We start from the raw sequence: 57671 nt of genomic DNA on the forward strand, positions 1-57671 counted from the left end.
CGTTTGCAGGTTAAAAAGCAAAGGCGGGTCGTGTTCCTGCTTATCCGGGCTATATCCGGACTGCGTTTTAAAATGGGCCTTGAAATCCCCCAGGCGTACCGCGTACAGTTCGTCCCCCCGATAATAGAACATTTCTTTCCGGTTCCCGGGTTCCCCCTCGAACAACACGGGTCCCAGGTCGATCCCATCCATGGCCCGGTCCTCCGGGACAGGAACTCCCGCCAGGTGGCTGAAGGTGGTAAACAGGTCCATAGCAGTCCCCATGTCGGACACCACACCCGGGGCAATCTGCCCGGGGCCCCAGAAGATACAGGGCTCCCGCATGCCGCCCTCCCAGGTGGACCCTTTTCCGCCCCGGAGCAGCCCGGCACTACCCCCCTCTTCATCCATGATCAGCCAGGGGCCGTTATCGGAGGTGAATACAACCAGGGTACGGGATTCCAGCCCCAGTTCTACCAGGCGGTCCAGGATGCGCCCGACGTTAAAATCGATTTCTTCCACCACGTCCCCGTAAAGCCCGCGCTCGCTGCGGCCTTCAAAATCTCCGGAGGCAAACAGGGGGACATGGGGGAGGTTATAGGCCAGGTAGAGGAAGAAAGGGTTCTCCCTGTTGGTTTCGATGAATTTGATGGACTCGTCCGTATAGCGCCGGGTTATGGTGTGCTGGTCCGCAGGTCGTTCCACAATGCGGGTATCCCGCAGCAGCGGCACATGGAAGGTGTTGACGTCCCTGGCCGCTTCCGTTTCCCAGAAAGCCATATATCCCCCGACGGCTTCAAAATCGGTGATATTGTCCATATCGTTGCTGTAGGGTATCCCGAAATAGGAATCGAACCCATGGTGGGTGGGCAGGAACGGCTCCCGGTGCCCCAAATGCCATTTCCCCACGCAGGCGGCGGCATATCCTGCCTTTTTCAGCTGCTCCGCAAGGGTCACCTCGCTGGCGGGCAGGCCATTTCTGGAATCGGGAAAGAGCACCCGGTGTACCGGGCTCGCCATCCCGTTTCGAACCGGCAGCCTGCCGGTCAGCAAAGCGGCCCGGCTGGGCGTACAGACGCTGGCCCCCACATAGAAATTGGTCCATTTTTGCCCCTCGGCAGCCATCTGGTCCAGGCGGGGTGTGCGGATGGTTGGGTGACCATAGGTGCCCAGGTCGCCATACCCCAGGTCGTCTGCAAAGAGGATGATGATGTTCGGCTTTTCAGGCCTGGCAGGGGTCTGGGCAATTCCGGGGCATACCAACACGAGGAAGAGGACGGACCATGCAAATACCCGCAGGTGTCCGCCCTTCGTTTCCTGCAAATCTGGATATCCGGGAAGGCACCCCATCACGGTTTATTTGAACAACATGGGCGCGAATTCCGAAAGGTAGATGCGCCAGTTGGACCAGGTATGCCCTCCCGGGCTTTCCCGGTAGGTATAGTCAAAGTCCAGGGCATCGAGCTGTTCCCGCATCGTAACCACGCTTTCATACAGAAAATCATCCTTGCCGCAGGCGATCCAGTACAGGTCCGGGTCGGCCGCCCCGAGGGCCTTAATCTGCGCTTCGCGCTTGGAATGGTCGATGTTAATGCCAAAACGGCTCAGGTCGGCGAAACCCATGCTCATCACACCGATATAGTCGAACATCCCGGGGTTTTCAAAGGAGGTATTCATGGTTTGCAAACCCCCCATGCTCAGGCCGGTAAGCGCCCTGTTTTCCTTCCCGGTCGCGACCTGGTAGTGGGCTTCAATATACGGGATCACATCGTTGACCAGGCTTTTTTCGAACAGCATGTTGGCCATGCCGCCCGCCCCCTGGGATTCCGTATCCAGTTTCGGGCTTACGGTAAAGGCAGCCGCCTGGTCCGGGTTGCCATTGGTCATCACCACCAGCATGGGTTTTGCCTTCCCGGCGTTGATCAGGTTGTCAATGATGTTGGGTGCCGCGCCCAGGGTGGGCCATGCCTCTTCATCCCCGCCCCCGCCGTGCAACAGGTAGAGGACGGGATAGTTTGCATTGCTTTCCGCATAACCGGGGGGCGTATAGACGAACATGCGCCGGGTCAGTCCCAGGGTGGGCGATTCGTACCACACCTCGTGGACGGAACCCTTGGGGCCTTTTTTGGCCCAGTAGAGGTCAGAGGCTTCCCCGGGGACATAAAGGACGCTGGCCGTGCTAAAGCGGCCGTCCCGCACGATATGCTTGTTGGCCGGATCCAGTGTCCGGACCCCATCCACCATAAAGGCATAGGCATAGAGCTCCGGGTCCATGGCAGGGACCGTGGCAGCCCAGACCCCGTCCCCACCTTTTTCCAGGGATACCATCTGCTGGGCGAAACCTCCCTGCCCATCCGGGGCAACGGGCATCCAGTTGCCCGTGAGTTTGACCTCAGCAGCATCCGGAGCTTTGATCCGGAAGGTCACGGAATTATCTGCTGCAAGTTCGGGGGATACCACAGGTGTCTGTTGGGCGAGTTCCTGTGCCTGCATGCCTGGGGCAACAAGGAGCAGCATGGTCAAAAAGCCGGCGAACCGCATTTTTCGTAAGGCCCGTTCCACCGGGATGACAATCCCCAGGCCAGTAAAAGTTATATGTCTCATAATTATCAGGAGGTTTAGCTAAGGAAGATACGCAATCCCGAGGGCAGTCGCAACAGGGTTTTTGAAGCTGATCGGCCTTTAGCGCAAAGAAGTGGCCTGCAGGGTGCCGCTTCTCCTGTAATTTTCCGAACTCATTCACAGTCTTTTACCCCTTTTGACTATCTTGACAAAGGGGAACCCTGCAACGGACCCGTAAGATTTTTTAATCCTCTTTTGTCCATGAAACCAGACCTCAATTTTATCCGATCCCAGTTCCCGGCTTTCGAGCAGCCCCACCTGAAAGGATGGGCCTTCTTTGAAAATGCCGGGGGATCCTACCCCTGCCGGCAGGTCATCGACCGGCTCACGAAATTTTATACCCGGAACAAGGTACAGCCCTATTATCCCTACCCCGCTTCCACTCAGGCGGGGGAAGCCATGGATGAAGCCTACCGCCGGGTGGCAGCCTACCTGAATGCCGACCCGTCTGAAATCCATTTCGGGCCTTCCACCACCCAGAACGTTTATGTGTTGGCCAACGCCATGCGCCCCATGTGGCAGGAAGGGGATGAAATCATCGTTTCCTGCCAGGACCACGAGGCAAACGCCGGGGCCTGGCGCCGGCTCGGGGAACGGGGCTTGAAAATCACCGAATGGCACGTGGAACCGGATACGGGCATGCTGGATACTGCGGTACTCCGGGGCCTGATGTCCGAACGTACCCGCCTGGTGGCCTACCCCCACTGCTCCAATGTCATCGGGCAGATCAACCCCGTAAGAGAAATATCCCAGATGGCCCGGTCGATCGGGGCCCTGACCGCAGTGGACGGGGTCGGCTGGGCGCCCCATGAAATCCCGGATGTACAGGAGCTCGGGGCGGATATCTATATGTTTTCCTCCTACAAGACCTACGGCCCGCATCTGGGCGTCATGTATGTGAGGGGCAGCCTGATCGGCAAGATGGAAAACCAATCGCATTTCTTCAAAGAGGGGATCACCCGCAACATGCTGACCCCGGCCGGACCGGACCACGCGCAGATTGCCGCTGCGGCCGGCATGGCCGATTACTTTGATGCAGTGTATGCCCACCATTTCGACGAGGAAGCCTCCGCTGCCGCGAAAGGCCGGACCCTGAACCAGCTGTTCCGGACCCATGAAAAAGATCTCCTGCAGCCCCTGCTCGAATTCCTCAGGGAACGGGAGGATGTGCGGATCGTGGGACCGGCCTCCGGCACGGACCGGGCGCCCATCGTTTCCATCCTGCCGCTCAATAAGACCATCGACCAGGTGTACGATACGCTCACCCGGCACCGGCTGATGACCGGCAAAGGGAATTTCTATGCCTACCGCCCGCTGATGGATATGGACATCCCGAGGGACCCGGGGGTCATCCGGCTCTCCTTTGTGCATTACACGAGTCCGGAGGAGATCCGGCAACTCATCGAGGGGTTACGGGAGGGACTGGAGCGATCCTGAAAGCCTGATAGAGTCCTGCAAAACCCAGATCGCATCCTGGATTATTTACCCGTATGCAAACAAACACTAGCAACCTAAAACCAACCCATTATGAAACGATTTTTTCTGACTGCCTGCCTGTCCATCCTGCTATCCGCTGCCCTGACGGCGCAGGAAGGCCAGCCCCAGCATCTGCTGGACGGCACTTCCATGGATTATTACTACCAGAACGGCAGTGCAGTACACGCCACATTTGAAGCCGGGCAATTCCAATTCGAGTGGTTCCTCGGACCCAATGCGGGGGCAACCGGCAGCTGCGCCTATAATTCCCGTAAAATCGGGGAGAAACGCTATCTGGTGGGGTTTTCGTTTGATCCCTCAAAGGCCTATGTTACAATTGCGTTCAACTTTAACGAGAACGTATTTGCAACCTCGGGCTGGCTCGGTGCCGGCACGGAAGAAGAACTCTTCCTGTTCGAAGCCGGGGTCATTGAAAAATTGAAGCTGAAGGAAAACTGATTCGCCTAAAACCCACCAACCCAATGTTCCGATTCTTCCGTACGCTCCGTTACCGCTTCCTTGCCCAGAACCGGGTAACCCGCTACCTGTTGTATGCCCTCGGGGAGATCGTGCTGGTGGTCATCGGGATCCTGCTGGCGCTTCAAATCAACAGCTGGAGCCAGGACCGGCAAAACAGGGTGGAGGAACAGAAATATCTGCTTCGCCTGAAACAGGACTTTGAAACGGATTTAAAATCGATTCAGGATGTTCGCCGAAATTACGAGAGACGGCTCATTTTAGCCCTTGAAGTACTCGATTCACTGGGCCCCAACAATGGCGGGGTCATCCGGGACTGGTCTTTTTTTGAAGAAGTCGTCAAAAATATTGCAGAATCGGGAGGGGTGGTCAGGAATAACATGGGAGCAGACCTGTTCCGAATACTTGTGACGAATCGATTGGCCCCGGCTAAAATTACGTTTGATGAATTGCTGAGTACAGGTAAGATTTCCCTGATCCGGGATGATTCCCTGCGCATACAACTCCAATACCATTATCCCAGGCTGGAAAACACCCTGGCTTTCCAGGAAGCCATTATTTTTGATGTCCAGCGGACGTACCGCCAGGCCATGTTTGCCAATCAGATCAGCACCCTGAACCAGAAAGTTTTCCGGGAAATCGCACCAACCATGACGGACCGGGGGCAGTTGATCATTGCCATCGAGAACTACCTCAGGATATCCGCCGAATTCCTCAGGGCTATTTTTTACAATCCGGACTCCCACTACAATAACACCCTGAAAATGTTGGAACGCGTGGAACTCCAAATTAAAGGCCCAAAATGAAAAAATTTACATCCCTCCAGTTCTTACTGGTAATCTCAATGACCTTCGGACAAACCGATTATGAAAAAGCAGCGGAAACCGTTCAGAAAAATACGGTTAAAAGCCATCTCTATTTCCTCTCCGACGACCTGCTCCTGGGCCGGGAAACGGGGACCCGCGGAAACCGGATAGCGGCCGCCTATCTGGCGGACCAGCTGATGCGTTTCGGGGTGGAACCCAACCCTGTATCCGGGGATTACTACCAGGATTTCGAACTACACCGCCGAAGTGCCCCGGACCGCCTGGAACTCGGCCTGGATGGCAGTGGTCCTTTGCGGACGGTAGCCCTTTATACGTACAGTATTGTCGCCGACACACGCACCGTATTTTTGAATTACGGGGAACCCGCCGATTATTCCGGCCAGGAAGTGGCAGGAAAAATAGTCCTGGTCCGGGGTGGCACGCCCGGGGGTAACGGACTTAACGAAACCTATCAGGCAACCCGCCGCAAACGCGAAGCGGCCATGGAACACGGGGCCCTGGGGCTCGTTGAACTGGTTTCCTTCGATGACGCTACCTGGGACCGGGTCGAGCGCGGACTATCGAGCCGAACCGGACTTCCAACCGAAGAACCGCCCTTTATCCACCTCTGGGTACAGGACCCGGGAAGCCTGTCGCTTCCGCAAATCGGGGCGGAGATACCCATCACATTGGATTCCGACGACCCGGAATTGCAAGTCATCCAAACCCGCAATGTGGTTGGGATGCTACCGGGTACCGATCCGATCCTGGATGACGAATACATCATCTATTCGGCCCACTACGACCATATCGGCACCGGTAAACCGGATGCCTCCGGCGACTCTATCTATAACGGCGCCCGGGACAACGGAATCGGGACCACTGCCGTCCTGTCCATAGCCGAAAACCTGGGCAAATACCCAACGCGCCGACCGGCGCTGTTTGTTTTCTTCACGGCCGAAGAACTGGGATTGCTTGGAAGCCGATATTATGTGGAGCACCCCGTGATCCCGCTTGAGAAAACCGTCTACTGCTTCAATACGGATGGTGGCGGTTATAACGATACCACGCTGGCGACCATCATCGGGCTGAACCGCACCACGGCCAAAAAGCATATCCTCGAGGGCGCCCGCGGTTTTGGCCTGAAACCCGTTGATGACCCGGTACCGGAACAGGGCCTGTTTGACCGCAGCGACAATGTCAGTTTTGCCAGGGCCGGGATTCCGGCACCCACTTACTCCACGGGCTTCAATTCTTTCGATGAGGAGTACCTGAAGTATTACCACCAGTTGGCGGACGAGGCCGGGTCCCTTGACTACGACTACCTGCTGAAATTTTTCCGGGGTTACGTCCTTACCGGACGGCTGATTGCCAACGACCCGGAAACCCCGTTCTGGGTACCGGGAGACGTCTATGAACCGGCTGGCAAAGCCCTGTACCAAATGACCGAAGCGAAAAACTGAACTGAAAGACTGAACCCAATTTCCCGCTGATGTTCCGATTCTTCCGCTCCCTCCGCCAACGCCTGCTCACCAAAAACCAGTTCAGCCGGGATCAGCAGCCGTTTATAATGGCGACGGACTATAGAGCAACGGAAAAAACTGCCCTTCCATTTTCTGCCCCTTTTTGATGGGCGGAACGCCGGTGAGCAGTTCCTCATCCGAATTGGAGCGGGTACCGTCGGCAAACACGTTGAGAACGAAGGCACGCCGCGGCCGGTCGGAGCGGTTTTCGTAGGAACCGTGCACCATCTTGGGATGGTGGAAGGTGCCATACCCCGCAGGCATTTCCATTGCCACGCGGTTTTCATACTGCGCCTGCTGCTGTTCGTCCAGCAACTCCCGCAGGCTGTCCATGCTGCCGGCCAACTCGATCTTCTCCAGCAGGTCCCACCGGTGGCTCCCGGGTATGTATTGCAGACAGCCGTTATCCCTGGTGGCATCATCCAGCCCCACCCAGCAGGTCAGGTGTTGGAGGGGGGTGGTACGCGTCCAGTAGCTGTAGTCCTGGTGCCAGGCCACCACGCCCCCGTGTTGGGCGGGTTTGCAGAACAACTGGTCGTGCCAGAACCGGACAGGCCGGGCGCCGAGCAACTGGGATGCCGCGACGACAAACCGGGGGTTCCAGAGCACGTCGTGAAACCCGGGGGTGATCCGCCAGTGCCCGAGGGAATGGAAGAGCACCTTTTCCGGGTCGGGGGATTCGTTGGAGTGGAATTCGTAAAACAGGTGGTGGCCGGGATGGTCAGGGTCCATGAGGGCGTCCAGTTCGGCCCGGAGCACCTCCACCTGCCGGTCGTCAAGGAGCTTGATATGGCCCAGGTAGCCGTGCTCCTCAAAAAATCCCAGCTGATCTTCCGAAAGCCGGTAGCGTTCCCAGGCGTCCCCTGAGGGCATCCCCGGAAAAAGGTCGCCTACCAGCCTGTGTATTTCGGACAGATCGGTTGTATGCACGTTTTTCATGATATCCTAAGAGTTCAGGTGTTGGCTGCCCCGTTTCACATTTCCCACCCTTCCCGGTAGGTGCGCGTTACAAATTGGTTGGCCTCCTCCAGGTTGGTGATCGTGGTGTTCTCCCCGTCCCAAAGCAGTTTTTTACGGCCGTAGAATTCCTGTCGGGAGCGGCCGTCCTCCATGGCCACTTCCCTCCGAAGCATATAGCTCCGAATGGCAAGGTTCCCCATCAATACGGTCTCCGTCATGGGGCCGGCGTAGTCAAAGGAAGAGGTCAGGGCCAAGTGTTCCGGGCTGCCGAACCCGGCCTTGCAGGCATCCACCCACTTGCGCTGGTGCCCGTATTCCGGTTCTTCGTTCTCTTCCACCTCAGGCCCGAATTCGGTGGCCCCGTCGTTGAGGTACAGCTTGGGCATCAGGGGGGAACTGTCGTTGATGTTGGTTGATATGATCCCGTTTTCCCCGTGGATCAGTACGCCGTTTGCACTGCCATGCCCCCCTATGTCGTGGTCTGCCGGGATGATCTCCGGGTGGGACGGCCGGATCCCCCCGTCGCTCCAGGTCATCTCGATGGGCGACCCGGATTTTTCGGTAGCGTCGAAATGCAGGGTGATAAAGGACGAGGGCGGGCAGCCTTCCGGATGGTAATCCGGGGTCCACATCTGGGTAAAAACCGTCCCCACACTGCACTCGGCATCCTTGGGATACCTGAGCCCCAGGGTGCGGAACGGGATATCGATCAGGTGGCAGCCCACATCCCCGAGCGCCCCGGTCCCATAGTCCCACCACCCCCGCCAATTGAAGGGGTGGATATTCGGGATATAGGGCGTTTCCGGAGCGGGCCCCAGCCAGAGGTTCCAGTCAAGGGCCCCGGGCTTGAGGGAGGGGTCCGCAGCGGGCATGGCGAATCCCTGGGGCCAGACCGGCCGGTTGGTCCAGACTTCCACCTTGTGGATTTTGCCAAGGCGTCCCGAATCGACCCATTCCTGGACCATTCCCAGCAAGGGATTGGAACCGCCCTGGTTCCCCATCTGGCTTACGATCTTCTGTTCGCGGGCCATCTCGGTGAGCATCCGCGCCTCGCGGATGTTGTGCGTCATGGGCTTCTGTACATAGACGTGGATGCCGCGTTCCATGGCCGCCTTGGCCGCCGGCCCGTGTACGTGGTCCGGGGTGGAAATGGTCACCGCGTCAATCCCCTTTACTTTATCGAGCATTTCCCGGTAATCCGCAAATTGCCTGGCCTTGGGAAAGGACTCCACGGAGGCGGCCGCCGATCCGGAGAAGTCGACATCGCAAAGGGCGACGACCCGTTCCCTGCCCCCGACGGAGGCATTCATAATGTCGCTGCGACCCTTGCCGCCCGCCCCGATGGCCGCGAGGTGCAGCCGGTCGCTGGGGGCAATAAAACCAGGGCCTCCCAGGACATGCCGGGGAACGATAAAAACGGAGGTGGCGAGGGCGCTTTTCTTCAGGAAATCGCGCCTTTTGTTGGGTTTCGGACCCTGTTCCGGCCCGGTTGGATTTTTCATTTTGTTTGATTCTGGTGTGTGAAAAGGTACTAATTATTCCGTTGGCCTCCGCCCCGGATCGGGCCGCTTCAGGGTAAGTCCCATCTGGCCGGAGTGGTAGGCATTGTGGTTGAGGATATGTGCAAACAGCCGCAACCTCGTGATCTGCCCGAAAAACGGCGTTTCCACAGGTTCCATCCACCAGTCGGCCCCCCGGGAGGAGGCAAGGCCTTCCAGCATGTCATATCCCTGGGAAACAAGGGCACGCGAAGCCTCGGTATCCGCCCCCTGACCCGTATCGTTATACCCCATCGTCGTATTCTCTACCCCCGTTTCCATTCCCAGGAAGGTCCCAAGCAGCAACATCATCTCCCCTACATGCCGGTAAAGGAAGCCAAGGCTGGCCGTATCTGCGTTGAGTTTCAGGTGATGGTTGTGAGACCCAACCTTATCAAAGCTGAAACTGCATGTATACCTGTTTTGCTCCACCAGCTGGCCCAGGAACTCGGCGCTTATTTCCATATGCCATGATTAAAAAACTTCAATAAGTTCGGGATTTTTTGCTTACCCCCGTCAGCGGCCAGATTTTAGTACATTAGCAGGAAACCCATCTACCCCGTCCCCTTTGGAAAAAAAGAACTCCCTTCGGCTCATAGAACGCGCCCTGGAACACCGGGAACGCAATGCAATCCAGTGTATGGGAACTGCCTATACCTATGGCGACCTGCTCGAAAGGTCCCGGGAGATCGCCCTGGGGCTGCTCGGAAAGGCGGACGATCTGAAGGAAGCCCGGGTTGCTTTCCTGGCGCCTGCCGGGTTTGAGTATGTCTGCATCCAATGGGGAATCTGGCGTGCCGGGGGCATTGCGGTACCCCTATGCGAAAAGCACCCCCTCCCCTCCATGGAATACGTCCTTCGGGACACAGGGGCTACAACCCTGATATGCACACCGGAATACGCAGAATTACTGGGACCCCTGTCTTCCATCACCCCGTTGGTGCATTACGGGGATCTCGGGAAGGCGGAAGGGTCCCTGCCGGCGATCGGCGCGGACCGGCGTGCGATGATCCTCTATACCAGCGGCACCACGGGATCCCCCAAAGGGGTCGTAACCACCCATGCCGGCCTTGAAGCGCAGATTACCGCCCTGACCCAGGCGTGGCAATGGGAGGCGGATGACCATATCCTCAATGTCCTCCCGCTGCACCACGTGCATGGCATCGTCAACATGCTGTGTTGCGCCCTGTGGAGCGGGGCCTGTTGTGAATTCCTGCCCAAATTCGGGCCCGGGAAGGTGTTCGATGCTTTCCGCCGCGGGGAAGTGAACCTCTTTATGGCCGTACCCACCATCTATTTCAAGCTGATTGCCCATTACCAGGAATTGCCCGAAAGGGAACAGGCTGAAATCAGCATGTGTTTAAAGGGGTTCCGGCTGATGGTTTCCGGCTCGGCCGCACTGCCGGTAAGCGTCCTGGAACAATGGAAGGCCATCAGCGGGCACACGCTGCTGGAGCGCTATGGGATGACGGAAATGGGCATGGCCATCAGCAACCCCTATGAGGGGGAACGCAGGCCCGGTTATATCGGGCAACCACTGCCGGGGGTCACGGTACGACTGGTAAATGACGCCAACGAGGAGGTCCCGGAAGGCAGCCCGGGAGAAATCCAGGTGAAGGGGGCAAACGTATTTTCGGAATACTGGGGGAAACCGGAAGCTACCCGGGAAGCCTTTACGGAAGACGGTTGGTTCCGGACCGGCGATGTTGCCGTTTGGGAAGGAGGAAGCTACCGGATACTGGGTCGGAATTCCGTGGATATCATCAAATCGGGGGGGTATAAGATTTCCGCCCTGGAGATCGAGGAAGTCCTCCGGACCCATGAGCAGGTCGGCGACTGCGGGGTGGTGGGCATCCCGGATGAGGAATGGGGGGAAATCATCGGGGCGGCCATCGTGGCGGGGCCCCACCGACCCGATCCGGAGGAACTGTCCGAATGGCTACGGACCCGGCTGCCCGGATATAAAACCCCCCGGGAATATATTTTCCTGGACGAATTGCCCCGGAACGTACTGGGCAAGGTCACCAAAAATGCCCTGAAAGACTTGTTTGACCCCTCAACCCATTCCCGGTGAAGATTTACGGCGTTGCCTTGTTGTGCGGTTGTTTCCTGGCAGGCAAATTCTTGGGCCTCCTGCTGGGCGACCTGCTGGGGATCCCCGGGGACATCGGGGGGGTGGGGTTTGCCATGTTCCTGTTGATGGCGCTGAGCCTGATGATGCGCAAAAAAGGCTGGCTTTCGGAGGCTTCCGAATCCGGGATTGCCTTCTGGAGCGCCATGTACATCCCCATTATTGTAGCAATGGCCGCATGCCTGAATGTACACGCCGCATTCGGGGGAGGATGGATTGCCGTGCTGGCCGGTGCAGGGGCAACTGCTGCCGGATTTTTCCTGGTCCCCCTGCTCTCCCGCATTGGCAGGGAGGGGGATGATTTAAAAGACGAATGATGGATTGGCTGGACCCGCTTATCGAAAAAAATGGCCTGATCCTCGCCTTCCTGGTCGTCGGGCTGATCATGGCTGCTGCGTACGGCGTTTCCCGTTACGTCACCCGGGGCCGGATACCCGGGGCTGCCCTGGCCATCATCTTTGGGTTGGCACTGGCCTTCCTGGGTGGGGAAAAGGGGATTGCCGACCATCCGTTATTTGCCGGCATGGCCGTTTTGGGGGGATCCATGTTCCGGGACTTTGCGGTGGTGGCGACCGCCATGGGGGCGGACCTGGAAACGATCAAAAAAGCGGGAAAGGCGGGAGTTACAGCCCTGTTTGCAGGGGTTTTGGTCGCTTTTGCCACAGGGGCGCTGGCCGCATTCGCGATGGGTTATACCGATCCGGCTGCCATCACGACTATCGGCGCCGGGGCCTGCACTTACATCGTCGGCCCCGTTACCGGTTCGGCCCTGGGGGTTTCCTCGGAGGTGATCGCCATATCGGTGGCCGCCGGCGTAGTCAAAACTTTGTTGGCAACTGTGGCCACCCCGCTTATCGCAAAAAAGATCCGATTGGACAACCCCCATGCCGCCATGGTATTCGGGGGCCTGATCGGTACCACCAGCGGGGTGGTGGCCGGCCTGGCAGCCACAGATTCCAGGCTCGTGCCCTATGGCGCCCTGACCGCTACCTTCTACACCGGCCTGGGTTGCCTGCTTTGCCCGTCCGTGCTCTTTATCCTGGTACGGGCCCTTATGGGATAGGACGGATGTTGAGAAGTCTAAAGTATTCAGAAGACAATTGACAAAACCAATGCCGCCAGGCCTAGAAAAGCGGTCAGCACGTGAAAGAGTACCAGGAGGCGCTCTTCGCGGGTATTCAGGTAGGACCCCTGGTTCTGCATGATATTGGCAACCCCGACGATGGGGACCCAGTAATTCCATTTAATGTTTGACATAGCTCACTGTTTTAATACAAAGGTACCCCGGGTTAACCAGCTATGATTCAACGATTTTATCAGCTTTCTGTCGTATTTTGACCTTAAGGGAAAGTTAATTCCGGGGGGCCGCTGGGCCGCCTTCACAGAAAATGGTAATTATGCATATATACAGCGGTCAGGGCGTTTGGAACGCAGCCCCACGCTATGCGCAACACGTATGGACCCATCGGTGATCCGGCAAAAACAGGCGTCAGCCAAAAAATCCTGGTTTATCCCTTTCTGGGGCTGGCTTTTTGTTTTGGTCGCTTCCTTTTTCCTGTTCATCAGCATCATGCCCAACATTTACCTGTACCACTTGCAGGCAACCGGCAGCCTGGACGGCGCCACCATCCCTGCACACAACCAGCTGGAAGTGGTCTTCTATTCCAACCTGCCCGTATTCGCCGGCCTGTTCAGTTTCCTTTGCCTGCTGTGGCTGCTGGGAGCCATCGGGCTGTTGCGCAGGCGGCGCTGGTCCGGTACCCTGCTCAGCGTGGTTCTGGGCCTTTTCCTTTTTTTCCAGCTCGCCGTCCTCGTCAATTTTCTGGTCCAGGATTATGAAATTACCGCCTGGCGGGACCCGGAACGCAACCGGCGTTTCGCCAGCTACTTCCCCTGGGCGCTTGCCGGGGGTTCCGCCCTTTTTGGCTGGTTGATTTACAGGTTGAATGCTACCCGGGTTACTGAAAAACTGGTCTAGGGCCCGTACCTTTGCCCCATCAAACCCCAAAAAATGCAAAGATGGCAGCCAAAAAACGCATGGAGCTCAGCCGCACGGACCACCTGGCAGTCGAACGCACCCGCCTCGCCAATGAACGCACCTTCCTGGCCTATTTCCGGACCTTTATCGTCTTTTTGAGTTCCGGTTTCGCCATCCTGAAACTCAGCGTGCTGGAGGAAATCGAAGGAATCGGTTATTTCCTGCTGGTGCTGTCGCCTGTATTGCTGGCAATAGGGGTCGGTCGGTTCCTCTATGTAAAAAGGCAACTGAGGCAGTTTTACATGATCCGGGAATAATCGGGGGGTAAACATTACCGGGAGAAGCCTATCTTTAGCGGGAACCGCTAAACCTCTTTTCCCATGGATCCCCATACCCTGATGTCCGGGCCCCGCCAATCCCTGTCACTTGCTTCCTGTCTGGTACTGCTGTTTCTTGTTGCATGCAGGGATACCCCGGTTGAAAAACCCCGGTTTACCCATGATGTGGCAGCAGGCCCTACCCCCTGGAACCTCGAGGAATTCGAGGCCACAGAACCGGATTTTACCTTTGCCGTCATCTCGGACCTGAACGGGGGGGAGCGCCCGGGGGTTTTCAGCCGCGCCGTGGAACAATTGAACCAGCTGGACCCGACCTTCGTGCTCAGCGTGGGCGACCTGATCGACGGCGGGACCAGGGACACCCTGCAGCTTCAAAGGGAATGGGACTTTTTTGATGCTCGCGCCAACCGGTTGAACATGCCATTTTTCCACCTGGGAGGGAACCACGACCTCACAAATGCCACCATGCGAGAATTCTGGGAAAACCGCTACGGCCCGCGTTACTATCATTTTGTCTTTGAGGATGTGCTTTTCCTGATGCTGGACTCCGAGGACTATTCCCCGGAGCGGATGGAGGCGATTTACCAGGCCAGGGACAGCGCCCTCCGCATGAGCGACGCAGAGTACGAAGCATCCACCTACTACCGCATGCCCGAACGCAACCTGGGTGGGATGGGCCAGGAACAGCTGGCCTATTTCAGGGAGGTAATACACCGGTACCCAAATGCCAGGTGGACCTTCCTGCTCATGCACAAGCCCCTTTGGCTGCGGGAGGACGGCATGTCCCTGACCCGTGACAGCGCGCCTCTGGAAGCCCTCGAAAAGGAATTGTCCGGCCGGAATTACACGGTGATCAACGGCCATTTCCACCGGATGTCGCACCGGAAACGCCATGGGATGGATTACCTCATCCTCGGAACGACGGGAGGCAGCCAGGTCCCGGGGGATTCCACGGCATTCGACCATGTAAGCCTGATCCGTATGGCAGAAAAACCGGTGATTACGCACTTGCGGATGGATGGGATACTGGAAGGGGATGGTACGCTGTCTCCGGGCAGGGATCCGGACTTCCGGTAAACAGGAGCTTCGACCGGCCGGTGGGGCCGTATCCCCGTACTTTGAGGGTATTAAAATCCCGGGAGGCGGGGTCGCAGAGAAACTCACTGCCCCAGAACGCGGGCCTCAAAAGAGCTGATACCACCTCCGTCCGAGCGGGTGGTGATTTCGATGGGATTGCAGCAGACTTCGCAATCCTCCACATAGGTTTGAGAGGACACGGAGGTATCGACAAGGACGGAAATGGTTTCCCAGCAGTAGGGACATTGAAAGAAGTGTTCCAGCACGTGTCAGCGATTCGTTCGGTTCGTCAATCCTTTCGTTCCTTCAAAATGCTGTCCATCTCTTTCCGGAACCGGAGGATCATAAAACTGTCGAGTTCCATCACGATACTATCCTGCATGGATCTCCAGTTGGATGCATCCATTTCAAGGGTGTGCGCCCTGACCCGGTTGAATCGCTCCAGGTTGAACCGGTTGGACAGCCAGGCAGCCTGGGTACTTTTCCGGTGTTGCAGGTCCTGGAGGTAAATACCAATCCCGAATCCCGCAATCACCAGGATTAAAACAATAAGGAACTGTTTTCGGGTCCTGAGCACATCAAGGCATTTTAGCCCCTCCATACGCATAGCCTGCAGGGGTATATCCTCTAAATTACAATTTAGATTCCCTGTGCCGGCTTAAATGGGATGAAATGTCCTTTATTCTAGCCTTAAGGGAAGAACATAGGTCCAGCAGGCAACCATCCGGTGCAAGGGCACGGACAATCCATGAAAATCTAGAATTCCAGGTTGAGCAACTGTCCGGTCAGCTGGAGCAACTGCAGCTCCGCGAGTTTGGCATCGTATTTTGCCAGGTTCTTGTTGGTCTGAGCATTGAGCAGGTTGATCTGGGCCTGCCGGAATTCGATGGACGTGATCCGGCCCAGCTGGAATTGTTCCCGAGACCGCTCGAAATTGTTCCGGTTGGTAATCACGTTCTGTTCCTGTATCTGGTAGATATCCAGGCGGTTTTGAAAGATGGCCAGGGCATTTTCAATGTCGCGGGTCACCTCGAGTTCCACCTGCCGCTGCAGGAGCTCCTGGTTCTCATAGGCGATTTTGGCATTCTTTACCCGGACGGTGGTGCCGCCACCGTCGAACAGGTTCCAGGTCAGGCTCGCGCCAAGTGCCAGGTTGTAACTGATGGAGTTGGTGCCCGGGGCGGTAAAATTACCGAAGACCCGGGGCGGGTTCTGGCTCCGGTTCCAGCCGTATGTACCAGAAAGCCCAATGGTGGGCAGGTAGCCGGACCGGTTTATTTTGATGTCGTAGGCATTGATGGCCATGTTGCGCTCGGTCTGCAGGATGGCCACGTTGTTCTCGAGGGCGGCATCTATAAAACTTTCCACCTGCGGGGTGGGCGTAAACCGGACCACCGTGTCCACCATAAAGACGTCATTCAGGTCCCGGTTCAGCACCACGTTCAGGTCGCGCTTTGCGTTGGCGAGCTGCTGCTTGGCATTCAACAGGTTGATACTGTCGTTGGTCACATCCACTTCCGCGTTCAGAATGTCAAGCTTCGTGTTTTGCCCGAATTCAAAAGCGTATTCCGCCCGCGTTATCCGGTCCCGGGAAATGCGCAGGGCCTCGGAGAAGATGTTCACGTTCTCACTCAGGCGTGCCACCTCGAAATACACGCTGAAAAGCTGGAGGATCGTATTTTCAATGGTTTCCCGGGCCTGTAATTCGCTCAACCGGTATTGCTCCTTCAGGCTCCTATAATTGTACAGCCTGCCCATGCCATCAAACAGCGTGTAGTTCATACTGACGGACCCGGAATATTGCTGGGTCTCGGCGTCGTTGATCTCCACATCCGGTTCCGGGTTACCATTTTCGTCGAACTGGTCCGGGAATTCCGTACGGGAATCGTTCCGGCTGTAGTTGGCGCCCAGGTTCCCGGTCAGGGTAGGCAGGAAGCCGGAATTCAGGAGGCTCGCGTTGTTGTCGGCAATCTCGACCTGGTTGCGCGCCACCTGAATGCCGAAATTATTTTCAAGGGCAAGGGATACCGCCGCATCCCGGGTCAAGAGTGTATCCTGGGCCCGGGCGGCTAGTGAGCCGCAAAGGCCTATTAAAAGTAACGTAAAGAGTCGTTTCATCAATGCTTATTAATATTCGGCGACTTTTTCAGGCGACTTGCGGGAGGCACCGCGACGGCCTTCGCCGGCAGGTTCCGCATCCCTGCCTTCCAGGTGCTTTTCTTCCTCGAGTTGTTCCTTGATGGCGCGTTCTACCTCTTCCTTGGAAATAGATTCCCCGGTTTTCAGCCATTTTGCACTGACTTTTACCCGGTTGTTAAAGGAAAGCAGCAAGGGCAGCATCAACAGGGTCAGGATGGTGGCAAAGCCGATCCCGTAGGCGATCGAAATCGCCATGGGCTTGAGGAACTGGGCCTGCCGGCTCTTTTCGAGCAGCAGGGGGGCCAGTCCGGCAATAGTGGTGATGGAGGTCAGGAAGATGGCCCGGAAACGGGATCTGCCCGCTTCAAAGATCGCATCGTCAAATTTCATGCCGTCCCGCAGGTTTCCGTTGAATTTGCTTATCAGCACCAGGCCGTCGTTTACCATGATCCCTATCAGGGCAATGATCCCCAGGGTGGACGGCATGCTCATAGGGAAGCCGTGGATCCAGTGGCCCCAGGCAACTGCCGTAAGGCTGAAAGGCACCAGCAGGATCAGCATGATCGGCTGGCTCAGGCTCCGGAACGTAAAGGCAATGGTGATGTAGATCAGGAACAGCACAATGAGGCCGGCCGTCTTCATGGAATTCGTGGTTTTGGCGGCTTCCCGGTTCTGCCCTTCGTAGGAAACTGCCACGGTTGGGTAACGGGACAGGATTTCCGGCAGCACATCCCCGCGGATCCAGGCCTGCATATCCGTGGCCGTAGTGGTTTCGTCATCGGCGATATCCGCAGATATCTGAATCTCGCGACGGCCGTCCAGGTGGTTGATGGCCACATCGCCCCGGATGATCTCGTAATCGGCGATTTCTTTCAGCGGTACCCGCTCTCCGGTAGGGGTGACAATCCGCATTTCATCCATGTCGTTGATGGAGGAACGGTTCGTGCGGTCGTAGCGGACCCAAACACGCACCTCATCCTGTCCCCGCTGGAAGCGCTGTACGGGGGCCCCGAAGAAGCCGGCCCGCACCTGGTTCATCACCGTGCGCAAATCCAGTCCAAGCAGGTAGGCGTTTTCCTTTAGGTCGAGGCGGATTTCCTTGATTCCGGCAGGGTCGTTGTCCGAGACATCCTTGAGAAGGGAGTTGTTTTCCATGGCTGCCTTGAGTTCTGCCTTGGCCCCCTTGAGCTCATTGATGTTGTTCCCCAGCAGGGACACGGATACCGGGGATCCGCCAAAGCGGCCTCCGGAACCGAAGATCAGGCTTTCCACCCCGGTAACCGGCCCCACCAGTTCCCGCAGGCGGTTGGAGACCAGTTCCGAACCTACCTGGTCCGGACGCTCCTCGCCCGGCAGGAGGTTGATCCTGAGGGAAGCCTGAGAGGAGCCGGGCCCCACGCTCTTGATGATATTTTCGAACATCTCCTTACCGGATCCCTGCAGGTATTTCTCGGTCAGTTCCTGGTTGACAATGATCGCCTTTTCCTCAATCAGGTCGATGATGGAATCCGTGATGAACTCGTTGGTCCCATTGGGCATGGTCAGTTCCACGGATACCCGGTCACTGGCGATGTTCGGGAAAAAGGCCGTGCGCACGATACCCCCTCCGATGGAGCCCATGGTCAGGATAAACGCGACGATAAAAAACGCAAAGGTCAGCACCTTGTGTTTCAGTGCAAATGTCAGGGAAGGCACATAGAGCTTGTCGCGCATCCACATCATCAGGCGGTCGCCCAGGCGGTTGATCTCCCGGAGTTTTGCAAATGCGCGGCCCATCGCTGTTTTTGGCTTTTTGCTATGGGGTTGCAACGCCTTGGAATGCGCCAGGTGGGCCGGCAGGATCACCAGGGCCTCCACCAGGGAAACCGCCAGGGTCAGGATCACAATCACGGATACCTCCCCGAAAAATTCCCCGAGACGGCCGTCCAGGAAAAAGAAGATGGAGAAGGCCAGTATCGTGGTGATAATGGCGGAAACAATGGGCGGGATCACCTCCATGGTGCCGTCGATGGCAGCCTGTATGGGTTTTTTTCCCTTTTCGTAGTGCTGGTAGATATTCTCGGCGATGACGATCCCGTCATCTACCAGGATCCCGACGACAATGATCATCCCGAAGAGGGAAAGGACATTGATGGTCACGTCGAACATCGGGGCGAAAATAAACATCCCCAGGAAGGAGATCGGCAGGCCGAAGGCCACCCAGAAGGCCAGACGCGTATTGAGGAAAAGCGACAGGAAGATAAGCACCAGGATCATCCCCATGACCGCGTTTTCAGTAAGCAGCTGGGTCCGCTGGTTCAGGGTTACCGACTGGTCGCTGACGACGTCCAGCTTGACGTTGTTGTGCTTGAGGTTGTAATCGTCTATGTATTCCTTCACCTTTTCAGCCGAGGTAATCAGGTCCTCGGTATTGGAACTGGTGATGGAGACGTCCACTGCCAGGTTACCGTCAAAGTACGCGGCATTGGGGCTTTCGGCGAAGCGGTCCCGGATGGTCGCCACGTCCCGAAGGCGGACGGTTTTGCCGGAGGCATCGCCCCGGATGATCAGGTGGGACAGTTCGTCCCCGTAGTAGGCCCGGTTGTTGGCCCGGATCAGGTATTCTTCCGTATCTGTTTTGATGTTCCCCCCGGTCACCAGGATATTGGCATTGGCCACGGCCCGGGACACATCGTCAAAGGTGAGGTTGTAGGCCAGCAGGTTTTTCTCGTTGACCGCAATCTCGATCTCTTCCTGCGGGAAACCCGACACGGCAATCTGTGAGATCCCCTCCATACCGCGGATATCGTTCTCGATCTGCCGCCCGATCTGCTTGAGGGTGGCCAGGGGAACCTGTTCCCCGCTGATGGCAAAGCTGATGGTTTGACGGACCGGACGCTGTTTGGATACGACAAGAGGCTCCATGCCGCCCGGGAAAGTGGGCACCTGGTCCACCGCATTCTTTACTTCCAGGAGCATGAAATCGATGTCACGCCCTTTCTCGATCTCGATGTTGATGGTCCCGCTGTTCTCGCGGGAAGTGGACGTAACCCGTTCAACCCCCTCCAGGCCTTTCAGGTTGTCTTCGATCTTGAGGACAATCCCCTCCTCCACTTCCTGGGGGGAAGCCCCCGGATAGGCGATATTGATGCTGATATTCCTGGATTCCACCAGCGGGAAAAAGGAGGAATTGAGGTTTTTGGCCCCGTAGATCCCGAAAATTACAAAAGCGATGATCATCACGTCTACGGCGACGTGGTACTTGATGAAATAGGAGATAATGCTTCGCATGGGACTGACTGGGTTAATTGTTCTGGGTTTTCCCCTCATACACCTTTACCAGCATGCCCGCGTAGGCGCCCACAACGGGTCGCGACACAATGGTAACCCCGTCCGGAACCTCCTTGAGGACCACGGATTTGTCGGTAAAGTAGATGGGCTTCACGTCCATCAGGTCCAGGAGGGAGTCCCGAACCACAAAAATCTGGTCGTTGTCCAGGAGCAACCCGCGGTCGATCTGGATCGCATCCGGTTCCTCCCTGGCGTTCAGGATGGCCTCCAGGTACATGCCTTCCTTAAGGGAAGGGTCGCGTACCTCTATAAAGGCGGTAATGGTCTGGGAGTTCTGGTCTACCCGTGCATTGATGCGGGAAACGGTCCCCTCATAGGTGCGGGTACCCTCCAGGTTGGTGAGTTCGACCGCCTCCCCGAGCTCCAGCAGGTCGCTGAAGGTCTTGGATATGGCTACTTCCAGCTCGTATACCCCGGTGTCGATGAACTCCCCAAGTTTCTGACCGGAGCGGATCAGCGTGCCTTCAGTAACCAGGGCCTCGGTCAGCACCCCGTCAAAGGGGGCGCGTATGGTGTATTTTGCGAGGCGCTCCTCCAGGTTCTTTACGTTGTAATAACTTGTGAGTATCCCCCGGCCGGAGATAAAATACCGCTCCTTTTCGTCGGGCATTTCCGGCAGGGGCGGCGTGGTGTCATCTAGGTCAAAACTGGACAGGTACGCCTGCCATTTGGCGCTGACAGCCGGGTAATCCAGCCGCAGGTCCGGCATGAGGGAAGTGATCAGGTTATACAGGTTGCTCTTGGCAGATTGCACGCTGGCCCGGTATTCGGCCGCATCGATGGTAATGATCCGCTCGCCACGGCTGTATTGCTGCCCGGGTTTAAAAAGCTTGCTGCCGCGTTGGAATACACCCTGTACCTCAGAATAGAGCTCCACCCGGTTTTTGGCAATTAGGGTGCCGTTGGCAGGCACCATAATGGGGATGGTGGTATTCTGGACCGTATCCACGAATACGGTTTTGACCACTTTGCTGGGACGGGGCGTCGGGGTTGTACGACTGCTGATAATCGCCTTGGCAGCGTATATCGAAAGGACAATCAGTACCAAACCGAGTACTGACAGAATAACTTTTCTTTTATCCATGAGGGTTGATTAGACAGGTGCTTAGACCGCAAAACTATCCATTAGTTTAGTCGTCCTTCGTTAAATATATCCTAAAAGACGAATAAAGAAAATGGGTGCGCAGGGCACCCATTTGACTATTAGCTAGTGGTTTAACCCGGCCTTTCCGTAGCCGGCATCCGGATTATTCGTTGTCCACGTCGTCCTCGAATTTGGTGTCGGCCATCCGGGTTTTCGAAAAATCCAGCTTTTTGAAGTCGATATCCGATTCCTCCTCATCGTAATCGAACACCAGCAGTTTCCGTGTATCAATGCCCGAGAGGTTCCTGAAGGACTCAAAGTCATTGTTCTGGAGCTGCAGCACCTCCAGGCTCGCAAGCTGGCCAAACGTCTCGGGAATGGCACCTCCCAATCGGTTGTTCGACAAGACGAGTTCCTTCAGGGCTGTCAGGTTCCCCATGCTGCTCGGCAGGTCCCCGTACAGCTGGTTCTCAAACAGGCCCAGGGCCTGCAAATTCCTGAGCTCGCCTATGCGTTCCGGGATCCGGCCATAGAACTGGTTGCTGGACAGGTTCAGCACCTCCAGTTGGGTAAGGGCCCCGATCCCGTCCGGGATGCGGCCCGACAGGAAATTGTTGAAGGCGGAGAATTCCCGGAGTTCCGTTAACTGCGCGATGGTTTCAGGTACCTCTCCCCTGAGCCGGTTCATTTCGATTTTCAGGACGCGCAGTTCCCGCAAATCAAAAACCTGGACCGGGAGCTGGCCCGTCAGGTTGTTGAAAGCGAGGTTCAGGGTTTCCAGTTCCTTCAGCGCGCCGATGCTCTCCGGCAAAGACCCCATCAGGTTGTTGTGGAATAATTTCAGCCCGACAACATGGTTATCCCTGACGGTGACCCCGTACCAGGCCTCCACCGGTTCGTCCAGGTTCCAATTCCTGACCCAGTGAACCCCATTGGTGGATTCATAAAGGTCGATCAACGCTTTTTTCTCGCTGCCTGGCACCCGGGCGAAGGCCACCAGGCCGGTAACAAGGCACAAAATCGATAGTAGTCTTTTCATCGTCGCAATTTCTCAGGGGTTAACACTCGTCCTGCAACTTCTCCTTTTCCTATATATAACTAAAGAATTTACCTACAATATAAGTAAATAGGAACCTTCAATCCCCGAAAATTTCGTTAAGTGGCCCGATTTTGTTGTAAAAGCCCGGTTTCTTGTGGTTTGGTGCGGGTGCGCGACCCCGCCGGGTCTCAAGCCTCGGGAAAACAGCCCTTTCCCCGGGGGGTATCCTGGCAAATCAGGACTGGGTACCCCTCCCGTCTACACGGGCACGTTCACCCCAGGGACTCCAGCTCGGCTGCCAGGTCTTCCCATTGCCCCATCAGGCGTTCCAAATCCTTCTTCTTTGCCTGGTAGGCGTCAAAGAAGCCGGGTTCGGCAATGGTCTGGTCGTATTCCATCAGCAGGCGGTGGTCGATCTCCTTGATTTCCTTTTCCAGGGACTGTATGCGGGTTTCCACGGTACCCAGCTTATTGCTGAGGGATTTCCGACGCTTCCGGTCCGCATGGGCATCGGCCCCGCTGCCGGGCGTGGCTTGTTCCGGCTGATTGCCTGGCGGGTCCCGTTTCTCGATGGCCCTGAAGTCCTCTGCCTGCCGCTGTTCGAGGTAAAAGTCAATATCCCCGAGATAGGGTTTGATACCGCCGTCGCGGAATTCATACACCACACCGGTGAGCCCCTGCAGGAAGTCCCGGTCGTGGGAAACCAGGATAAGTGTCCCCTCGAAGTGGCTCAGGGCCTCCTTCAGCACCCGCTTGGATGGTATATCCAGGTGGTTGGTGGGTTCGTCCATGACCAGGACATTGAAAGGCTGCAACAACATGCGGGCCAGCGCCAGGCGGTTCCGCTCCCCCCCGGAGAGCACCTTCACGGGTTTTTCGACCTCCTCCCCCCGGAAGAGGAAGGCCCCGAGGATGTCCCTCACCCTGGGACGGGATTTTTCATCTGCGGCATCGGTCATGGTCTCCTCGACGGTCTTGTCACCGTCCAGGAATTCAGCCTGGTTCTGGGCAAAATACCCCAGCTGCACATTGTGCCCCAGTTTGCATTTCCCGGTGTGTTCCAGCTCCCCGACCAGGATGCGGGCCAGGGTGGTCTTCCCCTGCCCGTTCTGCCCGACAAAGGCGATTTTTTTTCCGCGTTCGATGAGCAGGTCGATCCCTTCCAGCACCCGGTTGTCCCCGTAGGACTTGGAAAGGTCCTCCAGTTCGGCGATGACCTTCCCGGGCTGTACGGACAGGGGGAAGCGCAGGGACATGACCCCGGTCTCCTCCCGGTCTACCTCGATGCGCTCCATCTTATCGAGCTTTTTGATCAGCGACTGGGCCATGGAGGCCTTGGAGGATTTGGCCCGGAAGCGTTCAATGAGCCGCTCGGCCTGTTCGATCTCCCGCTGCTGGTTTTTCTGGGCGTTGAGTTGTTGCTCCCGGATTTCGTCACGGAGTTCCATAAAGCCCGAATACGGTTTCTGGTAATCGTAGATCCGCCCCAGGGAAATCTCGATGGTGCGGTTGGTGACCCTGTCCAGGAACATCTTATCGTGGGAGACCAGCAGGACCGCCCCGGGGAATTGCTGTAGGAATTCCTCCAGCCAGATAATGGATTCGATATCGAGGTGGTTGGTGGGCTCATCGAGCAGGAGCAGGTCGTTTTCCTGCAGCAGCAGCTTGGCCAGTTCGATACGCATGCGCCAGCCCCCTGAAAAAGTAGTTGTCTGCGCCTGGAAATCGGACCTTTTGAAACCCAGCCCCAACAGGACCTTTTCCGTTTCCCCTTCGTACCGGTAGCCCCCGATCAGGTCGTACCGGTGGGTCATGTCGCTGAGGGAAACCATCAAATCATGGTATTCCTCGCTTTCGTAATCCTCCCTTTCGGCCAGGGCCTGGTTTACCTTGTCCAGCTCCCGCTCCAGGGATTTAATTTCCGCAAAGGCCTGGTAGGCCTCCTCCAGGACCGTGCGGCCCTGCTCAAAATCAATGTCCTGCTTCAGGTAGCCGACACGCAGGCCCTTATCCCTTGAAATCGTCCCCGTGGTTGGTTCGGATTCCCCGCTGAGCAGCCGGAGCATGGTGGACTTCCCCGCCCCGTTCTTCCCGATGAGCCCGGCGCGGTCTCCCGGGCCCAGGCGAAAGGAAATATCGGAGAACAGGTCCTCCCCGGCAAAACTGACGGTAAGCTTGTGTACATTGATCATGGCAACATCATAAGGTGCGGACAGCCCGAAGACGCTTTCCGGCTGCAAAATTCATAAAATTTAGCGGAATGCGGGCTATCCGGGCGACTTTCCGTAAAATTTCCCGTAGCGGGCCAGGTCTATTTCGGGCGGCAGGGGCGTACCGGATTCCACAAAATCTGCCAGGCACGCGGCCGCATAGGGCGCGAGCAACACACCCCGGGAACCCATCCCGTTCAGGGCCAGCAGGCGGGGGTGTTCCGGATGGCGCCCCGCCAGCGGGCGGCGGTCCGGCACCGTCGGCCGGATACCGGCCGACTGGTTTTCCACCTCGAAATCCACCTTCAGGATATGCCCCAATTTCCGGGTCAGTTCTTCACGTGCAGCCGGGGTGGGCTCCGGGCTGAAATCATTCCGCCCGTAGGTGGCCCCCACGCGGTAGCGGTCGTTCCCCTCCGGGATGAGGAAAACCCCCGACTTAATGATCCGGCCCTCCCCAAGCCCTGGGATGCGGACAGTCAGGAGTTCACCCTTGCTGCCCTGCAGCGGCAGGTACCTGAAAAACGGGTTGGCCCGCATGCCGAACCCCTCGCAAAAGACCACGTACCTCGATTTGATATCCCCATAGGCCACTTCCTCCCCGTAAAGGCGCAGGGATCCATGGTCAAAGGATTCGGCCCGGAGCGCCCCCTGCCGGTGCAACAGGGACCGGTAGGCCGTGAGGAGCTTGGCCGTATGCAAACGGCCGGTTTCAAGGACCTCCCCAAAGCCAAAAGGCGCGTCCAGCCCCGGATTGTCGTTCCGCAGCAGCCTTGGCGACAGAAAGCGGGAAAGCCCGGGCCGGTCGGCGGCCTCGAACCAGGCATTTTGCTCCTCTGCCGAGGCAAACCTCCTCAGGATGGGCAGCTTTTCATCGAAGCTGCCGCCGAGCTTTTCCTGCAGCCGCTGGTAGAAAGGGATGGAAAAGTCCATGAGCCGCCCCCCCTCCCAGGTGAGGTTCAGCCGTTTCAGCACCACCGGGTTGTACAAACCGGCAGCCACCAAAGAAGCCTGGCGGGAGGAATCGTCAAAGACGCAGATCCTGTGCCCCCGGGACTGCAGGGTTTCCGCCATGGCCATACCGGCGAGGCCGGAGCCGATAATCAGGTAATCGAACATAGGCGCAAAGGTAGTCAAGCTGCACACAAAAAAACAGCCCCGGCACGGATGCCGGGGCTGTTCTACATTTGAATTGGAAAGGGCTTGATCAATAGGCCCACATATCTTGTTCGCGGTTTCGGATCTGCTCCTTGATACGCTGGGACTCCAGTAGCTGGAACAGCGCATTGTCGGTGATGTAATCGCGAATCTCACGATCCCCGTGGACGTTGTCCTCCTTGTAGATGATCGCGTTGAAACGACGGGCGTTCAGCAGCATGTCAAAGGAGAGCGGCTGGGCCGAATTCCCCTGGTTGAATACCTTGGCCTCGTGCAGGATCTGCCGGGCACTCGGGTACCACACCCAGAAGAGGGGCACCAACGCGTCCTCGGGGGCCATCGACTCGTCGTCGATGAAGTTCACGTCCGGGGCAACCGGGGCAATCCCCAGCAGCCGGTACTTGAGCTCCCCCTGCCGCTTGTCGAAGTACCACATCCCCTTGATGCGGTATTCCTCGATATCGCCGGCGTTGATTTCACGCTCATTGATGTATTCCGCGGAAACCTGTTCGCCCGCGTTCACCTGCTCGTACCCCAGGTCGGTGGTGTCCACCTTCTTGAGGGTCGCCTTCAGGTCGTTGAAATTCCGCTTTTCGGTGAAGTATGAATCCACATACACATCGGTCAGCTTGCCGTTCTTGATGTTCTTGATAAAGACATCGTAAAGCGAGCGGCGATCCGACCCGATATCCACCGTGTCAATCGGATAGTAGAGCGGGAAATTCACCCGCTCGTCCAGGTCGATGGTCTCCCATACGGTTTTGGACCACAGGATGTCGCGGTCGTCCACGTATCCATAATCCAAAGGCGCATCGTTATCCATCGCCTTCTGGGCCTCGGTCCGCATCCCGATCTCCTCCGGCTTTTTGGCGTTGAGGATGTTGGCTTGCGCCCATCCGGCCACCGGGAGAGCAGCTGCTGCTCCGAGTACTAAAACTTTTTTCCAATTCATTGTATCGATGTATTTCAGTTCCTAAAATACCGCGCAGCAGGCCCGCAGGCTCGCTGCGCGGATTAGCAATTAAATTCTAAAACCTAGTTGGTGAGCTCCACCACTACGGGGGACACCTTCTTCAATTTATAACTCCGGTTGTTGGTGATGTAGGCTTCGATATCAAATATCTGAACCGCATCGCCACGGCCGGCCCGGCGCAGGGCAGCTTTGGCCCGTGCATCGAGTTTGTTGCCGTTAACCTCCACAGTCGGTTGTCCGGGGACTTTCAGCTTGAAGCCGCTGATTTCCATGTTCAGGTCAAAATCGAAATCTTCGAGCATGGCACCGATCGTAGCGATCTCCAGGTTGCCCCTCGGCATCTTGACACTACCGCTCTCACCGCGGATGGTGCCGGAAGGCCTCGGGATATCCTTGATCCGGAACTCGCTGTTGGTCGAGATCCGCTGTCCGTCAGGCAGCGTACCGGAGGCGGTGATGGTCACCGTACGGCCCGTGCCGGGGTTCATCACATAGTTGCTTCCGCTGCGCTTGGTCAGGCCGGAGGCCGATGCGGACACCTTGTTGTCCGGGATACCGGGGATGGAGATGGTCATCGGGTTGGCAACACCGCGGTAAACCACATTCATCTTGTCGGCAGAGATCACCGCAGCATTGGGCTTGGAAATGGTAGAGAAGCTGTTTTTCACAGGTACTTCCGTCTCCTGGCCATCCTGCATGTAAATCAGGGTACCGGCGATTTCGTGGTCTCCGGGGTTCCCGGCTCCGATCAGCAGCTCAACGCCACCTTCCTTCAGCTGGTAATCCGAGCCCTCAGAGAGCTTGCGGCCATCCAGGGTCAGCTCGGCGCGAACCGGCTTGGCAGACTTGTCGGTCTTGCCCAGGACAATGCTGCCGCTGAACCGCTCGCCTGAATAAAAGGCAGACTTTTCAGACTCCAGCAGGGTGGAGAAATTGGTCAGGGATACCTGGGAAGTCAGCTCGCCCTGGAGCATCGCTTTCAGGGCAGCCTCTTCGGTCGCCTTGATATCCGATTGCAGGGAAGTGATCTTCGTCAGGGAGGCGATCAGCGGGAAGCCTTCGTAGTGGTAGTTGATCCAGTCTACTTTGACCCCGTCGCGACGCTCCACCTTTCCGTTTTCGTCTCCGGTCTTGAAACGCGTTTTAACCGCGTCCTGTACTTCCGGGAAACCGTCCCCGAGGATGCCCAGCACCTGGGTGCGGTACTCCTCGATACGCTTCATGAACTCCTGTCCCTGGGGGGCCAGGTTATCGCCCTGGAAGAATTTCTGGTCCAGGTAATCGGACTTGTCCATTACCGTGTAATCCGTCGGGTCCTCGATGTCCTTTACCATGCTTTCCTTCAATTCCTCGAGGTAGGTAAAGTACTCCTGGGACAGCTGCTTGATCTGCTGAGCGTCCTGATAGAGCTCCGCGTATTTGGCAGCGTCCTCCGACGCTTTTGTCTCAAGGCTTGCCAAAAACGCTTGGTTGTTTTCGGTGGCCTTGCTATTGGAAGTCTCCAGCTTTTCGTTCATAAGACCGAAGGCAGCCAGCACTTCCTTGCTCATATTCAACGCCAACATCGCGATGAAGATCAAATACATCAAATTGATCATCTTCTGACGTGGTGATTGTTTTCCTGATGCCATTATATCTAATTAGTTGTTAACAGTTACTTTGATTTGGGATTTAGAACAACAACTAATTAGTTTCTGTTCATGGCAGACAGCATACCGCCGTAGACGCCGTTGAGCGAAGACAGGTTGCTTGCCAGGGACTCCATCTGATCCTTGAGGGCGCCGGCGTTCTGAACCACTTCCTCATTGATGGAAGCCTGACGGCTGGCACTCTCGAGCTGAACTTTGTAGAGGCTGTTGAGCGACTCCATCTGGGACGCGGCCTGGGAAAGTTCTTCAGAGTATTTTTTGGTATGCTCAATCGCATCTGCAGTAGGGGCAATGCCCTTGGCAGCGCCTTCGAAGTTGCGGATGCTTTCGCCCAGGCTGTTGAACAGGCTGGCGTCGATGTTGGCTTCCTTGAGGAGCTCGTCCAGTTTCCGGGAAAGGAGACCTTCGGCTTCTTTGGCTTCTTCGGCTTGTTTTTTACGATTGTTGCTCTGGGCTCCGGCAAGTTCCGGGTAAACCAGGGACCAATCGTATTCATCGTCCACGGGTTCAAATGCACTGATAGCGAAGATGAGTGCCTCAGTGATCAGACCGACTGCGAGCAGCAACCCACCGGTAAGCGGGCCGAATTCCCAGTGCAGAATCTTGAACAGCGCCCCGATGATCACCACCGAAGCACCCAGGCCGTAGGCCATGTTAAAGAGCTTTTTTGTTGATTTAGACTGTGCCATAATTTAGAATTTAATTGAATTTAAAAGTTAAAAATAAGTATTGGGTTAAGGTTTGATAAGCAATGTTAATAAGTTGGGTTACTGTGTTGAATCTTCTTCGCCCATGTAATCCTGCACGGTACGGAAACCGATATAGCTCCGGGCGGAATCCTTGTATTCGTAATCCCGGGTACTCACCTGCAGGAAGTAGGCCACATCCTTCCACGATCCGCCACGGATTACCTTGCGGGTATTGTCCTTGCTGTCGGCATTCGGGTTCATGGTCGATGCGTATTCGTACGATCCGGGATAGTAGCTGGAGTTGGTCCACTCCGATACGTTTCCGGCCATGTTGTAAAGGTTGAAATCGTTCGGCTCGTAGGATTTGGCCTCCACGGTGTAGAGGGCCGCATCGGCCGCGTAATCCCCGCGCTGGGGCTTGAAGTTTGCCATAAAGCAACCGGTGTCGCTGATCACGTACGGGCCGCCCCAGGGATAGGTACCCCCTTCGATGCCTCCGCGCGCCGCGTATTCCCATTCGGCCTCAGTCGGGAGGCGGAACTGGTTTACGAATTGCTTGCCGCGGGAGCGCTGGTCGTCATTCTTGAATTTGGTCCTCCAGTTGCAGAACGCCTTGGCCTGGCTCCAGGAAACCCCGACGACCGGATAGTCGCTGTAGGCGTCGTGCCAGAAGTAATCGTTGTGCATGGGTTCGTTGTAGGAGTATTCAAAATCGCGGATCCATACCGTGGTGTCCGGGTAGATGGCTGTGATCTCCTGGCGGATGAAGTCCTTGCGGCGGCCTTCCTTGGCCCGTGCAGCTGCTTCAATATCCATCCAGGTGTATTTGTAATTCAGTTTGGTGACGTCAATAGTCCGCTGGCCGTTATAGGATTCCTCCTCGGGGATGTACATGGAATCCATCACCTCGGCGTAATAGACATCCGGATAATCCCGGGTATCCCATACAAGGTCCTCGTCTTTGTCCAGGGCACGGCCCTCGTAGTAGTCATCACCGAAGCCGGCATAGTTGTCCAGCATGTACTTGTCATAGACCGACAGGTTGGCCGTATCGGCATCCTTGAAGGCGTACCTTCCGATACCGTCGTCCTCCGGGCCCATCCCCAGTTCGTCGGCCAGGATCGCCAGTTTGGTCCGGACAATCGAATCCTTGACCCACTCCACGAACTGCCGGTACTCACTGTTGGTTATTTCCGTATCATCCATATAGAAGGATCTGACGGTAACCGTTTTGGTAGGGGCATTCTGGACGTTGGCCATGTCCTCCTCACTCTTACCCATAATGAACGCGCCCCGGGGGATCAATTCCATCCCGTAGGGTTTTTCAGGGTACCATTTTTTGCCTTGTACGCCTACCAGTTCCCCTTTGGATTTGGAACCACAGCTGCTGAGCAAAAAAACAAACGCTATAGACGATAACAATAGCTTCTTCATACTTTAGGTTAATTTCGGTTAAGACTGTACGGTACTATCTTCGATTATTCACTAAAACTGAAAATTGAATAATTTATTGTACGTACCGACCTAATCTCGTGCAATTAAACGGGTTTAGTTAAAGCCTTTTTTATAGGCTTTGAACCACCGGTCCGGAATATTCTGGTCGCAGGCGTCCAGATAGTCTTGTTCGGTGCATGGTAATAACGCCGGTGAATCGGGTTTAGTATGCGCGGCGAGGAGGTTTGGGACCTCAACCCACCAGCGCCCCGTGACCGTGCTGCTATAAAAGTGAAGTTGTTCGGATTGGCAGGGGACGATAAACTTGTTGAAGTCCTTGCCCCCACCGGCGGGTTCTTCTTGAACCCGGAAGTTGTGGCCTTCCATAAAATACCAGATCATCTGGGCAACAAGCTGGAAGGATTGCATGTTGTTTTCAACCTCGAAAATACCGAAGGCGGAAATATTGTCCCCCATACCGGCGTAGCGCGCAATGGCGCAGATCTCCCTACCGGTAAACCCATTGGGCGAAAACCCGTCCGGCTGTCCCATTTCGGACGCCCGGATGGCCCGTGCGTCCAGGCTCACCAGGTGGGCGTTGCGCAATACGGGCTCGGCAAGGCTGATATCGCCCGCAATCTCCCCGAGGCGGTAGGCGTCGAAAAACAGCCGGTCCATCAGGTCGATCTCCTCCTGCGCATTGAAATAGCTCTGGTAGCCGATGTTGGAAAAATTAAAGAGGTTGTTCGGTTTGTCGGTGATGATCTTACTCATATAGGAGTTGGAGGAAATGAGTTCCTCATCTGCCCCGAAATCGAACCGGCTGTCCACGGCTACCAGGTTCACCATGTCGATGATTTTGTCGAAGGCGCGGTAGGCGGGGTACGTAATGTCCTGGGTGGCCCCGATGATGATCGGGATGATTTTCTCCTCCAGGAGTTCCGCCACGATTTCCCGGACCACGAAATAGGTGTCCTTGACGGTTTCCCCTTCGTCTATGTCCCCCAGGTCGATGATGGTGTCGTTCCAGTTCCCCTCCATGAGCCGGTAGAGCTGCATGCGAATCTCGTCGAGCTCCAGGCGGCTGGTCTTTTTTATAAAGGCGTTCCTGGATTCAAAGACACCCAGGATGGCAAAGGTTGCCCCTGCCAGTACGGGCAGGCCTTCCTTTTCGGTGTGCTTGTAGATGATGCGCCCCAGCGCCTGGGCAGGCAGGAGCTCGCAGTGAGCCAGGACGCGCGTGGGTACGGGAAGTAGGAAATCGAATGCCATAGGACACCTGAGTGGTTTAGGATTTTTTTCCCGTTTTCTTTTTGCCGAGCAATTCCCTGGCCTGTTCCAGGGTTACCTCCAGCGGGTCCACATCCTTGGCGAGGTCCACCTTTTTCCGACCCTTGATCACCGTATGCCGGCCCCACCGGCCTTTCTCGATCCGGATATCCTCTTCCGGCCACTCCCGGACGCGTTTCTCGGCTTCCTTCTTTTTCTTGGCTTCGATCAGTTCCTCAATGTCTTCCTGGGTGAGGTTGTCAAAATCGTATTTCTTCGGGACATTGATAAAGGTCCCGTCCCATTTGATGAAGGGCCCGAACCGGCCTTTGCCCTTGGTCACCGGTTTGTCCTCATAGGAGGCGATGGGGGCATCCTGTTTCTTCTTGGCGCGGATCAGCTCGGCGGCCCGTTCCATGTCCACGTCAAAAACGCTTTCGCCCTCGTCCAGGGAAACGAACTTCTTGCCGTAGCGTACGTAGGGCCCGTAGCGCCCTACATTGGCCTCCACCTCATCCCCTTCAAAGGTCCCCAGTTTGCGGGGGAGCTTAAAGAGGTCCATGGCTTCCTCATAGGTAATCGTCCCCAGGGACTGGTCCGGTAGCAGGCTGGCAAACTGGGGCTTTTCCTCCTCGTCGGCCGTGCCGATCTGGACCATGGGCCCGAAGCGCCCCAGGCGCACGGCAACCTGCCGCCCGGTCTCGGGATCCGTGCCCAGGACCCGCTCGCCGCTGGCGCGGTCTGCATTTTCCTCCACATCCAGCACGTTGGGGTGGAACCCTTTGTAGAAGTCCTTCAGGACATCCTGCCAGTCCTCTTCCCCCGTGGCGATGTCGTCAAAGTCCTTTTCGACCTTGGCAGTGAAATTGTAATCCAGGATGTTCGCAAAATGGCTCACCAGGAAATCGTTGACGATCATCCCGATATCGGTGGGCACCAGCTTCCCCTTATCCGAGCCCACGGTCTCGGTGAGTTCGCTCCGCTGGAGTTCCCCTTTTTCCAGGGTAAACTGCAGGTATCCCCTTTCGGTTCCGTCCACGCTGCCCTTTTCCACATAGCCGCGGTTCTGTATGGTCGAAATCGTAGGCGCATAGGTGGAGGGCCGTCCGATCCCCAATTCCTCGAGTTTCTTGACAAGGGAGGCTTCCGTGTAGCGATAGGGCGGGCGGGTAAACCGCTGGGTCGCCGTGATATAGTTGTTGGACAGGGGCTCGTCCACCTTCATGGCGGGCAGCATGCCGTCCTGTTCCTCGGCGTCCTCTTCGTCCTTCCCTTCCAGGTATACCTTCAGGAACCCGTCGAACTTGATCACTTCCCCGTTGGCACCGAACAGGCTGTCGTCCCTGTCGTTTCGTATTTTGACCTGGGTCCTTTCCAGCTGGGCATCGCTCATCTGGGAAGCCAGGGTACGCATCCGGATTAGTTCGTACAGGCGGGCCTGGTCCCGTTCCACGTTGGGCCGCTGCAGCCCCATGTCGGTGGGCCGGATGGCCTCGTGGGCCTCCTGAGCCCCTTTGGACTTGGACTGGAACTTGCGGACCTCGCTGTATTTCGGGCCATAGCTGCTGGTGATTTCCTCCTTTGCAGCGGCAAGCGCCTCGGAGGAAAGGCTGACGCTGTCGGTACGCATATAGGTGATGAGACCCGCCTCATAGAGCCGTTGGGCTACCTGCATAGTCCGGGATACGGAGAAATAGAGCTTGCGGGAAGCTTCCTGTTGCAGGGTGGAGGTGGTAAATGGTGCAGCCGGGGATTTTTTGGCCGGTTTGGTATCGAGGCTATCCACCGCAAAGGCAGCGCCCTTTAACCGGTCGAGGAATTCCCTGGCCTCCTGCTCCGTGTCAAAACTCTCATTGAGCCTGGCCGGGAATGTGGCTCCGTCCTCCGTCCGGAATTCAGCTGCCACCTTGAAGGAACTTTCAGGTTCAAAGGCATCAATGGCCCGTTCCCGCTCCACAATCAGCCGGACGGCTACCGATTGCACCCTGCCCGCTGAGAGCCCGGGTTTTATTTTTTTCCAGAGGACCGGCGACAATTCATACCCAACCAGGCGGTCCAGGATGCGCCTGGCTTGCTGGGCATTGACCAGGTCGTAGTTGATTTTCCTGGGGTTTTCGATCGCTTTCTGGATGGCCGACTTGGTAATGGAGTTGAATACGATCCGCCGGGTCTTGTCGGCATCGAGCTTCAGGGTTTCGGCCAGGTGCCAGGAAATCGCTTCCCCCTCCCGGTCCTCATCGCTGGCGAGCCAGATGGTATCCGCTTTGGAAGCCAGGTCTTTCAACTTCTTTACGAGAGCCTTTTTCTCCTTGTCAACAACGTACTTCGGGCTGAAATCGTTCTCCACATCCACGCCGAGCTCCTTGGAAGGCAGGTCGGCGATGTGGCCAAAACTGGAGGTTACCTTGAAATCCTTACCCAGGAACTTTTCAATGGTTTTGGCCTTTGCAGGCGACTCCACGATTACCAGGTTCTTTGCCATTCAGTACATTTTAGGTTCACAAAAGTAGCCGAATTTTTTGATTTCCGTTACAGCCCCCTCCGGCAGGGTGCTCCAAACGGTCGCCCGGCCCGGTTTAATTCCGGGGGGATCCGCATCCTACCCGCGAATGCATTTGACAGGATAACCATAAAATATTACTTTTAATAAGTTACCATATTAAAGACAGTTGATGTTTACCTTACCTATAGGTTCGGCAACCAGTTTGCTCGAACAATTCGGAAGGCAGCTCCGGGGTGAATACAAGGGGGGATTTGAAGAAGGGTTGCTGGTTTTGGACAACGACATCGGGAAGGGACGCCTCCGCGCAGTAAACCTCCCGGATGACCTTTCCACCTTAATATATGATGTGACGTTTTACCGGGACCTTACCTTCAGGCTCAGCGGGGAGGAATCGCGACCCCTGTTCTTCCTTTTCTGCCTGGAGGGCTACTTCTACCACCACTACGAAAGCCAGAAGGAACTTCGGCGCGTCAGCAAACTCCAGAATGTCATCCTTTCCGGTTCTTCGGAGAACCGCAGCATCATCCGGATACCGGCCGATACCAAATTGAAGATCAGCGTTATCTGGCTCCTGCGCACCCGGCTGGAACCCCGCAATGGCAGTCCCGCCCCGCGGACCACGCAAAAGCTGGTGCATATCCTGGAGGGAATGAATGGCAAGGCCTCCTATTTCGGGAGCCTGCGCCCCGCGACTGCCCGGTATGTGAGCGTGCTCATCGACAACACCAAACCCGGCGTTGTGGGCCGCCTGCTCACGGAGGCGGCCATACTGAACATCCTCGCTTCCCAACTGGACCACTACCGGAAAACCATTCGCAACGAACCTTCGGACGCCCCCCTGGGCGAATCAGAGATCGGGAAAATCCTGGAACTCGGCAATGAAATCGTGGGCCATCTGGACCGGGATTACACGGTCGGGGGCCTGTCGGTGAAAAGCGGCCTGAACCCCAAAAAACTGCAGGCGGGCTTCCGGTACCTGTATGGGTCGAGCGTATCGAATTTCATTCGGGATGCGCGCCTGGAACGCGCAAGGGAACTTTTGGAAACGCGGGGGATGAACGTCAGCGAGGCGGTCTATGCCGTGGGCCTCAGCAGCAGGAGCTATTTTACCAAAGCCTTTAAGGAGCGCTACGGCATACGACCCTCCGACTTGCTGGCCAGGCTCAAATCCTGAGCAGCAGTCGGCGTGCCGGAGACGGACGGGGGCTTACAGGAATTCAGGCCTGCCGGGGATCGACGCCCCCCTGCCCGGGTCCCGGATCAATTCCCCAGGGCCAGCGTACTGAGGAGTTCCAAACCCGAATCCATGTACCGGTACTGCGTCAGTTGTCCCTGGCCAATCATCAACAGGTGGTCCTGCAGCGGGATGACATCAAAGGGATGGACATCCTCGAAAACCGCTACTTCGACGAGCTGCTTCACGTCTGTTTTATCGAAGACCCGGAGGCCTGAAGCCCCGTCGCAAACAAAGAGCAATTCCCCCTGCACCCCCAGTCCGTAGGGCCCGTCCAGCGGATAGCTCGCAATGAGTTCCGGTGTGGTGATCTCGCTGATGTCCACGATGAACAATCCGCTCTCGGTAGCCCCGCACCCATTTCCGCCCCGGAGGGTGACAAAGGCGTAATCGCCATCCACCACAACCGGGTCACAGGCAGTGCCGTGCTGGAATTCCGAGACGAACTCGGGGGAAGCGGGTACCGATATATCATAAATGTACATCCCGCGCATACTGCCCAGGAAGAGTTTGTCCCCCCGGTTGAAAATGGTTTCGATGTCGAAGCCCGCAAATACATCGTCCAGGGCCACGGGGACCTCCAGGTCCGAGATGTCAAATACATTGATGGTATGGCTGTCGACTGCGTACAGGAATTCCCCGACGATCTTGAAGCGCGCCAGGGACCCGCCCTGCCCAGTCGCCTGGTTGGCGTCTGCCGCCGCTTCCATGATGTCGATCCCGCCAGGGAACCGTGACTCCGCCTCCGAAACCCGCAGCCGCTTGGTATGCAGTTCCCAGCCGATGAGGATTTCCCCCTGATCCGACCAGGCGTCGTATTCCACGATGTCGGCTTCAAAGGGCCACGGGATGTTATCCTGCAGGACCCCTTTGAGGCGGGCCACCGGGCGGATATTGTCCGGGTTGGAGATGTCGAGAACGACCAGGTCCGAAAGGCTGTCCGCGAAAAGGTAGTTGTCCCTGACCGCGATGTCGATATTGCCAGGGATGGTGATAAATCCCGATTTCACCGGGGCTTCGGGGTTTCGGTTGTCGATCAGGTGAACGCCCTTATAGGGTTCGTTCACAAAAATCAGGTCGCCGTAGGCATAAATCTTCCCGGAGGTTTCCAGGGGCTGGGGCGGCAGGATATCGACGCTCGATTCAAATTCGGCCACGGACATGGTCAGCGGGGTGGCCACCAGGTAATCGGCAAATTCCGGATCGGTTTCCTTATCGCAGGAAACCAGGAGGCCGAGGCCTGCAAGGAACAGCAGGATACGGTAGGATTTCATAGCTAATTGGTTTGAAGGGCTGTTTATTCAAAGATACATCCCGGCCGGTGCAGTTGCGTTTTTGGCAAAAAATTAAACGCTGCCAAATTGTCATATTCGCATTAACCTAGTATCTTTGCTGCCCTTCCGTTGGGAAGGAAAAACGCATGCATGGAAAAGACAATAAACGAATCGGAACAGGGGACTGCCCTGGAGGTGCGCGGCAGGGAGGCCAACCCCCGGAAGCTGTACATCGAGAGCTACGGCTGTCAGATGAATTTCTCCGACAGCGAGATCGTGGCTTCCATCCTGGGCCAGGAGGGTTTTAACACTACCCAGCGCCTGGAGGAAGCAGACCTGATCCTGGTGAATACCTGCTCCATCCGGGAAAAAGCCGAGCAAACCGTACGCAAAAGGCTCGTGCACTTCAATGCCCTCAAAAAGAACAACCCCGGCGTCAAGGTAGGCGTATTGGGCTGTATGGCCGAACGCCTGAAGAGCCAGTTCCTCGAGGAGGAAAAAATCGTGGATATGGTGGTGGGCCCAGACGCCTACAAGGACCTTCCCAACCTGATCCGGGAAGTGGACGGCGGGCAGAATGCCGTTAACGTGATCCTCTCCAAGGAAGAGACCTACGGGGATGTTTCCCCGGTCCGCCTGGGCACCAACGGGGTGACCGCCTTTGTATCCATCACGCGGGGATGCGACAATATGTGCACCTTCTGCGTGGTCCCCTTTACCCGGGGGCGGGAGCGGAGCCGCGACCCCCAGTCCATCCTGGGCGAAATCGGCGACCTGTGGGAGCAGGGATACAGGGAAGTGACCCTGCTCGGCCAGAACGTGGACAGTTACCTGTGGTATGGCGGGGGGCTGAAAAAGGATTTTGACAAGGCCAGCCCGATGCAACAGGCCACGGCAGTTAACTTCGCCGGCCTGCTGGAAATGGCTGCCACGGCGCACCCGCGCATGCGGTTCCGCTTTTCCACCTCCAACCCCCAGGACATGACCCTGGACGTGATTGAAACCATGGCGCGTTTCGACAATATCTGCAACTATATCCACCTGCCCGTGCAGAGCGGCAGCGACCGGATCCTGAAAGCCATGAACCGCCTGCACACCCGGGCCGAATATTTTGAACTGATCGACAACATCCGCCGGCTTATCCCGGATTGCGGTATCAGCCAGGACATGATTGCCGGATTTCCCACAGAAACGGAGGAAGACCACCAGCAGACCCTCTCCCTGATGGACTATGTGAAATACGATTTCGGGTTCATGTTTGCGTATTCGGAGCGGCCAGGGACCCTGGCGGCCCGGAAACTGGCAGACGACGTCCCCGAGGAGGTGAAAAAACGCCGGCTCCGGGAAATCATCGGCAAGCAGCAGGAACACAGCCTGGAACGCAACCGGCAGCATATCGGCCGGGTCGAGGAGGTGCTCATCGAAGGGCCCTCCCGGAAATCGGATGCCCAATGGATGGGCCGGAACACCCAGAACACCGTGGTGGTTTTTCCGAAGGAACATTACCGGGTGGGTGAATTTGTCAATGTGCGGATCGAAGACTGTACCTCCGCCACGCTGCTGGGTACGGCAACGGGATACTCCAAAAAATAAGCCATGGAAAACGTACAGGCCATCAAACAGCGCTTTGAGCTCATCGGCAATGATGTCAAGCTCAACCGGGCCATCGAAAAGGCCATACAGGTAGCACCCACGGATATCTCCGTCCTGGTGACCGGGGAAAGCGGCGTGGGGAAGGAGGCCATCCCGAAGATCATCCATTCCCTCTCCCACCGAAAGCACGCCAAATACATCGCCGTGAACTGCGGGGCCATCCCGGAGGGCACCATAGACAGCGAGCTCTTTGGGCACGAGAAGGGCGCCTTTACAGGGGCCACCCAGACGCGCAGCGGCTATTTTGAGGTTGCCGACGGGGGTACGATCTTCCTGGACGAGGTAGGGGAACTGCCGCTCACCACCCAGGTACGCCTGCTCCGGATACTGGAAAACGGGGAATTCCTCAAGGTGGGTTCCTCCAAGGTGCAGAAGACCGATGTCCGGATCGTGGCCGCCACCAACATCAATATGCGGGATGCCATCCACAAGGGCAAATTCCGGGAAGACCTCTTCTACCGCCTCAGCACGGTCGAAATCCACATCCCGGCCCTGAGGGAGCGGCGCGATGACATCCACCTGCTGTTCCGGAAATTCGCCTCGGACTTCGGGCAGAAGTACAAGATGCCCACCATCCGCCTGGAGGAAGAAGCCGTTGCCCTGCTCGAGAATTTCCGCTGGCCGGGGAACATCCGGCAGCTCCGGAACATCGCCGAACAGATCTCCGTCCTGGAGAAAGAACGTTCCGTTTCGGCCGCCACCCTGCGGGCCTACCTGCCCGATTCCGGGGGAAGCCAGTTGCCTGCCGTGATTGAACAGCGTAGGCGGGAAGGAGACTTCAGCAACGAACGGGAAATCCTCTACAAGGTGCTGTTCGACATGAAGTCCGACCTGAACGACCTGAAGAAGCTTACCCTGGAAATGTTAAAGCACGACAGCAGCGAAAAAGTACAGGAGGAACAGGAACAACTGATCCGGAAAATCTACGGGACCGACGAAGGCGAAATCCTGGACGAGGAAACCGCGGTGGCGGTGCTGCCTGCTGCTGGACAGCCCCCGGAACGCCCGACCACCCCTCCCCCGGTGGAAGACAAGTACCACTTCGCCGAGGAAATCGAAGAAGAAGAAACCCTATCTTTACAGGAGAAGGAGATCGAATTGATCGCCAAATCCCTGGAGCGCAACAAGGGGAAGCGGAAAGCTGCCGCAGCGGAACTGGGGATTTCCGAACGGACCCTCTACCGCAAAATCAAGCAATACGACCTGTAACATGAAATACCTCCTGAAAATCGGCCTGGCTGCACTGGTGCTGGCACTCTTCGGTTGCGGGGCGTATACCTTTACCGGCGGGGACGTCGGGGACGCCCAAACCTTCCAGGTGAACTATTTTCAGAACTACGCCACCCAGAGCCCGGGGTCGGTATTCCACCCGGGGCTCGACCGGGATTACACCCTGTCGCTGCAGGACCTGATCCTGAACCAGACGAACCTGGACCTGGTATCGTCGAATGCCGACCTGGTATACGAAGGCGAAATTGTGGAATACCGCGTGCAACCCATGTCGGCGACGGCCCAGCAACGCGCCGCCCAGAACCGGCTGACCATGACGGTCAATGTGCGTTTTTTCAACAAGACCAAGGAGGACGCAGATTTTGAGCAGCGTTTCTCCTTCTTTTTCGACTACCCGGCGGCCTCACAGCTGGCTTCGGTCCGCGACCAGGCCCACCAGGAAATCTTTGAGCGGATCAACCAGGATATTTTCACCCGATCCCTGGCAAACTGGTAAACCATGCAAGTACCCGATTTTACATACCTGCTGCAACAACCCGGAAAACTGGAAACACCGGTGCAGACCCGGCAGCTCGAAGAAGTACTGCAGGCATACCCCTGGTTCCAGGCGGCGCGGGCACTGCACCTGAAAGGCCTGCGCAACCTCAACAGCTACAAATACAACCAGGCCCTCAAGGCCACGGCGGCCTGTACCGCAGACCGGGAGGTGCTGTTCGACTTCATCACCTCGGAGGCCTTTTTGCAAAACGATATTGCCGATGCCATCTCGGGCAAGGTTTCCCTTTCCGACCGGGAAATTGTTTCGGAAGAAGTAGCCCCCGGCGAGGCCAGGGAACGGGAACTCATCGAGGAGGAACCCGACGGGGCCCTCCCGCGTTCCGCGGCCGACGCGGACCAGATCCTCGATCCCGGCCTCTTCCGTTCCGTGGACCCGGAGGTGGACAAAAAGATTGCCTCCGAACAGGAAAATGCCCGCGAAAAACTGGGGATGGGAAAGCCCCTGGATTTTAACCGGGGGGAACGCTACTCCTTTTCGGAGTGGTTGCAGATCACCAGTTTCGGTCCCGGGGCTGCCCCGGCCGGAGCACCCGAATCCCATCCTGCCGGGCAGCCGGAAAAAAGCACCCCGGCCCGGGATGCCCGCCGGAAAAAGAAATTCGAACGCATCGATCGCTTTATAGAGGAAAACCCCAGGATCGTGCCGCAAAAGGCGGCCGGCGCCTCCAAGGTAAACATCAAGGAGTCGCTGAAACTGGATAAGGAGGAGCTGATGACCGAGACCCTGGCACGGGTCTATCTGGAGCAGGGCAAATACAAAAAAGCCATACAGTCCTACCGGATCTTAAGTTTGAAATATCCGGAAAAAAGTGGTTTCTTTGCGGACCAAATTAAAGCAGTGGAAAAACTGCAACAAGATAAACCGAAAAAGTAATGAGCACATTTTCCATATTCCTGGTCCTGATCATTATCGTCTGCCTGCTTCTGATGCTGGTGGTGATGGTGCAGAACCCGAAAGGCGGGGGCCTCTCCTCCTCCTTTGGCGGAGGCGGGAACCAGGTGGTTGGCGGCGTGAAGAAAACCGGCGATTTCCTGGACAAGAGCACCTGGACGCTGGCAACGGTCCTGGTCGTCCTGATCCTGCTTTCCAATGTGACCCTTAAAAGCAACTTCCAGGAGCAGGAATCGCGGCTCCTTCAGGAAGACGGTATCGAAAGCGTCCCGGAAGGCGACCTGGAAACCATCCCGGAAGCCCCGGCTGGTGAAACAGCCAGTCCGCTGGACACGCTGCAGTGAAAAATTTACCGGCCCAATTGGAGAAATGCCAGTTTGTATGACAAGCTGGCATTTTTCATTTAACAAACTGTCAGTTTTTGCCGCATGGCACAATTTCTGCCGATAGCAAGGACGAAACTAAAAATCTAAAAAATCGATCAATATGGCTAAAGTTAACATCAAACCATTGGCAGATCGGGTCCTGATAGCACCCATGGCAGCCGAAACCAAGACGGCCTCGGGGATTATCATCCCGGATACGGCCAAGGAAAAACCGCAAAAAGGCAAAGTCGTTGCGGTTGGCCCCGGTACCAAGGACGAGAAAATGACCGTATCGGTGGGTGACACCGTGCTGTACGGGAAGTACTCGGGTACCGAACTCAAATTTGACGGTGCCGATTACCTGATGATGCGCGAGAGCGATATTTTAGCAATTATCTAAAAACATACGTATGCCGGGGGCACCTGATGGTGCGGTGCCGGCAAAACCTATAAAATCAACACGAGTATTATGGCAAAAGAAATAACTTTTGATATTGAGGCACGGGACGGGCTCAAACGCGGGGTGGATGCCCTGGCGAACGCTGTCAAGGTAACCCTGGGACCGAAAGGCCGGAACGTGATCATCAGCAAATCCTTCGGCGCCCCTGTCGTCACCAAGGACGGGGTAACCGTAGCCAAGGAAATCGAGCTGGAAGACGCCCTGGAGAACATGGGTGCACAGATGGTCAAGGAAGTCGCTTCCAAGACCAACGACCTGGCCGGGGACGGTACTACCACAGCCACCGTGCTGGCACAGGCCATCGTCAAGGAAGGCCTGAAAAACGTCGCTGCCGGTGCCAACCCCATGGACCTCAAGCGCGGGATCGACAAGGCGGTTGAAGCCATTGTCGAAAACCTGGCCAAGCAGGCCAAGAAAGTGGGTGACTCCACGGACAAGATCAAACAGGTGGCCGCCATCTCCTCCAACAACGATGAAACCATCGGGGAACTGATCGCCGAGGCGTTCAAGAAAGTGGGCAAGGAAGGCGTGATTACCGTTGAGGAAGCCAAGGGAACCGACACCTATGTGGATGTAGTGGAAGGGATGCAGTTTGACCGCGGATACCTTTCCCCCTACTTCGTGACCGACTCAGAGAAAATGATCTCCGAGCTGGACAACCCGTATATCCTGCTTTTCGACAAGAAAATCTCCACCATGAAGGACCTGCTCCCCGTACTGGAGCCGGTTGCCCAGTCCGGGAAGCCCCTGCTGATCATCTCTGAGGATGTGGACGGGGAAGCCCTGGCAACCCTTGTGGTAAACAAGTTGCGCGGCAGCCTGAAAATTGCCGCCGTAAAAGCTCCAGGCTTCGGCGACCGCCGCAAGGCCATGCTGGAAGACATCGCCATCCTGACCGGGGGTACTGTCATTTCCGAAGAGCGGGGCTTTACGCTGGAAAATGCCAGCCTGGATATGCTGGGCACCTGCGAAAAGGTAACCATCGACAAGGATAACACCACCATCGTAAACGGTTCCGGCTCCGCCAAGAATATCAAGGCGCGCGTCAACCAGATCAAGTCGCAGATCGAGACCACCACGTCCGATTACGACCGCGAAAAGCTCCAGGAGCGCCTGGCCAAACTGGCCGGCGGTGTGGCCGTGCTCTACGTGGGCGCTGCCTCTGAAGTGGAGATGAAGGAGAAAAAAGACCGCGTCGACGATGCGCTGCACGCCACCCGTGCCGCTGTTGAGGAAGGCATTGTTGCCGGAGGGGGCGTGGCCCTGGTCCGTGCATTCAGTGTCCTCTCCAAGGTGAAGACCGAGAACGCCGATGAAGCCACCGGGCTCCAGATCGTGGCCCGCGCCATCGAATCTCCCCTGCGCACCATTGTGGAAAATGCGGGAGGCGAAGGTTCGGTAGTGGTCGCCAAGGTCCACGAGGGCAAAGGCGATTTCGGATATGACGCCAAGAGCGAAAAATACGTGGAAATGATGAAGGCGGGGATTATTGACCCCAAGAAAGTGACCCGTATCGCGCTGGAGAACGCCGCTTCGGTTGCAGGCATGATCCTGACCACCGAGTGCGCCCTTACCGACATCAAGGAAGACAGCCCTGCACCCCCCATGGGAGGTGGCGGAGGCATGCCCGGCATGATGTAATCCTCCCGGGGCAACCCGAAGGGAAAAACCACAAAACCGGCAGCTCGCGCTGCCGGTTTTTTTATGCGCTATTTCGTACCTTGGCACCCTTAATTCACACATCCTATAATCTTCATCACCGATGACCGAAGCACTCCATAACCAGACCCTGGAAATCCTCAGGGACAACCAGAAACCCGCGGAAGCCCGCCTGCAGGGGGTCTGCGATTTGTTGCAGTCGGAAATCCCGCATTACGACTGGGTCGGGTTCTATTTCAGGAACGGGCAGAAACCCGAACTGAAGCTCGGGCCCTATGCCGGGGACCCCACCGACCATACCATCATCCCTTTCGGCAAGGGGATCTGTGGCCAGGTTGCCCTGAGCAACTCAAACTTTGTGGTGCCCGACGTGAGCGCGCAGGACAACTACATTGCCTGCAGCATCCACGTAAAGGCGGAAATCGTGGTGCCGATTTTCGTCCGGGGAGAGAATATCGGGCAGATCGACATCGACTCCCACACCCCGGACCCCTTTGGACCGGAGGATGAAAAGTTCCTGGAATCCATCTGCGCGGAAGTAGCGCGGATTCTTTAAAACTTTCCCGCATTTGTTGATAACCGGCCCGGTTTTTTCCTGCCAAATAAAGTACTTTTGCTCCCCTAAACCCTTATAATCCAGTACAGATGAGCACCTCCAGAAAAGCGGCCTCCGCCCTGATCTCGGTATTCCACAAGGACGGGCTGGAACCCGTTGTCCGAAAACTGCACGAACTCGGCATCACCCTCTACTCCACCGGCGGCACCGAGGCCTTTATCCGCAAAATGGGGGTCCCGGTAATCCCGGTAGAAGAGGTGACGGGATACCCCTCCATCCTGGGCGGCCGGGTAAAAACCCTCCATCCCAAGGTCTTTGGCGGCATCCTGGGCCGCAGGGAGCTGGATGGGGACCTGGAACAATTGAAGGACTACGAGATCCCGGAAATGGACATCGTGATCGTGGACCTGTACCCTTTTGAAAAGACCGTAGCGGAAGGTGCCTCAGAACAGGACATCATCGAGAAGATCGATATCGGGGGCATTTCACTTATCCGGGCCGCGGCCAAAAACTACCGGGATGTACTCTGTGTATCGTCCATGGCCGATTACAAGCCCCTGCTTGAGTTACTGGCCAGGGGAGACGGGGCCACCACCCTGGAGGAGCGGCAGGCGTTTGCTGCCAACGCATTCCAGGTTTCCTCCCATTACGACACCGCCATCTTCAATTACTTCAACCGCAAGGCAGGCAGGCAGGCCCTGAAGATCAGCGAGCCGGAAGGCCGCGTGTTGCGGTATGGGGAGAACCCCCACCAGGAAGGCATTTTCTATGGCGACTTTGACGCCCTCTTTGAGCAGCTGCACGGGAAAGCCCTCTCCTACAACAACCTGCTGGATATCGATGCGGCGGTCAATCTGATGGAGGAATTCCGCGATGACGCTCCGACCTTTGCGATCCTCAAGCACAACAACGCCTGCGGCCTGGCAACCCGCGACACGCTGAGCGACGCCTACAGGGATGCCCTCGCCGGGGACCCCGTTTCTGCCTTCGGGGGCATCCTGATCTGCAACCGTCCCATGGATGCCGACACGGCTGCCCAGGTTCACGAACTGTTTTGCGAGGTGGTTATCGCCCCGTCCTTTGAGGCCGATGCGCTGGAGGTCCTCAAGGGCAAGAAAAACCGGATCCTGCTGGTGCAGAAACCGGTGTCCCTCCCCCGGGGACAGGTACGGACCTGCCTCAACGGCATCCTCTACCAGGACAAGGACACAAAAACCGACGGGGTGGAGGACCTGGATTACGCTACGCAAACGCGCCCCACTGGGGAGGAGCTGGAAGACCTCCTTTTTGCCTCAAAAATCTGCAAGCACACCAAGTCCAACACGATTGTCCTGGCAAAAGGCCGGCAGCTCTGCGCCAGCGGGACCGGGCAAACCTCCCGGGTCGATGCCCTCAACCAGGCCATCCACAAGGCAGGGTCTTTTGGTTTCGACCTGAAAGGGGCCGTCATGGCCAGCGACGCCTTCTTCCCGTTTCCGGACTGCGTGGAGATCGCCGGGAAGGCCGGGGTGACCGCCGTGATCCAGCCGGGAGGGTCCATCAAAGACCAGTTGAGCATCGATTATTGCAATGAAAATGGAATTGCAATGGTAATGACCGGCACACGTCATTTTAAGCATTAATTTTACTACTTTTATCGATAAATTTTGCCCGATCACCGGGGAAACCAAACAGCTAGCCAATGGGTTTTTTTGATTTCTTGACTGAGGAAATAGCCATCGACCTCGGCACCGCCAACACCCTCATCATTCACGACGACAAGGTGGTGGTGGACAGTCCCTCCATTGTGGCACGGGACCGGATTTCCGGCAAGATCATCGCCGTGGGGCGGGAGGCCAATATGATGCAGGGAAAGACCCATGAAAATATCAAGACCATCCGGCCGCTCAAGGATGGGGTGATCGCGGATTTCGACGCCTCGGAAAAGATGATCAACATGTTCATCAAGAACATCCCGGCCCTGAAGAAAAAATGGTTTCCCCCGGCTTTGCGGATGGTTATCTGTATCCCTTCCGGGATCACGGAGGTCGAGATGCGGGCGGTAAAGGAATCGGCCGAACGGGTTAACGGCAAGGAAGTCTACCTGATCCACGAGCCCATGGCTGCGGCCATCGGGATCGGGTTGGATATCATGCAGCCCAAGGGGAACATGATCGTGGATATCGGCGGGGGGACCACTGAGATCGCGGTGATCGCCCTTGGCGGTATTGTCTGCGACAAATCCGTGAAAATTGCCGGGGACGTATTCACCAACGACATCATCTACTACATGCGTACCCAGCACAACCTCTATGTGGGCGAGAGTACGGCGGAGAACATCAAGATACAGATCGGGTCGGCCACGGAAGACCTCCAGTCCCCCCCGGACGAGATGTCCGTACAGGGGCGGGACCTGCTGACCGGGAAACCCAAACAGGTTTCCATATCCTACCGGGAAATCGCCAAGGCACTGGACAAATCCATCCTGCGCGTAGAGGACGCCGTCATGGAAACCCTTTCCCAGACGCCGCCCGAACTGGCAGCAGACATCTACAATACGGGAATCTACCTCGCCGGCGGCGGTTCCATGCTCAGGGGACTGGACCGGCGCCTGTCCCAGAAAACGGACCTGCCGGTGTATATAGCGGAAGACCCGCTCCGTGCGGTGGTCCGCGGGACCGGCATCGCCTTGAAAAACCTGGAGCGGTACAAGAGCATCCTCATCAAGTAATACCGGCCCGGGCATGACCCCGGCAGCCCCAACAGAGCAGCAGCATGCAGCGGATTATCAACTTTATCTTACGCAACCGGTCCTCCCTGCTTTTCCTGTTCCTGCTCGCATTTTCCCTGTTGCTCACCGTCCAGAACAACGCCCTGCACCGCGCCCGATTTTTCAATTCGTCTAACTGGTTGTCCGGCACGGTTTACAGTGCTTCCAATTCGGTTACCGGGTACTTCGGCCTCAGGCGGGAAAACGAAAAACTGCTGCAGGAAAACCGCAGGTTGCGCAGCCTGTTGTTCAATTCCCGGAAGCAGGATTCCATGGAACTCGATACCTCGCGCCTGGATTACCGGGTAATGACGGCAACCATCATCAAAAACAGCTATACGGATGCAAACAACTACATCACCATCGACAAGGGACGGGCAGACAGCGTCAACCAGGACATGGGGGTAATTACCTCCCGGGGCATCCTGGGAATTGTTGAGATGACCAGCAAGAATTACGCCTCTGTACAGAGCATCCTGAATACCAAATCCAATATCAACGCCAAGATCGCCGGCACCGATTATTTCGGGTCCCTGACCTGGAACCGGAAAAACCACCAACTCGTACAGCTGGAGGACATCCCGCGCCTGGTCCCCCTGCGGGAAGGGGACACCATCGTTACCGGGGCCATGTCGAGCATTTTCCCGGAAAACATCCCCATCGGGACCATTGAAGGGTTCTCGCTGACCGAATCCCAGAGCTTTTACCAAATCGACGTGCGCCTGTTCAACGACATGACCAACCTGAAACAGGTCTACCTGATCCGCAACCGAGATCGGGATGAAATTCTCCAACTGGAATCCGACGTAGCCAATGACCTTTAACTACCTGCTTGTCGGAATCCGCTTTGTCGCCCTGGTCCTGATCCAGGTATTGGTTTTCAACCGGATGAACCTGTTCGATTTTGTCAACCCCATGGTCTACATCCTTTTCCTGTACTGGTTCCCGGTTAAGGAAAACCGAACCACCCTCATCCTGGCCGCCTTCCTGCTCGGGTTTACCGTAGACCTGTTTTCGGATACCATGGCCCTTCACACCTGTGCCTCCCTCACCGCGGCATTCCTCCGCTATCCGCTGATGCGCTTTGTTTTTGGGGTGAATATGGAATTCCAGAATTTCCGCCTTTCCAACTCCACCCGGGTACAACAATTCACCTTTTTAGCGTTATTGATTATAGTGCACCATCTCGTATTCTTTTCGCTTGAAATTTTTAGTTTGTCGAATTTGCTGCTAATTTTGAAACGGGTGGTGTTTACGGGGCTTGGTACCCTGGTGTTCTCCATATTGCTGGCATCGCTGTTCGCTATCCGCAAGGAGTAATCCAAAGAGCCCCGGATACCGTATTTATTAAGGAAATAGAAAACCGCATCATCAGCAGATGAAAAAACTGGTCCTTTCTTCCCTGATCATCCTGATTGGGTTAACCTTCATCGGCAGGTTGTCGTACCTGCAGCTGTTCCGGTTTTCCCCCGACCAGATATTTGACGACCCTGCCATCAAGGTGGTATACGATTACCCGGAACGCGGTTATATCTACGACCGCGACGGGGAATTGCTGGTTGCAAACCAGCCGGCCTACGACGTGATGGTGATCCCCAGGGAAGTGGAACCCCTGGACACCCTCGAATTCTGTTCCCTCCTGGGGATAGACCGGGAGCGGTTTGTCTCCCAGCTGAAGAAGGCCCGGGTCTACTCCCCCCGCCTGCCCTCGGTTATGGTGCCACAGTTGTCCAAGGAAGACTACGCCGGTCTTCAGGAGAAAATGCGCAAATACAAAGGGTTCTATATCGAGAAACGCTCCCTCCGGGATTACAAAACCAACGCTGCCGCCAACGTGCTCGGGTATATCAGCGAGGTGAACGAATGGGACCTGAAGAACAACCCGTACTACGAACAGGGCGAGCTGACCGGGCGCACGGGGATCGAAAAGCAATACGAGGAAGTACTGCGCGGACGGAAAGGGGTGAAAATGATACAGAAAGACCGGTTCAACCGCGAAATCGGCCCGTATAAAGATGGGGCCCTGGATACCATGCCCCAGCCGGGGACCGAAATCCGCATCACCCTGGACAAAACCCTGCAGGAATACGGAGAGCGCCTGATGAATGGGAAGCGGGGGGGCATCGTCGCCATCGAACCGGAAACCGGGGAAATACTGGCCCTGATCTCGGGCCCGACCTACGACCCGGCCCTGCTTGTGGGGAGGGAGCGTTCCAGGAACTACAGCACCCTCCACTACGATACCATTTCCAAGCCCACCTGGGACCGGGCCATCCTCGCCCAGCCGTCCCCGGGCTCCCCTTTCAAGACCCTCAATGCCCTGGTGGCCCTGCAAGAAGGCGTCATCACCCCGGAAACCAGCTTTCGCTGCTACCACGGCTTCTATGTGGGCAATAAGCTTCGAGGCTGCCACTGCGGGGGCGGGTTGCGCACCATGAACAGCGGCATCTACAAATCCTGCAACGCCTATTTTGCCGGGACCTTCCGGAAATTCTACGACAGTTACGAAACCACGGATGCGGCAATGGACGTTTGGGAAAAACACATGAAGAGTTTCGGCCTCGGGGATTTCCTCGGTTACGACCTGCCCACTGGGGCCAAAGGGCGGGTCCCTGACAAGGAATACTACGACCGGGTCTACGGTGACGGCCGCTGGAGCTCGACCTATATCATCTCCAATGCCATTGGCCAGGGCGAGGTGGCGGCCACCCCCATACAGCTGGCCAACATGACGGCAGCCATTGCGAACAGGGGCTGGTTCTACACGCCCCACCTGATCAAGCAGATTGGCGGGGATGACATCAGCGATCCAAAATTCACCCAGAAGCATTACACCACCATCGACCCCCAGCACTTTGACCCGGTCATCCGCGGCATGGCCGATGTCTACGAAAAGGGGACTGCAAAATGGCTGAGCATCCCCGGGGTGAAGATCGCCGGGAAAACCGGTACTGTTGAAAATTACACCAAGATCGACGGGGTGCGCACCCAACTTACGGACCATTCCCTTTTTGTGGCCTTTGCCCCGGTGGACAACCCGAAGATTGCGCTGGCGGTATACATTGAGCACGGCTATTACGGGGCGCGGTACGCCGGACATATTGCCTCCCTGCTGATCGAAAAGTACCTCAAGGGCGAGATCACCCGGACCGACCTCGAAAAACGGATGCTCGAAAAAACCCTCGAAAAGGAGTATGCAAAACCGTATAGCGGGGAGGAATTTGAGATAAACGAATATGTCTGGTAGCAGTGTCCTCAGGAGGGTGGACTGGCTTACGGTATTCCTGTTCCTGACGCTGATCGCCATCGGCTGGGTCAACATCTATTCCAGCACGTTCAATGAAGAACACAGTTCCATTTTTGACGTCACCCAGCGCTACGGCAAACAACTCGTCTTCATCCTGCTTTCCTTTGGCCTTATCCCGCTCATCATGGCGCTCGAGGCCAATTTTTACGAGCGATTCTCCAGCGTGTTTTACGTGGGAGCCCTGGCCCTGTTGCTGGGGTTGTTCCTGTTCGGCAAGAACATCGCCGGGGCGACCTCCTGGTACGACCTGGGCTTTTTCAATTTCCAGCCTTCCGAACTCGCCAAGGCAACTACCGCACTGGCCCTGGCCAAATACCTCAGTGACATTCAGACCGATATCAAGAGACGGAAGGATCAGCTATATGCGCTGCTGATCATCCTCATCCCGGCCCTGCTCATCATCCCCCAGCCCGACCCGGGCAGCGCCCTGGTTTTCTTTTCCCTGGTTTTTGTCTTGTTCCGGGAGGGGTTGCCGCTCTGGTACCTGGGGCTTGCGGTTGCGGCCATCCTGGTGTTTATCTGCACGCTCATGTTCGGTACGGTTTGGGTGGGGATTGGCCTGGCGCTGATGATCATCCTCTTTTTCATGGTCAAAAAACCGACTTACAAAATGCCGGTCCTGCCACTGGTGGCCATATATGCGGGAGCCATTATCCTATCGCTTTCCGTGAACTTCGTATTTGAAAACGTATTTGAACAGCGCCACCGCGACCGGTTCAGCCTCTGGCTCCGCCTGGAAAAAGACCCCGAAAAACTCGAGCAGATCAGGAAGACCATCGGATACAACACCTACCAGTCGGAAAAGGCGATTGAATCGGGCGGGTTTTTCGGCAAGGGATTCCTGGAAGGCACGCGCACCAAGGGAGATTTCGTGCCCGAGCAGGATACGGACTATATCTTCACCACGGTCGGGGAGGAATGGGGGTTTGTCGGCACGGCGACGGTGGTGATTCTCTTTACCATTTTGCTGTTACGGCTGGTCCACCTCTCCGAGCGCCAGAAAAACCCCTTCAGCCGGATGTACGGGTACGGGGTAATCTCCATCCTGCTGATCCATTACTTCATCAACATCGGGATGGTAATTGGCGTACTTCCGACCATTGGCATCCCCCTGCCCTTTTTCAGCTACGGGGGTTCCGGGTTGATCGGCTTCACCATCCTGCTTTTCATCTTCCTCCGCCTGGATGCCAACCGGCTCAAGGAATGGTCCTAAAAGTGCCAGTCCGCAGATCGTTCCCTGGATTCCAGGCCTTCCTGCACCGATGGGGGCAGCTCCCTGAAAAAATCCAGGCCCGTCACCCCTTCGATGCTGTCCAGGGAAACCGCAAAGCGTTGCAGGGTCTCCTCCCGGGGCTGGTTGGGCATTAAAAACCCTATGGCCAGGGGGCCTGCATCCCCTTCCCGGATCACCACCTTGTAAAAATAGGCAGGCACGGTAACCTGTTCTTCGCCTATGGCCGGCAGGCCCGGGCCCAGTACCCCGCCGGTGATAACGAAAACCCGGCCGTATCGCCTGCACCACCGCCTCACCTGCATTTCCAGTTCGTTCCAGATACCCGCATTGAAACCGGGGTCCTGCGGGCTCACATTGCTGGTGTAAAACGTCTGGTTGTAGGCGGTGAGCGAAAAACGCCGGTCCCCGGCCGGGCACAAATGCCCGCGATCGTATCCCGATCCCCGGTAATTCCGCCAGTCGGCAGAAAAGGTGCTAACCTCCGGGTCTTCGATGTAATAGGGCCGTTCCCGGTCGTCCCGGGTCAGTTGGGCGGGATCGAGCACATAGGCTACCCAGGCCGCCTGTTCGTGGGCCTCGGCGTATTCGAGTTGGTAAAAGGCGTGGCGTACCCTTTCCCCCCCGAATCCTGCCGGCAACCAGGGCTCCGGAAAGGCCGTAACGGGGTGGTCTTCCCCGGGGATTTCGTAGCTTTTGGGATCGTGGAAGTTTTCAAACCACCAGAAGCCCACGATGCAGAGTGCCATCAGGGCGCCGTAAATCAGCTTGTTTTTTTGCCGGCGCGTCCATGCCATGAGCCAAATTTAGGGTATTTTACAGGTGGAGGCGGACCGGCCGTAAGTTATTCGGGCCAAATGCGACCAAATGCGGCGGTCACCCGCTGTGGAAAGAAAAATATGCTGGCCGGTTTCAGTCCGGGGCATTAATTTTGTCCATAGGGCGGGAAGGGGTATCCCCCTTCAGGCCCATAAAAAATTGCTAAAATCCATATCATGCCAATCACCTGGAAAGACATCATGCACTACGCAACCAAAGGCAACCCCGAACCCGACCGCAAGGTTGAGAAAACGGATGCCCAGTGGCGGGAACAACTGAGCCCGGAGCAGTACCGGATCACCCGGGCCCACGGGACCGAGTCCCCCCATTCCGGAGCCCTTTGCACTGCCCATGACCCGGGCGTCTACAACTGCGTATGTTGCGATACGCCCCTCTTTGACTCCACCATCAAATTCGAATCGGGAACCGGCTGGCCCAGCTTTACCCAGCCCATAGCGGAAAATGCGATCAAATACATCCGGGACACTTCATTTGGAATGGTCCGCGTAGAGACCCGCTGCAATACCTGTGACGCCCACCTCGGACATGTCTTCCCGGACGGTCCGCCACCCTCCGGCCTGCGCTATTGCATCAACTCCCTGGCCCTGGAACTGGAAAAAACCCCCACCGATGCAGACTGAGGCATTGGAGGAAGCGACCCTGGGCGCAGGTTGTTTCTGGTGTATCGAAGCGGTACTGCAGGAACTCGACGGGGTGGAATCGGTGGTATCCGGATACAGTGGCGGCAGGGTACCGGGACATCCCACCTATCGGGAGGTTTGTTCCGGCCTGACCGGCCATGCGGAAGTGGTTCGGGTCCGGTTCAACCCGGAACGGATTTCGTTCCGGGACCTGCTAGTGGTTTTCCTGAGCACCCACGACCCAACGACCCTCAACCGCCAGGGTGCGGACCGGGGTACCCAGTACCGTTCCGTCATTTTCCACCACAACAAAGAGCAGGAAAAGACCGCCCGCGGGGTCATTGAGGAGATGCAGCCTTATTTTCCGGAACGGATCGTGACCGAGGTTTCCCCCCTGTCCAATTTCTACGAGGCCGACCCGGAACACCAGGAGTTCTATCGCCGAAACCCAGGGATGGGGTACTGCCGCGTGGTTATCGACCCGAAGCTCCGGAAACTTCGGGAATTGTTTGCCGACCGCCTTAAAAAGCATGTATAGGGGACCGGAGAAACCCGGATGCGTCCTGCCCAGAGGTGTTAAAACCCGCGCCATTTCCAGCTAAAATCACCCGAATAAAAAAGCCCCGGCGCTGTGCGCCGGGGCTTTAAATTTCCTGTCCGGATGATCAGTCGTTCAGGCGACTGGCCAGTTTATCTTTCTTGAAGTTGTTCAGCTTGAGGTCTTCCAGAACATTGATGGCCTCTTCCACATACACGTCTTTGGCCAGGTTCTGGTGCCAGCGGTCGCGCTTTTCACGAAGTACCGAATCCTGGGTAAAGAGCTCTTGCTCGTATTTCAACGAACTGAAGGTGAGTTTGGAATCGTAGTTCATCTTGTTTCGGAAATACTGGGACCGCTCCTTGTTCTCCTTTTCCCGGATGCGGTACTCCTCGTAGCTGAGCGGTACCCGGGTTTCGTCCTGTTGTTCTTTGAGCCAGCGGGCGTTTTCCTCGATCAGGGAAATTTGCGGATGGTCCTTCATGCGGGCACTTGAACGCGCAATGGTGGCCTCATAATCGATGTATCCGTCCCAGGGCTCGTAAACCGCCGGGCTGATCTTATCCCATTTCAGCGGATTTTGCTGATCGCGCTCGCCCAGGTCGATATAGCTGTAACGGTCCGGGACCACCACATCGCTCTTCACACCTTCCAACTGGGTGGAACCCCCGTTGATCCGGTAGAATTTCTGGGTGGTGAGCTTGATAGCCCCCAGGTCCCCATGTTCGTTGCTCCTGACAATATTTTCCAGGGGGATGACATTCTGCACCGTCCCTTTTCCGAAAGTCTGCTCGCTGCCAATGACCACGGCGCGTTTGTAATCCTGCATGGCCGCCGCGAGGATCTCCGAGGCGGAGGCAGACAATTCATTGACCAGGATGACCAGCGGGCCGTCCCACTGAATGCGCTCGTCCCGGTCTTCGTAGATTTCCTTGTCCCTGGCGGAGGAACGCACCTGAACCACAGGCCCGTCCTTGATGAAGAGCCCGGCCATCTCAACCACGGTCTTCAGGGACCCGCCCCCGTTGTCACGGAGGTCCAGCACCAGGCCTTCCACGCCTTCTTCCTTAAGCCTTTCGATCTCCCTGGCCACATCAGTTGCAGCATTGCGCTCGTTGTAGTCGTCGAAATCCACATAGAATTTCGGCAGGTTGATCAGACCGTATTTCCGGTCGTTCTTAATGACGGTCGAGGACTTGGCAAAGGATTCCTCCAGTTCCACCACATCCCGCACCAGTGTAATTTCTTCAACGGTGCCGTCTACCTTGCGCACGGTCAGCACCACTTCGGTCCCCTTGGGGCCCTTGATCAGCTTGATTGCATCGTCCAGGCGCATCCCCACGATATTCACCGGGGGTTCGTCCTTCTGGCCAACCTTCAGGATCTCATCCCCCACTTCGAGGCGCTGGTCCCTCCAGACCGGGCCTCCGGAAATGATCTCCACGATTTTGGCGCCTTCCGGTTTCTGCTGCAGGCGGGCACCGATACCTTCGAATTTTCCGGACATACTCACATCAAAGCGCTCCTTGTCTTCCGGGGCGAAGTAATAGGTGTGCGGGTCAAACTCATCCACGATGGTGTTCAGGTACTGTACAAACCAGTCCTTCCGTTCCAGCTCTTCCACAAAGTCAAAATACTCGTCCAGCATCTGCCGGGTCGATTCCCGGGCGGCCAGCTCCGCCTCGGCCGGGGTAAGGGGCTCCTCGGCTTCTTCTTCGCTATTGCTCAGGCTGATCTTGGAATCGTAGGTGCCGATGGCGGCGTATTTGAGTTGCTTCCTCCAGCGCTCGCGCAGTTCCTCGTCGGACGCGGCATACCCCTGTTTTTCGTAGTCGATCTCGATGGACTCGTCCACTGAGAAATCAAAGGGCTGATCCAGCAGTTGGCCGTACATATTGCGGGCGTCCTGCATACGTTCCATCAGGCGTCCGTACACCAGGTTGAAAAAGCTGATATCCGTATTCTTGATCTGGTCGTCGATCTGGAATTTGTACTGTTCAAATTCCTCCATATCCGATTGCAGGAAATAGCGTTTGGTGGGGTCGAGGACGTCTATAAAATCCTCATAGACGCTTACCGAGAAATCGTCATTGATATTTTTGGGTTCGTAGTGCCCCTTTTCCAGCACATAGGTAATCAGATCGAGGAGCAATTTGTCCTTGTCGTCGGATTCGAAAGATTTGTTGGTAAAGCTGCAGGAGGCCACAGCAATCAGGGGAACTAAGAAGGCAAGCAGAAAATTCCTTTTCATGTATGTCATTTTTAGCGGGGAAAATTGCGGATTAGCGCGCCAGTCCCCGTTAATTCGGTCATTGAACTCCCTAAGATACAGAAAAAACCATGCCAGTTTGGGTGGCTGCCGCTAATTTTTTGTTAATCCGGGATTTCGGAGTTCTATGTTTGAAAAACGTATTTTTGCGTGATAAAGTATAGTTATTGGGGAAACCCGTTGAAAACGGTCCCGCCACCCATCCATCAATAACGCGAACGCAACTGAAAACGCAATGGACAAACGCAAGGAAACAGCTATCGGCTTTATCGTGGGAATCATCGCCAACGCCATCGGGGTACTCCTGTATATCCTGCTTTTCTCTGACATGGGAATTGCGGATGCCTACCTGGCCGCGGTGGAACAGGGCCACGTGGGCAGCCTGCTGGCTCTGGGGGCCATCCTGAACCTCGCTGCGTTCTTTGGTTTCCTCCGCCTCCGAAGGGATTACCGGGCACGGGGGGTCCTCATGGCAACTGTAATCACGGCCCTGGTTATCCTCTACTACAAAATCTCCTGAGGTGAAATACTATATCATTGCCGGCGAAGCTTCCGGGGACCTGCACGGTTCCAACCTGATCCGTGCCCTGCGCAGGCAGGACCCCGGGGCGGATATCCGTTGCTGGGGGGGAGACCGCATGCAACAGGCCGGCGGTAAGCTGGTAAAGCACTACCGGGAAATGTCCTTTATGGGTTTCCTGGAAGTGGTGCGCCACCTGCCCGCGATTTTCCGGAACATCGCCTTCTGCAAGAAAGACATCGCCGCATTCAAACCCGACGCCCTTATCTTTATCGATTTTTCCGGCTTTAACCTGCGCATTGCCCGGTGGGCCAGGAAAAACGGGTACCACACCCATTACTATATCTCCCCGCAGGTATGGGCGTCCAGGGAAGGACGCGTCAAAAAAATCCGGCGGGATATCGACCACATGTACGTAATCCTGCCATTCGAAAAGGCGTTTTATGAAGAAAAGCACGGGGTGCCCGTTCATTTTGTGGGACACCCGCTGATCGATGCCATGGAGGGCCTGCCCGAAGCCGACCCAGAAGGCTTCAGGAACCGGAACCAACTGGATCCGGATTTACCCCTGATTGCCCTGCTCCCGGGCAGCCGCCCCCAGGAAATCGAAAAAATCCTGCCGGTGATGATGGCGGTGGTCCCGAAATTCCCGGACTACCAGTTTGTCATTGCCGGTGCCCCCAGCCTGGATGCCGACCGCTACCTCCCCCACCTGAATAATCCCAGGGTTTCCATCATATGGGACCAGACCTACCCCCTGCTGCAGAATGCCCGGGCAGCCCTGGTGACCAGCGGCACGGCCACCCTGGAGACCGCCCTGCTCAAGGTGCCCCAGGTGGTGTGTTACAAGGGGGGGTGGGTGTCCTACCAGATTGCCAGGCGCCTGATCCGCCTGGATTTTATTTCACTGGTCAACCTGATCATGGGTCGGGAAGTGGTGCCGGAACTCATTCAGGATCGGTTGAATCCCGAAGAAGTAATTGCAGCTTTAAGGCCGCTCCTCTCCGGCCCCGGCCGCGCCAGGCAGCTGGAAGCCTATGAGGAACTGAGGTCACGTTTGGGGGGCACAGGGGCCAGCTCTTCCGCTGCCGGACTGATCGTGAATTTCAGTAAACAGGGCTAATTTTATAGGGGATTGAACCGGTTTCCGGCAAGCATTCCGGGGTTTTCCATAATTTAGTAGCAGCAAACAGCGTTATTTCCGCATGAGGCAATTCATTTGCGCAGGCCTGACGGCCATTTTACTGGGTAGTTGCGGCGTGGTCAAAAAAAAGACCACTTATGCCGACGGCCCTCCAACCGTTTCGGTGGTTGCGACGGATTCCGTTGCAGCC

General features: G+C 56.5%; 53 protein-coding genes (2 of these 53 cut by a window edge). 30 read left to right on the forward strand and 23 right to left on the reverse strand.

Annotation, left to right across the window (positions count from 1 at the left end; genetic code table 11):
* Both H7F20_RS00240 and H7F20_RS00245 read right to left on the reverse strand, forming a co-directional pair.
* A protein-coding gene (locus tag H7F20_RS00240) for a sulfatase (protein WP_255443932.1) crosses the window boundary here: on the reverse strand, positions 1-1302 show its 5' portion. Its footprint begins 126 nt before the window's first position; the window shows 1302 of its 1428 coding nt (coding positions 1-1302); it begins with the start codon at positions 1300-1302; its stop codon lies off the left edge, out of view.
* 33 nt (positions 1303-1335) lie between these two features.
* On the reverse strand, positions 1336-2583 hold the full coding sequence (locus tag H7F20_RS00245) for an esterase (RefSeq protein WP_255443933.1): 1248 nt from the start codon (positions 2581-2583) through the stop codon (positions 1336-1338).
* A gap of 219 nt (positions 2584-2802) precedes the next feature.
* On the opposite strand from H7F20_RS00245, the gene H7F20_RS00250 reads away from it, so the two are divergent.
* The 4 genes from H7F20_RS00250 (at position 2803) to H7F20_RS00265 (ending at position 6823) form a co-directional block, all read left to right on the forward strand.
* Positions 2803-4038 (forward strand): aminotransferase class V-fold PLP-dependent enzyme, encoded by a 1236-nt coding sequence (locus tag H7F20_RS00250; RefSeq protein ID WP_185784145.1) that lies wholly within the window; start codon positions 2803-2805, stop codon positions 4036-4038.
* Between the two features lie 90 nt (positions 4039-4128).
* Entirely contained in the window at positions 4129-4536 is a 408-nt protein-coding gene (locus H7F20_RS00255) for a hypothetical protein (protein WP_185784146.1), read from the forward strand.
* A 23-nt stretch (positions 4537-4559) separates the two neighbouring features.
* The gene (locus H7F20_RS00260; RefSeq protein ID WP_185784147.1) at positions 4560-5360 is read left to right on the forward strand and encodes a DUF6090 family protein; all 801 of its coding nucleotides are present in this window, start codon (positions 4560-4562) and stop codon (positions 5358-5360) included.
* The gene (locus tag H7F20_RS00265) at positions 5357-6823 is read left to right on the forward strand and encodes a M28 family peptidase (RefSeq protein ID WP_185784148.1); all 1467 of its coding nucleotides are present in this window, start codon (positions 5357-5359) and stop codon (positions 6821-6823) included. Before H7F20_RS00260 ends, H7F20_RS00265 begins: the two co-directional genes overlap by 4 nt.
* A gap of 102 nt (positions 6824-6925) precedes the next feature.
* On the opposite strand, the gene H7F20_RS00270 is transcribed toward H7F20_RS00265, so the two are convergent.
* From H7F20_RS00270 to H7F20_RS00280, 3 genes are read right to left on the reverse strand one after another with little or no spacing between them, the layout of a single operon-like run.
* A complete protein-coding gene (locus H7F20_RS00270; protein ID WP_185784149.1) occupies positions 6926-7822 on the reverse strand; it encodes a phytanoyl-CoA dioxygenase family protein in 897 nt (298 codons plus the stop codon).
* 35 nt (positions 7823-7857) lie between these two features.
* Positions 7858-9345 (reverse strand): Gfo/Idh/MocA family protein, encoded by a 1488-nt coding sequence (locus H7F20_RS00275; protein ID WP_185784150.1) that lies wholly within the window; start codon positions 9343-9345, stop codon positions 7858-7860.
* Positions 9346-9378: 33 nt separating this feature from the next.
* Positions 9379-9846 carry a DinB family protein gene (locus H7F20_RS00280; protein WP_185784151.1) on the reverse strand — a complete coding sequence of 156 codons (468 nt, stop codon included), beginning with the start codon at positions 9844-9846 and terminating at the stop codon, positions 9379-9381.
* Between the two features lie 103 nt (positions 9847-9949).
* On the opposite strand from H7F20_RS00280, the gene H7F20_RS00285 reads away from it, so the two are divergent.
* The 3 genes from H7F20_RS00285 to madM are packed head-to-tail and all read left to right on the forward strand — an operon-like array spanning position 9950 to position 12575.
* The gene (locus H7F20_RS00285; RefSeq protein WP_185784152.1) at positions 9950-11455 is read left to right on the forward strand and encodes an acyl-CoA synthetase; all 1506 of its coding nucleotides are present in this window, start codon (positions 9950-9952) and stop codon (positions 11453-11455) included.
* Positions 11452-11829 (forward strand): malonate transporter subunit MadL, encoded by a 378-nt coding sequence (madL, locus tag H7F20_RS00290; protein ID WP_185784153.1) that lies wholly within the window; start codon positions 11452-11454, stop codon positions 11827-11829. Before H7F20_RS00285 ends, madL begins: the two co-directional genes overlap by 4 nt.
* Positions 11826-12575, forward strand: a complete 750-nt coding sequence (gene madM / locus H7F20_RS00295) for a malonate transporter subunit MadM (RefSeq protein WP_255443934.1) — start codon at positions 11826-11828, stop codon at positions 12573-12575. The genes madL and madM overlap by 4 nt, the downstream gene beginning before the upstream one ends.
* A gap of 26 nt (positions 12576-12601) precedes the next feature.
* Here the strand turns inward: madM and H7F20_RS00300 are convergent, their stop codons facing one another.
* Positions 12602-12769, reverse strand: coding sequence for a hypothetical protein (locus H7F20_RS00300; RefSeq protein ID WP_185784154.1), 168 nt, complete (start codon positions 12767-12769; stop codon positions 12602-12604).
* Between the two features lie 199 nt (positions 12770-12968).
* Between H7F20_RS00300 and H7F20_RS00305 the strand changes: the two genes are divergently transcribed.
* The 3 genes from H7F20_RS00305 (at position 12969) to H7F20_RS00315 (ending at position 14905) form a co-directional block, all read left to right on the forward strand.
* On the forward strand, positions 12969-13490 hold the full coding sequence (locus H7F20_RS00305) for a hypothetical protein (protein ID WP_221898674.1): 522 nt from the start codon (positions 12969-12971) through the stop codon (positions 13488-13490).
* A 41-nt stretch (positions 13491-13531) separates the two neighbouring features.
* Positions 13532-13807, forward strand: a complete 276-nt coding sequence (locus tag H7F20_RS00310; RefSeq protein ID WP_185784156.1) for a DUF202 domain-containing protein — start codon at positions 13532-13534, stop codon at positions 13805-13807.
* A 63-nt stretch (positions 13808-13870) separates the two neighbouring features.
* Positions 13871-14905 carry a metallophosphoesterase gene (locus H7F20_RS00315; RefSeq protein ID WP_255443935.1) on the forward strand — a complete coding sequence of 345 codons (1035 nt, stop codon included), beginning with the start codon at positions 13871-13873 and terminating at the stop codon, positions 14903-14905.
* Positions 14906-14988: 83 nt separating this feature from the next.
* Here the strand turns inward: H7F20_RS00315 and H7F20_RS00320 are convergent, their stop codons facing one another.
* The 14 genes from H7F20_RS00320 to topA form a co-directional block, all read right to left on the reverse strand.
* Positions 14989-15171 (reverse strand): CPXCG motif-containing cysteine-rich protein, encoded by a 183-nt coding sequence (locus H7F20_RS00320; protein WP_185784157.1) that lies wholly within the window; start codon positions 15169-15171, stop codon positions 14989-14991.
* 23 nt (positions 15172-15194) lie between these two features.
* Positions 15195-15482 carry a hypothetical protein gene (locus H7F20_RS00325; RefSeq protein ID WP_370588450.1) on the reverse strand — a complete coding sequence of 96 codons (288 nt, stop codon included), beginning with the start codon at positions 15480-15482 and terminating at the stop codon, positions 15195-15197.
* 179 nt (positions 15483-15661) lie between these two features.
* Complete coding sequence (locus H7F20_RS00330; RefSeq protein WP_185784158.1) at positions 15662-17023, reverse strand: TolC family protein; 1362 nt, start codon at positions 17021-17023, stop codon at positions 15662-15664.
* Between the two features lie 9 nt (positions 17024-17032).
* The gene (locus H7F20_RS00335) at positions 17033-20314 is read right to left on the reverse strand and encodes an efflux RND transporter permease subunit (RefSeq protein ID WP_185784159.1); all 3282 of its coding nucleotides are present in this window, start codon (positions 20312-20314) and stop codon (positions 17033-17035) included.
* A gap of 13 nt (positions 20315-20327) precedes the next feature.
* Positions 20328-21458, reverse strand: a complete 1131-nt coding sequence (locus tag H7F20_RS00340) for an efflux RND transporter periplasmic adaptor subunit (protein ID WP_185784160.1) — start codon at positions 21456-21458, stop codon at positions 20328-20330.
* A 163-nt stretch (positions 21459-21621) separates the two neighbouring features.
* Positions 21622-22497: a hypothetical protein gene (locus H7F20_RS00345; protein ID WP_185784161.1), complete on the reverse strand. Its 876-nt coding sequence runs from the start codon at positions 22495-22497 to the stop codon at positions 21622-21624.
* A 272-nt stretch (positions 22498-22769) separates the two neighbouring features.
* Complete coding sequence (locus tag H7F20_RS00350) at positions 22770-24689, reverse strand: ABC-F family ATP-binding cassette domain-containing protein (protein ID WP_185785778.1); 1920 nt, start codon at positions 24687-24689, stop codon at positions 22770-22772.
* 75 nt (positions 24690-24764) lie between these two features.
* Positions 24765-25826: an FAD-binding oxidoreductase gene (locus tag H7F20_RS00355; RefSeq protein WP_185784162.1), complete on the reverse strand. Its 1062-nt coding sequence runs from the start codon at positions 25824-25826 to the stop codon at positions 24765-24767.
* An 88-nt stretch (positions 25827-25914) separates the two neighbouring features.
* Complete coding sequence (gldN, locus tag H7F20_RS00360) at positions 25915-26817, reverse strand: gliding motility protein GldN (RefSeq protein ID WP_185784163.1); 903 nt, start codon at positions 26815-26817, stop codon at positions 25915-25917.
* An 83-nt stretch (positions 26818-26900) separates the two neighbouring features.
* Positions 26901-28469: a gliding motility protein GldM gene (gene gldM / locus H7F20_RS00365; RefSeq protein WP_185784164.1), complete on the reverse strand. Its 1569-nt coding sequence runs from the start codon at positions 28467-28469 to the stop codon at positions 26901-26903.
* A 56-nt stretch (positions 28470-28525) separates the two neighbouring features.
* Entirely contained in the window at positions 28526-29176 is a 651-nt protein-coding gene (gene gldL / locus H7F20_RS00370) for a gliding motility protein GldL (RefSeq protein ID WP_185784165.1), read from the reverse strand.
* Positions 29177-29254: 78 nt separating this feature from the next.
* The gene (gene gldK / locus H7F20_RS00375) at positions 29255-30610 is read right to left on the reverse strand and encodes a gliding motility lipoprotein GldK (protein WP_185784166.1); all 1356 of its coding nucleotides are present in this window, start codon (positions 30608-30610) and stop codon (positions 29255-29257) included.
* 114 nt (positions 30611-30724) lie between these two features.
* A complete protein-coding gene (locus H7F20_RS00380) occupies positions 30725-31882 on the reverse strand; it encodes a formimidoylglutamase (RefSeq protein ID WP_185784167.1) in 1158 nt (385 codons plus the stop codon).
* 16 nt (positions 31883-31898) lie between these two features.
* A complete protein-coding gene (gene topA / locus H7F20_RS00385; RefSeq protein ID WP_185784168.1) occupies positions 31899-34361 on the reverse strand; it encodes a type I DNA topoisomerase in 2463 nt (820 codons plus the stop codon).
* A 190-nt stretch (positions 34362-34551) separates the two neighbouring features.
* Between topA and H7F20_RS00390 the strand changes: the two genes are divergently transcribed.
* Entirely contained in the window at positions 34552-35556 is a 1005-nt protein-coding gene (locus H7F20_RS00390; RefSeq protein WP_185784169.1) for an AraC family transcriptional regulator, read from the forward strand.
* Positions 35557-35642: 86 nt separating this feature from the next.
* On the opposite strand, the gene H7F20_RS00395 is transcribed toward H7F20_RS00390, so the two are convergent.
* Positions 35643-36890 carry an LVIVD repeat-containing protein gene (locus tag H7F20_RS00395; protein WP_185784170.1) on the reverse strand — a complete coding sequence of 416 codons (1248 nt, stop codon included), beginning with the start codon at positions 36888-36890 and terminating at the stop codon, positions 35643-35645.
* Between the two features lie 150 nt (positions 36891-37040).
* Between H7F20_RS00395 and miaB the strand changes: the two genes are divergently transcribed.
* The 14 genes from miaB (at position 37041) to rodA (ending at position 51532) form a co-directional block, all read left to right on the forward strand.
* Positions 37041-38483, forward strand: coding sequence for a tRNA (N6-isopentenyl adenosine(37)-C2)-methylthiotransferase MiaB (gene miaB / locus H7F20_RS00400; protein ID WP_185784171.1), 1443 nt, complete (start codon positions 37041-37043; stop codon positions 38481-38483).
* Between the two features lie 3 nt (positions 38484-38486).
* Positions 38487-39752: a sigma 54-interacting transcriptional regulator gene (locus tag H7F20_RS00405; protein WP_185784172.1), complete on the forward strand. Its 1266-nt coding sequence runs from the start codon at positions 38487-38489 to the stop codon at positions 39750-39752.
* 1 nt (position 39753) lies between these two features.
* Positions 39754-40269, forward strand: coding sequence for an LptE family protein (locus H7F20_RS00410; protein ID WP_185784173.1), 516 nt, complete (start codon positions 39754-39756; stop codon positions 40267-40269).
* Positions 40270-40272: 3 nt separating this feature from the next.
* A complete protein-coding gene (locus H7F20_RS00415) occupies positions 40273-41205 on the forward strand; it encodes a hypothetical protein (protein ID WP_185784174.1) in 933 nt (310 codons plus the stop codon).
* Positions 41205-41567 (forward strand): preprotein translocase subunit SecG, encoded by a 363-nt coding sequence (gene secG / locus H7F20_RS00420; protein WP_185784175.1) that lies wholly within the window; start codon positions 41205-41207, stop codon positions 41565-41567. Before H7F20_RS00415 ends, secG begins: the two co-directional genes overlap by 1 nt.
* A 142-nt stretch (positions 41568-41709) precedes the next feature.
* On the forward strand, positions 41710-41988 hold the full coding sequence (gene groES, locus H7F20_RS00425; protein WP_185784176.1) for a co-chaperone GroES: 279 nt from the start codon (positions 41710-41712) through the stop codon (positions 41986-41988).
* Positions 41989-42057: 69 nt separating this feature from the next.
* A complete protein-coding gene (gene groL, locus H7F20_RS00430; protein ID WP_185784177.1) occupies positions 42058-43689 on the forward strand; it encodes a chaperonin GroEL in 1632 nt (543 codons plus the stop codon).
* 121 nt (positions 43690-43810) lie between these two features.
* Positions 43811-44263, forward strand: coding sequence for a GAF domain-containing protein (locus tag H7F20_RS00435; RefSeq protein ID WP_185784178.1), 453 nt, complete (start codon positions 43811-43813; stop codon positions 44261-44263).
* A gap of 89 nt (positions 44264-44352) precedes the next feature.
* Positions 44353-45885, forward strand: coding sequence for a bifunctional phosphoribosylaminoimidazolecarboxamide formyltransferase/IMP cyclohydrolase (gene purH / locus H7F20_RS00440; RefSeq protein ID WP_185784179.1), 1533 nt, complete (start codon positions 44353-44355; stop codon positions 45883-45885).
* Positions 45886-45944: 59 nt separating this feature from the next.
* Positions 45945-46973, forward strand: a complete 1029-nt coding sequence (locus H7F20_RS00445; protein WP_015753772.1) for a rod shape-determining protein — start codon at positions 45945-45947, stop codon at positions 46971-46973.
* A 44-nt stretch (positions 46974-47017) separates the two neighbouring features.
* Complete coding sequence (gene mreC / locus H7F20_RS00450) at positions 47018-47836, forward strand: rod shape-determining protein MreC (protein ID WP_185784180.1); 819 nt, start codon at positions 47018-47020, stop codon at positions 47834-47836.
* Positions 47826-48332, forward strand: a complete 507-nt coding sequence (locus H7F20_RS00455) for a rod shape-determining protein MreD (protein WP_185784181.1) — start codon at positions 47826-47828, stop codon at positions 48330-48332. The genes mreC and H7F20_RS00455 overlap by 11 nt, the downstream gene beginning before the upstream one ends.
* Before the next feature lie 58 nt (positions 48333-48390).
* A complete protein-coding gene (locus tag H7F20_RS00460; protein ID WP_185784182.1) occupies positions 48391-50259 on the forward strand; it encodes a penicillin-binding protein 2 in 1869 nt (622 codons plus the stop codon).
* Complete coding sequence (gene rodA, locus H7F20_RS00465; RefSeq protein ID WP_185784183.1) at positions 50249-51532, forward strand: rod shape-determining protein RodA; 1284 nt, start codon at positions 50249-50251, stop codon at positions 51530-51532. The genes H7F20_RS00460 and rodA overlap by 11 nt, the downstream gene beginning before the upstream one ends.
* On the opposite strand, the gene H7F20_RS00470 is transcribed toward rodA, so the two are convergent.
* Complete coding sequence (locus tag H7F20_RS00470; RefSeq protein ID WP_185784184.1) at positions 51529-52347, reverse strand: DNA/RNA non-specific endonuclease; 819 nt, start codon at positions 52345-52347, stop codon at positions 51529-51531. The two genes, rodA and H7F20_RS00470, sit on opposite strands and share 4 nt — an antisense overlap.
* Before the next feature lie 198 nt (positions 52348-52545).
* Between H7F20_RS00470 and msrB the strand changes: the two genes are divergently transcribed.
* Together msrB and msrA are read left to right on the forward strand one after the other, a co-directional pair.
* Positions 52546-53010, forward strand: a complete 465-nt coding sequence (gene msrB / locus H7F20_RS00475) for a peptide-methionine (R)-S-oxide reductase MsrB (protein ID WP_185784185.1) — start codon at positions 52546-52548, stop codon at positions 53008-53010.
* Positions 53000-53548, forward strand: coding sequence for a peptide-methionine (S)-S-oxide reductase MsrA (gene msrA, locus H7F20_RS00480; RefSeq protein WP_185784186.1), 549 nt, complete (start codon positions 53000-53002; stop codon positions 53546-53548). The genes msrB and msrA overlap by 11 nt, the downstream gene beginning before the upstream one ends.
* A gap of 127 nt (positions 53549-53675) precedes the next feature.
* On the opposite strand, the gene H7F20_RS00485 is transcribed toward msrA, so the two are convergent.
* Complete coding sequence (locus H7F20_RS00485) at positions 53676-55799, reverse strand: carboxy terminal-processing peptidase (protein WP_185784187.1); 2124 nt, start codon at positions 55797-55799, stop codon at positions 53676-53678.
* A 253-nt stretch (positions 55800-56052) separates the two neighbouring features.
* Here H7F20_RS00485 and H7F20_RS00490 point away from each other — a divergent pair, with 253 nt between their 5' ends.
* The 3 genes from H7F20_RS00490 to H7F20_RS00500 form a co-directional block, all read left to right on the forward strand.
* Complete coding sequence (locus H7F20_RS00490; RefSeq protein WP_185784188.1) at positions 56053-56337, forward strand: hypothetical protein; 285 nt, start codon at positions 56053-56055, stop codon at positions 56335-56337.
* Position 56338: 1 nt separating this feature from the next.
* The gene (gene lpxB / locus H7F20_RS00495) at positions 56339-57460 is read left to right on the forward strand and encodes a lipid-A-disaccharide synthase (protein WP_185784189.1); all 1122 of its coding nucleotides are present in this window, start codon (positions 56339-56341) and stop codon (positions 57458-57460) included.
* An 82-nt stretch (positions 57461-57542) separates the two neighbouring features.
* Positions 57543-57671 carry the start of a C40 family peptidase gene (locus H7F20_RS00500; protein ID WP_185784190.1) on the forward strand. The gene runs 453 nt beyond the window's last position, so only the first 129 of its 582 coding nucleotides appear in the window; the start codon lies at positions 57543-57545; the stop codon falls past the right edge of the window.

The organism is Robiginitalea sp. SC105, assembly GCF_014243345.1.
In the GTDB taxonomy this organism is placed as follows: Bacteria; Bacteroidota; Bacteroidia; order Flavobacteriales; family Flavobacteriaceae; genus Robiginitalea.

Excerpts from the sequence above, each read along its gene's own strand:
- H7F20_RS00485 (WP_185784187.1), bottom strand. The coding sequence starts at position 55,799 with ATGAAAAGGAATTTTCTGCTTGCCTTCTTAGTTCCCCTGATTGCTGTG.
- H7F20_RS00300 (WP_185784154.1), bottom strand. The coding sequence starts at position 12,769 with ATGTCAAACATTAAATGGAATTACTGGGTCCCCATCGTCGGGGTTGCC.
- H7F20_RS00340 (WP_185784160.1), bottom strand. The coding sequence starts at position 21,458 with ATGGATAAAAGAAAAGTTATTCTGTCAGTACTCGGTTTGGTACTGATT.
- H7F20_RS00350 (WP_185785778.1), bottom strand. The coding sequence starts at position 24,689 with ATGATCAATGTACACAAGCTTACCGTCAGTTTTGCCGGGGAGGACCTG.
- H7F20_RS00435 (WP_185784178.1), top strand. The coding sequence starts at position 43,811 with ATGACCGAAGCACTCCATAACCAGACCCTGGAAATCCTCAGGGACAAC.
- madM (WP_255443934.1), top strand. The coding sequence starts at position 11,826 with ATGATGGATTGGCTGGACCCGCTTATCGAAAAAAATGGCCTGATCCTC.
- H7F20_RS00275 (WP_185784150.1), bottom strand. The coding sequence starts at position 9,345 with ATGAAAAATCCAACCGGGCCGGAACAGGGTCCGAAACCCAACAAAAGG.
- H7F20_RS00265 (WP_185784148.1), top strand. The coding sequence starts at position 5,357 with ATGAAAAAATTTACATCCCTCCAGTTCTTACTGGTAATCTCAATGACC.
- H7F20_RS00345 (WP_185784161.1), bottom strand. The coding sequence starts at position 22,497 with ATGAAAAGACTACTATCGATTTTGTGCCTTGTTACCGGCCTGGTGGCC.
- H7F20_RS00405 (WP_185784172.1), top strand. The coding sequence starts at position 38,487 with ATGGAAAACGTACAGGCCATCAAACAGCGCTTTGAGCTCATCGGCAAT.
- gldK (WP_185784166.1), bottom strand. The coding sequence starts at position 30,610 with ATGAAGAAGCTATTGTTATCGTCTATAGCGTTTGTTTTTTTGCTCAGC.
- H7F20_RS00390 (WP_185784169.1), top strand. The coding sequence starts at position 34,552 with ATGTTTACCTTACCTATAGGTTCGGCAACCAGTTTGCTCGAACAATTC.
- H7F20_RS00445 (WP_015753772.1), top strand. The coding sequence starts at position 45,945 with ATGGGTTTTTTTGATTTCTTGACTGAGGAAATAGCCATCGACCTCGGC.
- H7F20_RS00330 (WP_185784158.1), bottom strand. The coding sequence starts at position 17,023 with ATGAAACGACTCTTTACGTTACTTTTAATAGGCCTTTGCGGCTCACTA.
- gldN (WP_185784163.1), bottom strand. The coding sequence starts at position 26,817 with ATGAATTGGAAAAAAGTTTTAGTACTCGGAGCAGCAGCTGCTCTCCCG.
- H7F20_RS00305 (WP_221898674.1), top strand. The coding sequence starts at position 12,969 with ATGGACCCATCGGTGATCCGGCAAAAACAGGCGTCAGCCAAAAAATCC.
- H7F20_RS00415 (WP_185784174.1), top strand. The coding sequence starts at position 40,273 with ATGCAAGTACCCGATTTTACATACCTGCTGCAACAACCCGGAAAACTG.
- H7F20_RS00460 (WP_185784182.1), top strand. The coding sequence starts at position 48,391 with ATGAAAAAACTGGTCCTTTCTTCCCTGATCATCCTGATTGGGTTAACC.
- miaB (WP_185784171.1), top strand. The coding sequence starts at position 37,041 with ATGGAAAAGACAATAAACGAATCGGAACAGGGGACTGCCCTGGAGGTG.
- msrB (WP_185784185.1), top strand. The coding sequence starts at position 52,546 with ATGCCAATCACCTGGAAAGACATCATGCACTACGCAACCAAAGGCAAC.
- H7F20_RS00260 (WP_185784147.1), top strand. The coding sequence starts at position 4,560 with ATGTTCCGATTCTTCCGTACGCTCCGTTACCGCTTCCTTGCCCAGAAC.
- secG (WP_185784175.1), top strand. The coding sequence starts at position 41,205 with ATGAGCACATTTTCCATATTCCTGGTCCTGATCATTATCGTCTGCCTG.
- H7F20_RS00270 (WP_185784149.1), bottom strand. The coding sequence starts at position 7,822 with ATGAAAAACGTGCATACAACCGATCTGTCCGAAATACACAGGCTGGTA.
- H7F20_RS00355 (WP_185784162.1), bottom strand. The coding sequence starts at position 25,826 with ATGTTCGATTACCTGATTATCGGCTCCGGCCTCGCCGGTATGGCCATG.
- H7F20_RS00490 (WP_185784188.1), top strand. The coding sequence starts at position 56,053 with ATGGACAAACGCAAGGAAACAGCTATCGGCTTTATCGTGGGAATCATC.
- H7F20_RS00395 (WP_185784170.1), bottom strand. The coding sequence starts at position 36,890 with ATGAAATCCTACCGTATCCTGCTGTTCCTTGCAGGCCTCGGCCTCCTG.
- H7F20_RS00315 (WP_255443935.1), top strand. The coding sequence starts at position 13,871 with ATGGATCCCCATACCCTGATGTCCGGGCCCCGCCAATCCCTGTCACTT.
- groES (WP_185784176.1), top strand. The coding sequence starts at position 41,710 with ATGGCTAAAGTTAACATCAAACCATTGGCAGATCGGGTCCTGATAGCA.
- H7F20_RS00470 (WP_185784184.1), bottom strand. The coding sequence starts at position 52,347 with ATGGCATGGACGCGCCGGCAAAAAAACAAGCTGATTTACGGCGCCCTG.
- topA (WP_185784168.1), bottom strand. The coding sequence starts at position 34,361 with ATGGCAAAGAACCTGGTAATCGTGGAGTCGCCTGCAAAGGCCAAAACC.
- mreC (WP_185784180.1), top strand. The coding sequence starts at position 47,018 with ATGCAGCGGATTATCAACTTTATCTTACGCAACCGGTCCTCCCTGCTT.
- H7F20_RS00255 (WP_185784146.1), top strand. The coding sequence starts at position 4,129 with ATGAAACGATTTTTTCTGACTGCCTGCCTGTCCATCCTGCTATCCGCT.
- H7F20_RS00410 (WP_185784173.1), top strand. The coding sequence starts at position 39,754 with ATGAAATACCTCCTGAAAATCGGCCTGGCTGCACTGGTGCTGGCACTC.
- H7F20_RS00245 (WP_255443933.1), bottom strand. The coding sequence starts at position 2,583 with ATGAGACATATAACTTTTACTGGCCTGGGGATTGTCATCCCGGTGGAA.
- H7F20_RS00335 (WP_185784159.1), bottom strand. The coding sequence starts at position 20,314 with ATGCGAAGCATTATCTCCTATTTCATCAAGTACCACGTCGCCGTAGAC.
- msrA (WP_185784186.1), top strand. The coding sequence starts at position 53,000 with ATGCAGACTGAGGCATTGGAGGAAGCGACCCTGGGCGCAGGTTGTTTC.
- H7F20_RS00455 (WP_185784181.1), top strand. The coding sequence starts at position 47,826 with ATGACCTTTAACTACCTGCTTGTCGGAATCCGCTTTGTCGCCCTGGTC.
- purH (WP_185784179.1), top strand. The coding sequence starts at position 44,353 with ATGAGCACCTCCAGAAAAGCGGCCTCCGCCCTGATCTCGGTATTCCAC.
- H7F20_RS00280 (WP_185784151.1), bottom strand. The coding sequence starts at position 9,846 with ATGGAAATAAGCGCCGAGTTCCTGGGCCAGCTGGTGGAGCAAAACAGG.
- groL (WP_185784177.1), top strand. The coding sequence starts at position 42,058 with ATGGCAAAAGAAATAACTTTTGATATTGAGGCACGGGACGGGCTCAAA.
- gldL (WP_185784165.1), bottom strand. The coding sequence starts at position 29,176 with ATGGCACAGTCTAAATCAACAAAAAAGCTCTTTAACATGGCCTACGGC.
- gldM (WP_185784164.1), bottom strand. The coding sequence starts at position 28,469 with ATGGCATCAGGAAAACAATCACCACGTCAGAAGATGATCAATTTGATG.
- H7F20_RS00380 (WP_185784167.1), bottom strand. The coding sequence starts at position 31,882 with ATGGCATTCGATTTCCTACTTCCCGTACCCACGCGCGTCCTGGCTCAC.
- H7F20_RS00250 (WP_185784145.1), top strand. The coding sequence starts at position 2,803 with ATGAAACCAGACCTCAATTTTATCCGATCCCAGTTCCCGGCTTTCGAG.
- H7F20_RS00310 (WP_185784156.1), top strand. The coding sequence starts at position 13,532 with ATGGCAGCCAAAAAACGCATGGAGCTCAGCCGCACGGACCACCTGGCA.
- rodA (WP_185784183.1), top strand. The coding sequence starts at position 50,249 with ATGTCTGGTAGCAGTGTCCTCAGGAGGGTGGACTGGCTTACGGTATTC.